Source organism: Fusicatenibacter saccharivorans (assembly GCF_027667425.1).
Classification (GTDB): domain Bacteria; phylum Bacillota; class Clostridia; order Lachnospirales; family Lachnospiraceae; genus Fusicatenibacter; species Fusicatenibacter saccharivorans.
Map to the genome: position 1 here is coordinate 115,343 of NZ_JAQEGR010000008.1, position 56,600 is coordinate 171,942.

The window sequence follows — 56,600 nt, forward strand, 5'->3', positions numbered from 1 at the left end:
TTCCGGTTTCCGCGGTCCGTGCCAATGAAATCACACAGAAAATGTGGGATCATGTGGTGACGGTAAACGGCGTCGAGTATATTCAGGTGCATCCCACCTTTTTATATGAAAGTTTATGGAATGTGGGTGTCCTGCTTTTTCTTTTCTGGTTTCGGAAAAGAAAAAAATTTAACGGCGAAGTGTTCCTGATGTATCTGATAGGATACGGCCTTGGAAGAATCTGGATCGAGGGACTCCGCACCGACCAGCTTCTGCTTCCGGTGGTGGGACTTCCGGTTTCCCAGCTCCTTTCGGGGTGCCTTGTGGTGGGATGTACCATCCTGGTGGTATGGAAACGAAAAAAATTATCATCCGGTGGGGAGACAGCCCATTCTTAAGGATAAAACCAGTGAAAAAAACAGAATAAAAATACAGAAAAGGGGAAAACCGGCAAAAAAGGTTTTCTCTTTTTTGATACAAAATTGGTATAAAAAAGGCGGAAAATGCGCATAAAAATGTTGCATTTTGGGGAAAATCTTAAAAATGAAATAGAAAAAAGACCTTGCTATTTTCCCTGAGTTGATATAGAATAAAAATATAAGTGGTAGAAAGTGGTGAAAAGTGGTGCGTTGTGGAGCGGATGTGGCAGTCTGGCTGCGGCGCAATACATGAAGTGGTGCGTGGGGAGACCGCCATTTCAGGTGATAAGAGGGTTTTCATTATGTTCATGGGAGAGTACAGTCATACGATTGACGCGAAGGGAAGATTGATCATACCGTCCAAGTTCAGAGAACAGCTGGGAGAAGAGTTTGTACTGACGAAGGGATTGGACGGATGCCTTTCCATTTACCCAAACGACGAATGGGCTGCCTTTGAAGAGAAGCTGAGAGCCTTACCACTTACAAACAAAAACGCCAGAACTTTTTCCCGTTTCTTTGTAGCAGGTGCTACGTCATGTGAACTGGACAAGCAGGGGAGGATTCTCGTACCGGCAACGCTGCGGGAATTTGCTGGTCTGGAAAAAGATGTAGTCCTTACCGGAAATATCAACCGGATTGAAATCTGGAGCAAGGAAAAATGGAACGAAAACAGCAATTATGATGATATGGATGCCATCGCCGAATCAATGGAAGAGATGGGCATTGTGATCTGATCTGTTTCGTTGGGATACAGGAGATGACCATGGAATTTTCGCATACATCAGTATTACTGAATGAAACCATTGAAAACCTTAAGATAAAACCGGACGGAATCTACGTGGACGGGACGTTGGGAGGCGCTGGACATTCCAGTCATATATGTGAGCGCTTATCTGCCACGGGGAGATTAATAGGCATAGATCAGGACGAAGCTGCGATAGCTGCTGCGGGTAAACGCCTGGAACCATTTCAGAACCAGGTCACGATTATCCGCAGCAATTATTGCGATATGGTTCCGCGTCTTGCCGAAATCGGAGTCACCGGGGTAGACGGAATCCTGCTGGATCTTGGAGTTTCATCCTATCAGCTGGATAATGCAGAGCGTGGATTCACATACCGTGAGGATGTTCCGCTGGATATGCGGATGGATCAGAGAAATGCTCTTTCCGCGTACGAAGTCGTGAACGATTACAGTGAAGAGAATCTTTCGCGTATTCTCCATGAATATGGAGAAGAGCGTTTTGCAAGAAAAATTGCACACAATATATGCGTAAGCCGGCAGCAGGCGCCGATTCGAACAACTGGGGAGTTAATCGAAATCATCAAGCGCTCGATTCCGGCAAAAATAAGGGCGACGGGCGGCCATCCGGCCAAGAGAACCTTTCAGGCAATCCGTATCGAAGTGAACCAGGAACTTACCGTTCTGTCGGAGTCACTGGACGGCATGATTGATCTCTTAAATGACGGTGGAAGACTTTGTGTCATCACCTTTCATTCTCTGGAAGACCGTATCGTAAAAAACATTTTCAGAAAAAACGAGCATCCATGTACGTGTCCGCCGGAATTTCCGGTCTGTATATGCGGAAAGAAGTCCAAGGGAACCGTAGTAACTCGGAAACCGATCTTGCCGGGAGAAGAGGAAATGGAAACAAATCCCCGTTCCAAGAGCGCAAAACTGCGCGTCTTTGAACGAAAAGTGTGACGGCTCGGCACGAAGGAGACAGAGAAGTTATGGCCAGACGGGCAGATGGAAGGGTAAATTCGACAGATAGAACGAAACGTTATACGCCAGATACGTTTGAGGACGGAAGTGCGGTACGGCGTCTTGCAGCACAGCCGCAGGAAGCACCAAAAGAAGCACGGCCTCTGAAATCGGGTGTGAGCAGCCAGACAAGAAGAAACCGGGCACGGGCGACACAGATCAGCGCGGGCTACGCTGTTTTTCTTGCCATTGTCTGCACACTGTGTATCGCGGCGTGTGTTGCGTATGTCAAGTTGCAGACCGTGGTTACCACGCAGGCGGAAGACATTACCAGCAAAGAAAAAGAATTGAGCGATCTGAAGGCGGACAATGACGCCTATTACAATACAACGGTTGCCTCCGAAGATCTTGAGGCAGTCAAAGAAGCAGCACAGAACCGGCTCGGCATGAAATATGCAGATGAGTCCCAGGTAATTTATTTCGATGATTCAGAAAACAGCTATGTGAGACAGTATCAGGATGTTCCGGATGCGAAATAGGTGAAAACGTGAGTAAACAGAAAAAAAATAAAAAACGAAGCGGGGCATTCCGGAGACGGAAGACAAGTGGGCGTATGAGCAGAAAACTGGTAGCACTCTTTTTGGGAGTGATGCTGGTTTTTGTTGCTTTAGCGATTGACATTACGTATGTGAATGCCACAAAGGGAGAAAAATACGAAAGACAGGTTTTAAGCCAGACGCAGCAGTCCTACGACAGCAGGACAATTCCATTCCAGCGGGGAAGTATCACCGACCGGAACGGAACGATTCTGGCAACGAGTGAGAAGGTTTACAACGTTATTCTCGACTGTAAACTTGCCAATACGACGGTAAAAGATGAAGAAAAGAACGATACCCATCCGTACGTCGATCCGACCGTAGCAGCACTGGTTGAATACTTCGGACTCGACGAGACGGATATCCGGGATCGTCTGACCGGCGAAACGACAAAAGAAAGCCAGTACCAGGTTCTCGCCAGAGAGGTCTCGATGGACGCGAAAAAAGCGTTTGAGGCCTATGTGGACGAGTACGCGGACAAAAAGAACAAGGAGCTCGATGAGAACGAGCAGGCGGAAAAAGCATACCGTGCCAACATCCGCGGCGTCTGGTTCGAGGAATCCTACCACAGAACGTATCCGTTAAATTCACTTGCCTGCGATCTGATCGGCTTTACGTATTCAGGAGACACGGCAGACTGGGGAATCGAAGGGTATTATTCCAGTATCTTAAATGGCGTGAATGGCCGCCAGTTCGGCTATTACAACGAAGATGCGGATATGGAACAGACGATCATCGAGGCGCAGCCGGGCAAAAACGTGGTTACGACGATTGATGTAAATATTCAGAAGATCATCCGCACGGCGATCGAGAATTACAATGAGCGGATTCATGTCCAGAACGGCGCGGACGAATCGGACACTGAGACGAACCGTCAGACAAAAGCGGCAAAGAATATCGGCGTTGTCGTGATGGATCCGAACAATGGAGAGATTCTTGGTATGGATTCTTCCGACTGGTATGACCTGAACAATCCAAGAGATCTGACACCGTTCTATTCGCAGGAAGAAATTGATGCGATGAACGATAACGAGACAATGGAGGCTTTGAGTGCCATCTGGAAAAACTACTGTATTTCCGATGCATATGAGCCAGGTTCCACGGCAAAACCGATGAACGTGGCGGCGGCATATTCCCTCGATGTAATCGATGATGATACCCTGTTTGACTGTGAGGGGTTTGAGACGATTGCAGGGCAGATGATCCGCTGCGGAGCTTATCCGGGAACACATGGCGTACAGACACCGGCCGATGTACTGAAAAACTCCTGCAACGCTGGTATGATGCAGATCGGACAGAAGATGGGAGCAGCGGAATTTCTCCGCTATCAGGATATTTTCGGTTTCGGCAGTCTGACAGGAATTGACCTGCCGGGTGAGGCGTACGGCCTGGTTCACACGGAGGATACCATGGGACCGACCGAGCTTGCAACGAGTACATTCGGACAGGGCTATACCGTGACGATGGTACAGCAGGCAGCTGCGTTTTCCTCTCTGATCAACGGAGGCAATTATTACCAGCCGCATGTGATGAAGACGATCACGGACAGCACAGGAGCTGTTGTTGAGAGCAATGAGCCGAATCTGGTGCGTCAGACGGTTTCCGCGGAAATCAGCGATAAAATGAGAAGTTTCCTCCAGGGAGTCGTGACCGATGGAAGCGGCCAGAGTGCAAAGGTTGCCGGTTACACGATGGGAGGAAAAACAGGTACTGCACAGAAGTATCCGCGAGGCAATGGAAAATATCTCGTTTCCTTTATCGGATTTGCACCGGTAGAAAACCCGAAAGCTGTTGTTTACGCGATTGTGGACGAGCCGGATGTAGAAAATCAGGCGAACAGTGTGCTGGCACAGGAGATCGTAAAAGAGATCTACACAGAACTGCTGCCGTATTTGAACGTATTCCCGGATGATACGGACGGTGTGACGGGCGAAGGCTCCGAGACCGGAACGGATGATCCAAACGTAGCGGCACCGGTACAGGAAGACGATACGGAAAACAGTGCTGAAAACAGCAATATCGAGAACGGCGGTCTGACAAACGCCGAGCTGGATCTCATCAATGAAGAGTAAAAAAACATAAAAAACAAAAGACATAACCCCATAGCAGTTTCCATATAGTGTTATCATAATGGATTCGGCTATGGGGTATTCTATGCGTAAAAACAAAACGTATCACCGGAAAAAGACGGTTCTTCTGTGGGTACTCTGCATGGGAATGATGGTCGGACTTGCCGGGCGGCTGGTGTATCTGTGTGTGTTCCGGTCCGTCTATTATTCCGAGAAGGCGGATGATCTGCACGAGCGGGAGCGCGGGATCAAGGCGGCGCGCGGCCGGATTCTTGATGCAAACGGGGAAGTTCTCGCGGCAAACCGCACGGTCTGTACGATTTCCGTGATCCACAGCCAGATCGAGGAGCCGGAGGCGGTGATTGCGATGCTGGTAAAAGAGCTTGGAATTTCGGAGGAGACGGCGCGGAAACGCGTGGAGAAGCGGTCTTCAATCGAGCGTGTCAAGACGAATGTGGACAAGAAGACGGGTGATACCATCCGGTCGTACGGATACGCGGGGGTAAAAGTGGATGAGGATTTCAAGCGGTATTACCCCAAAGGGAAGCTGGCGTCGCGCGTTATCGGCTTCACCGGAGGCGATAATCAGGGCATCATCGGGCTGGAGGTGGAATATGAGGAAATTTTAAAAGGAATCAACGGAAAAATCCTGACGACAACGGATGCGCGCGGGATTGAGCAGAACGGCATCGGGGAGAGCCGCCAGGAGCCGGTGGCGGGAAGGGACTTAAAGGTCAGCCTGGATGTCAATATCCAGGCGTACTGCCAGCAGGCAGCGGAAAAGGCGATGGCAGAAAAACAGGCGGACAGCGTCTCGATTCTTCTTATGAATCCGCAGAACGGAGAAATCTATGCCTGTGTCAATGTGCCGGAGTTCGACCTCAACGATCCGTTCACGCTGCAGCAGGATACAACGGGACTTTCGGAAAAAGAAATTCAGGATCTGCTGAACCAGATGTGGCGGAATGCCTGCATCAACGATACGTACGAGCCGGGATCTACCTTTAAGATCATCACGATGTCGGCGGGACTTTCGGAGGGCGTTGTGTCGCCGAACGATTCGTTTTTCTGTCCCGGCTACAAAATCGTGGAGGACCGCCGGATCCACTGCCACAAGCGGACGGGACACGGAGCCGAAAACTTCGTGCAGGGCGCGCAGAACTCGTGCAACCCGGTGTTCATTGAAGTGGGGCTGCGGCTCGGTGTGGAAAAGTTCTGTGATTACTTCCGGAAATTCGGCCTGATGGAAAAGACAGGGATCGATCTGCCGGGCGAGGCATCGACGATTATGCACAAGGAGGAAAACATCGGAGAGGTTGAGCTTGCGACGATGGCATTCGGCCAGTCCTTCCAGATCACGCCGATCCGCTTGGCGGCGACGGTCTCTGCGCTCGTCAACGGCGGAAAAATGGTGACGCCGCATGTCGCAACGGATGTGCTCAATGAAGAAGGAAATGTTGTAAAGCATCTGAATTTTCCGGAAAAAGAAGGGGTTCTTTCGGAAGAAACTTCCAGGACGGTGCGCGAAATTCTGGAAAGCGTCGTTTCAGAAGGGTCTGGAAAGAATGCGTACCTCGAGGGATATTCCATCGGCGGAAAGACGGCAACTTCGCAGACACTTCCGCGGAGCGCCAACCGCTATATTTCCTCATTCCTCGGCTTCACCCCGGCGGAGCATCCGACGGTGCTGGGGCTTTGCATTATCCGCAATCCGCAGGGCGTCTACTACGGCGGAACGATCTGCGCGCCGGTGATCCGCGATATCTTTTCCAATGTACTTCCGTATCTCGGTATTGGACACAATTCTCAGGAAACCTGAGAATTGTGTCCTTCGCAGCCCTCATTTAAAGTTTTGCTTCGCAAAAGGAGGGCTGCTCACACCTGAATCACTTTCTTACGCAGCGAAACAGCAAGTGTTTCACTGCTGAGCGAACCGTAACTTGGATTATAAAAGAAGGTTGCGAAACAGAACAAAAAGCTATATACTGAATAGGCTGGAGAAAATATTTTGACATGCCTGTTCCGTACACAATCCGTACAAAAAGGAAGAGGTGCGTCTATGAAAAGAGAAATGATCCTGCCGGTTCTTCTTTCCTTTGGCATCAGCCTGGCGCTGGGGCCGGTTCTGATCCCGTTTCTGCGAAAAGTCAAAGCGGGGCAGAAGGAGCGGGAAGAGGGTGTGCCGAGCCACCAGAAAAAAGCGGGAACCCCGACGATGGGCGGCGTGATGTTTCTGGCGGCGTTTACCGCAGTTTCCCTCCTTTTCCGGAAAGAGGGAGCGGAAGTGGTTCCGGTGCTGTTTCTGACGCTTGGTTTTGGCCTGATCGGCTTTCTCGATGACTATCTGAAAGTCGTGCTGCACCGCAGCGACGGGCTGTACCCGAAGCAGAAAATGGCACTGCAGGCAGTGATTACAGCAGTCTTTCTGTGGTATTTGGCGCGTTTTTCCGGAATTTCCCTCCGGATGCGCATTCCGTTCCTTCCAGGCAAAGAGCTGGACGCAGGGATTTTTACGATTCCGTTTCTCGCCTTTGTGATTCTTGGAACGGTCAACGGTGTCAACTTTACCGACGGCCTTGACGGACTGGCGGCGAGTGTGACGATTTTAAATGCTGTTTTCTTTTCCGTGGCATCGATCGGCCTCGGAAACGGTGTTTCCCCGTCCCCGCTTGCGGTTATCGGGAGTCTGCTGGGGTTTCTGGTATTCAATGTATTTCCTGCCCGCGTCTTTATGGGCGATACCGGAAGTCTGGCACTCGGCGGTTTCGTCTCGGGAATGGCGTGTTTCTTACGTCTCCCCTTATTTCTGCCGCTTGTGGGATTCATTTATATGATGGAGATTCTCTCTGTGATCCTGCAGGTGTCATTCTTCAAACTGACGAAGGGAAAACGGATCTTCAAGATGACGCCGATCCATCACCATTTCGAGCTGATGGGCTGGTCGGAGACACAGATTGTGACGGTGTTTGCTACAATCACAGCGATACTATGCCTGATCGCATTGATGGGGCTTTAAAATATGGAGGTAATCAAACATGATTTTCGCAGGAAAAAAAGTACTGGTTTTCGGAACCGGAAAGAGTGGAATTGCAGCGGAGGAGCTGCTGCACAAGAAAGGTGCTTCTGTCGTTCTTTACGATGGAAATGACAAACTCGAAAAAGAAGAAATCTTAAAAAAATTAGAGAGCCGTGACAGCGTGGAAGTTGTCTTAGGCGAGCTCCCGGAGGAGATGCTCGACAGCCTTGATCTTGTCGTTTTAAGCCCGGGCGTTCCGACGGATCTGCCGGTTGTCCTTAAAATGAAAGAAAAAGAGATCCCGGTCATCGGTGAAGTGGAGCTGGCGTATCAGGTAAGCCGCGGAAAAGTGCTTGCGATTACCGGTACTAACGGAAAGACCACCACAACATCGCTGCTCGGCGAGATCATGAAAGCATATCAGCCGGAAGTAAAAGTGGTCGGAAACATCGGAACCCCGTACACATCCGCAGCACTCGACACGACAGATGATACCGTAACGGTTGCCGAGATCAGCAGCTTCCAGCTGGAAACCATCAAAGAGTTCCATCCGGCGGCAAGTGCGATCACAAACATTACCGAGGATCATCTGAACCGCCATCACACGATGGAAGAGTATATCCGCGTGAAAGAGTGTATCACCGAAAATCAGACGATGGATGATCTCTGTGTGCTGAATTATGAGGACGAAATCCTGCGCCCGTTCGGCGAAAAACTGATGGCAGAGAAGAAAGTACAGGTGATGTACTTCTCGAGTCTGCGTGCGTTAAAGGACGGCATCTATTATCAGGACGGCGAAATCCGCATTGCAAAGAACGGCGAGACGGAGCTTCTGACCAGAACCGACGACTTAAAACTGCTCGGCCTACATAATTTTGAAAACGTCATGGTTGCTTCTGCGATGGCACTTCATGCAGGCGTGCCGATGGAAACTGTCCGCAAAGTCATTCAGGAGTTTGCAGGGGTAGAGCACCGCATCGAGTATGTCTGCGAGAAGGACGGCGTGGCATATTACAACGATTCCAAGGGAACGAATCCGGATGCGGCCATCAAAGGCATCCAGGCGATGAACCGCCCGACTCTGCTGATCGGCGGCGGCTACGACAAGCAGTCCACCTACGAAGAGTGGATTCAGGCATTCGATGGAAAGGTACGCTTCCTGGTTTTGATCGGAGATACGAAAGAGAAGATCGCAAAAGCGGCAAGAAGCGTCGGATTCAACGACATTATCATGGCAGACAACTTAAAAGAAGCCGTACAGATCTGCCACGACAAGGCAAATGCAGGGGATGCGGTTCTTCTTTCCCCGGCCTGCGCAAGCTGGGATCAGTTTAAGAGCTACGAGCAGCGCGGTGAGCTGTTTAAGGAGTACGTAAGAGCACTGTAAAAACGTCATATCAGGAAACTATCCCGCATAAGCTGAAAAAGAGCGAACGGCGGGTGTGGCGCGGATGCGGAAGGAAAAAGAGAAAAAAATAGATGGGACGCTGCTAGTGACGGTATGGATTCTGCTTGGCCTTGGCCTTGTGATTCTGTACAGCGCCAGCGCGTATAACGGCCGGGTCAGATTCCATGACCCGGCTTATTATTTCAAGAAGCAGCTCTTTGCAAGTGCGCTCGGTGTGATCGGTATGTATGCGGTTGCAAAAATAGATTACCGGCGGCTGTTTGCACTGGCACCGTGGTTTTATGCGGCTTCCCTTGCGCTCTCGACGGCGGTGCTCTTTTTCGGAAGTGAGTACAACGGCTCGAAGCGGTGGTTAAAGCTTGGCCCCTTATCGTTCCAGCCCTCGGAATTTGCCAAGATGGCGGTGATTCTCTTCCTGCCCTGGGTGATGGAGCACACGAAAGGCCGGTCCGACAGTCTCTGGTTTATGACAAAGGCGGTGCTGTGCACCCTGCCGATTGCAGCGCTTGTCGGAAGCAATAACTTAAGTACGGCGATTATTTTGCTCGGAATCTGTGCATTTCTGATCTTTATTTCACATCCGGGCTACCTGCCGTTTCTCGGAATCGGAGGCGCCGGCATCGGGTTTATTGCCGTTTTTCTGATGATGGAGAGCTACCGCCTCGAACGCCTTGCCATCTGGCGCAACCCGGAGGCGTACGAGAAGGGGTTCCAGACCATTCAGGGACTCTATGCGATCGGCAGCGGGAGAATCTTTGGCTGCGGGCTTGGAAAAGGCCTGCAGAAGCTTGGCTTTGTGCCGGAAGCGCAGAATGATATGATCTTTTCGATTATCTGTGAGGAGGGCGGACTGTTCGGCGCCTGCCTGGTGATCGCCGTGTTTGCGGTGCTGATCTGGCGCTTGATGGTCATTTCGATCCATGCGCGGGATCTTGGCGGAGCACTGATTGCGGGCGGAATTATGGGGCATATTGCGCTTCAGGTGATCCTGAACATCGCGGTTGTGACAAATACGATTCCGAATACCGGCATTACGCTGCCTTTTATCAGTTACGGCGGCACCTCCGTGCTGTTTCTGCTCGGCGAGATGGGGCTTGCCCTGTCGGTCTCGAGGGACACCGATTAAAAAGGCGGAAAAGCGCTGCAGAACGGGAACAAAACGGGAGTGTAATGCATACCGTAAAAAGAGAGGCCGGATGGGAGAGAACAGGTGGGAGTATATCAGATTCTCGGCGGAAGGCGGCTTTGCGGAACGGTAACAGTCCAGGGTTCCAAAAATGCCGTTCTTCCCATGATCGCGGCGGCGGTTCTGACAAAAGAGGAGGTCGTGCTGGAAGGCTGCCCGAAGATTTCCGATGTGGAGGATATGGCGGAGATTGTAAGAAGCCTTGGCGGAACAGTCTGGTGGGAGAGGAATGCGCTCCACCTGAACTGTGAAAAGATCGAAAAAAGCCGTGTGGAGGGAGCGCTTTCGAAGAGACTGCGCGCCTCTCTTTTGTTTCTGGGAAGTCTTCTTGCAAGGACAGGGGAGGCATACCTTGCAGGGGCCGGCGGCTGCCGGATCGGAAAGCGGCCGACGGACCTGCATCAGAGGGCAATGGAGCTTCTGGGAGCCGAGGTCTTCGAGGAGGACGGCACCATTCGGGCAAAGGCAGATCATCCGAAAGGAGCCGTGCTCTGCTTTCCGAAAAAGAGCGTCGGGGCGACGGAAAATGCGGTTCTTTTTGCTGTCGGAGCGGAAGGTGCAACAAGGCTGGAGCACTGTGCGCGGGAGCCGGAAGTGGTTCATCTCTGCCGGTTTCTTAAGGCCATGGGAGCGGAGATTACCGGCGAGGGGACGGAGCAGATTACCGTTTACGGAAGGCGAGGAAAGAGACTGCTGTCCGGCTGCCGGTATCGTGTTCCGGGTGACCGGATCGCGGCAGGGACGTATCTTCTGATGGGCGCGGCGACGCGGGGGCACCTGACGCTTTCCGGCGCGCCGCTGGACGAAATGGGGGCGGTTCTGTCCCTCTATCAGAAAATAGGTGGACAATATACAAGGAAGAGTGGTACACTGGTAGCAGACAGCAAAAACGTGCAGCATGCTGTTCCGTACGTGGAGACAGAGGAATATCCCGGTTTTCCGACGGATCTGCAGTCGCTGTATCTGGCGGCAGCGATGACGCTGGAAGGAAAGAGCTGTATCTGTGAAAATGTATTTGAGGACCGCCTCCGGACGGCAGAGGAGCTGCAGAAAATGGGCGGTACGCTGCAGATCTGCGGAAAATGGCTGACGGCCGAAAAAAGCCGTCTGCACGGTGCAGAAGTTGTTTCCCAGGATCTTCGGGGCGGCGCGGCACTCGTATCGGCGGCGCTTGCCGCAGAAGGATTTTCCACAATCCGGCAGACAGAACTGATTGAGCGGGGGTATGAACGGTTTCCAGAAACGCTCCGGGAACTCGGAGCCAAGATTATCGTAGAAAAAGAAATATGAGACAGAAAAAAAACAGAAAAAAGAAGAAAAACAGAAAAATACGGATTCTGACCGGGGTGGTGCTTGGCGTCGGCCTTGCAGGTGCCTTGTTTTTTAATGTGTTCAAAATCCGCAATATCCAGGTGGCGGGGAACACCCGGTATACAAAAGATGAAATCAAAGAGATGGTCGCGGACGACAAGTGGATGAAAAACACGGTGCTTCTTACGACGTTTCATTCGAAGGTTGATATGAGCGATATTCCTTTTATGAACTCCGTGGAGTTTACGTTTGTAAGCTATGACACCATCTGCATCCAGGTAAATGAGAAAAAAGTGGTCGGTTATGTCGAGTACGAAGGCCAGAAGGTCTATTTTGACAAGAACGGCATCGTGCTGGAGTGCGTGGACGAGGAGCAGGAAACACCTGCGGAGGGTGAGCCTTCCGACGGAACCGCCTCCGATGGAACGAGTGCGGATGGATCCCTTACGAGTGAGTCGCTTGCATCCGAAAGCGTATCATCCGATGGCACAGCATCCGAAAGCAGTACGTCCGACGGTGCGCTCTCGGCGGATACGATTAAAAGTGCACGTGTGACAACGACAGACTTTCAGCCGACCCTTTCCGATGTTCCGCTTGTAACAGGACTTACGTTTGACTATGTGACCGTGAACAAGCAGCTCCCGGTTGAAAAACCGGCAGTTTTCCGCACCATGCTCGCACTTACGAGAATGACGGAGAAATACAATATCACGCCGGACAGTGTGGAATTTAATGAGAACAGCGAAATTATTCTGCATTACTATGATACCGTGCGGATTCTGCTTGGAACCGATACGGCGTTAGAAGAAAAGATGACGCGCGTAGCAGCAATCCTGCCGAGCCTTTCCGGTCTTTCCGGAGAACTCCATATGGAGGATTACAAGGACGGCGACAGCAGCTTTGTCTTCTCGAAAGATGTATAAGAGGAAAGGAAAGCCGTCAAAAAAACGCAATAATCCTGAATTTTTTATGAAATACGAAAAAAACAGTTGATTATTTTCCGAAGAAATTATATTATATCTTTATGTATGACCATCAGAATATCAGACTATTTTGAGATAGACAGCAGTTCATAATCAAAAGGAGGAAGTTGAAATTGTTAGAGATCATGACAAATGAGGCAGAATCATCTGCAAAGATTATCGTAATCGGTGTAGGTGGTGCAGGAAATAATGCTGTAAATAGAATGGTGGAGGAATCCATCGGCGGCGTTGAATTCGTTGGAATCAACACCGATAAACAGGCGCTGACCCTCTGTAAGGCACCTACCATTCTCCAGATCGGCGAGAAGCTGACCAAGGGACTGGGCGCAGGAGCAAAACCTGAGGTTGGAGAGAAAGCAGCCGAGGAGAGCATCGAAGAGCTCAAACAGATCATGGAAGGCGCTGATATGGTATTCGTCACCTGCGGTATGGGCGGCGGAACCGGAACAGGTGCAGCACCGGTTGTAGCAGGCGTTGCAAAAGAAATGGGCATTCTGACTGTCGGCGTTGTAACAAAACCGTTCAAATTCGAGGCAAGAACCCGTATGAGCAATGCGCTGATGGGAATCGAAAAACTCGAGGAAAACGTAGATACCCTGATCGTGATCCCGAACGACAAACTTCTTGAAATCGTAGACCGCCGGACAACCATGCCGGAGGCATTAAAGAAAGCAGACGAGGTTCTGCAGCAGGCCGTACAGGGCATCACAGACCTGATCAACCTGCCGGCACTCATCAACCTCGACTTCGCAGATGTTCAGACCGTTATGACCGACAAGGGTATCGCCCACATCGGTATCGGCGAGGCAAAGGGCGACGACAAAGCGCTCGAGGCTGTACAGCAGGCTGTTTCCAGTCCGCTGCTTGAGACCACCATCGAGGGTGCAAGCCACGTTATCATCAACATTTCCGGAGATATCTCCCTTATGGATGCAAACGATGCTGCAAGTTACGTACAGAATCTGGCTGGAGAGGATGCAAACATCATCTTCGGTGCTATGTATGATGATTCTGTTACCGATACAGCGAAGATCACCGTTATCGCAACAGGCCTCAACGATGCAACGGCGAAACAGGCAAGCGTATCCCGCAAAGAGCCGGCAGATGCAAGAAAGAGCGCATTTTCCAGCAGCAGCTTCTCTGCACAGGCAGCCGCTCCGGTACACACTGCTCCGAAAGCTTCCGCTCCGGTACAGCCGCAGCCACAGGTTCAGGTGCAGCCGCAGGTACAGGCTCAGCAGACCATGACAAGCAATGTTCCGAAAAAGGACATCCAGATCCCGGATTTCTTAAGAAACCGCAGATAAGCAAAGAATAATAAGCAAATAACGAATTTACCTCGACACGCCGCAGACCGAAAATGTTGCGGCGTGTCGAAGTTTGTTGATCAAAAAAGAAGGTCATTCTTCCGAAAACGACAAAAAATTCACCCCCTTCCGTCTATAATAGGGTCTGTTAGAAATTCAGACCATGCAAAAGGCGCAGGGGGTGTTTTTTTGCACTATGAGATCTTTCTGGATCTTCTCTTTGCAGAGAATCTTCTGCTGAATTATACTATTCTGCGCCTTTCCTCCTTTCTTCTGAAACGATCTGCCACGCGAAGAAGGAGTTTTGCGGCAGCCGCGCTCGGCGCCGGTTATGCGGTGCTGTATGCCGTGTTTGCACGGTATCTGCCGGGTGCGCTGCTCGCCCTGGTCGGAATCGGAATTACAACAGGGATGGTGAAATCTGGCTGCAGAATCACGACAGTACGGGATCTTGTGGTGGGAATGGCAGGCTATATACTGTCCGGTTTTCTGATCGGCAGTGCATACCGCCTGTTCCGGGAGCTGATGCCGGGAAGGGGAATTTTTCTTTTTCTTCTTTCCGGGAGTGCCGCATATGCGGGAACACTCCTCCTGCTGAAGATCCGAAAGGAGATACTCCTGGAACACGCCAGGCAGGTTACGGTACAGCTTGTGCAGAATGGGAAATGGAAAAAAGTAAAAGGACTGTACGACACGGGCAATACTTTGCGGGATGCCACAACCAAAAAGCCGGTCTCGGTCGTACCGTACACTGTGATACTCGAATTGTTCCCGGACGAAATGCGGACAGGGATTGCGGCGCTTGCAAGGCACGAGACGGTGCCGGAGCCGGAACGGCTTCTTGCGCTGCAGCCCCGTTACATACCGTTTCGCGGACTGGAAGGCCGGGGCTTTCTGCCGGTGATCCGGATCTCGGAAATGATTCTTGTGACAGAACATACAGCCAGGCACATAAGCGGACCGCTGATTGCGCTTGGCGGAGAAAATAGTTCATCTCCCAGGGGCTATGAAATAATTTTGCATCCAGATCTCATGGAAGGACAGGAGGAATGAAGTATGCTGCAGGCTGCACTGCCAAACGGATTCCGGCTTCGTATGCTGCCGCGGTCCGTGCCGGCTGTATTTCGTCAGACAGGGGAAATTTTTTATATCGGGGGCACAGATGTTCTCCCGGCGCCTTTGGAAGGACAGGAGGAGGCCGATGCGATTGCGGGGCTTTCCGATCCGGAAAACGAGACGGCAAGGAGCGAGCTGATCGAACACAACCTGCGTCTCGTCGTCTACATTGCACAGAAATTTGATAATACAGGAGTTGGTGTGGAGGATCTGATTTCGATTGGAACCATCGGCCTCATCAAGGCAATTAACACGTTCAATCCGGAAAAAAAGATCAAGCTTGCCACGTACGCGTCCCGGTGCATTGAGAACGAGATTCTGATGTATCTGCGGAGAAATAACAAGACACGGATGGAGGTCTCGATCGATGAGCCGCTCAATGTAGACTGGGATGGAAATGAGCTTCTTTTGTCGGATATCCTCGGAACGGAGGAGGATGTGATCTATCAGGGGCTCGAGCAGGAGGCGGAACATCGCGTGCTGGGAAGCGCAATCAGCAAGCTCTCTGAGCGGGAGCAGGTGATTGTGAAGCTCCGGTTCGGCATCAATATGCCGGAGGGACGGGAGAAAACGCAGAAAGAAGTCGCGGATCTTCTCGGGATTTCCCAGTCGTATATCTCGCGGCTGGAAAAACGGATTATGAAGCGGCTGCGAAAAGAGATTGCGCGGTATGAATAGAGCATAAAAATGCCCTGCCCGGAGGAAAAACCATTGTTTTGGTCCCGGGCAGGACATGATTTGCTGCTTGTTTTAAGAAATGATCGTTTTATCGTGTTTCAAAACGGCATACGCTGCAGGCGTGCGGAGCAAGAGAAGCAGAAAAACCGCCGTTTAAAGAAAGTGCTTTACCGCTCCAGAGTTCTTTCGCCGCAACAGACTCCAGTGGGCAGTCTGCATCGGCAAGTGTGGAAGAAACCGTCTGCGGTGCATCCGAAAGATTAAAAAGTGCAACGTAGGTTGTTCCGGTTGTGTCATCCTTTGCATACCACACAGCTTCATTGTCTGTACGCGTGATCTGATGCGGACGAACGGACGGAGGCAGCATCGCGAGAATATCCGTGTTCGTAAGAAGTGCCAGTGTATCGTCATCGAGAAGCGTCATTTCGGCACCGAGCATCAGTGGAGAGCCGAAGAGACACCAGAGTGTCATCATCGTTTTCTGCTCATCCGGGGTAAAATACGTATGATGTTCTGTAGCAAAACCTTTTCCGAGTTCGCCAAGCGGCAGCATATCACAGTCCGGATAACAGCCGGCAGAGACGTGGCTCTGCCAGAGCTCGCAACGCTGGAACATATCCTTTAACTGTGCCCAGTTGTCCCAGAAATCATCGGTGATGCGCCAGAGATTCGCGTGCTTTTCATAGAACCATGCTTTCTCTATGAGCGCAGGTCCCGGAGACAGAGAGAGGACGATCGGCCGTCCGCATTTTTGGATGGCATTCGAGAGCATCTCGATCTCATGCGCAGCTGCAAACGGATTTTTGTGCATGTTGGTATTACAGATATCATCGCATTTAATGTAATCAACACCCCAGGAAGCGTAGAGCTCCAGCAGGGAATCATAGTAAAGCTGTCCTTCCGGAAGATCGCGTACACCGTACATATCCGGATTCCAGCCGCAGATGACCGTAGGATCGGCAACGTGTTCAGCACCAAGAGAACTGTTCTTGATCTTTCCGTGATGATGTGCAGCGATTCGCGGAATACCGCGCATGATGTGAATTCCGAATTTCAGCCCCAGACTGTGTACATAGTCGGCAAGTGGTTTAAAGCCGGAACCGTCTGCAGAAGATGGAAAACGTTCGGGATCCGGCAGCAGACGGGAGTATTCGTCCATTTCCAGTTCAGAGAATGGAATATACTGATACCGGTCGCGCATGGAACCGGCCTTTTTTGCATACCACTGGATATCCACTACAATATACTCCCAGCCATATGCTTTTAAGTGCTTTGCCATATAGTCGGCATTTGCCTTTACCGCAGCCTCGTCCACGGTTGTATCATAGTAATCGTAGCTGTTCCAGCCCATCGGTGGGGTTGGTGCACATGTATTTTTGTTTGTCAGATGCATAAGAAAAAACTCCTTTCTAAAGCAATGCTTGTTTTTTTCTGATAAGAAAAGTATAATAAAGGACATAGTGCAAAACAAGAAGACAAACCGGATAAAAGAGGTAATTTTTTGATGGAAGATCTGATCGGAGTATATGGAATCCTGGATCTGGATCACTGGCCGAACGCTCCGTTTTTGCTGCTGGACGGCGGGGTGGAAAAGAGATGGAAGGAACCGTATGCATTTCATAATACAGACCGCGGAACATATTCCGGATGGCTGATGCAGTATACGCTTTCGGGAACAGGATGGTTTGAAAAAAACGGAAAAACGTATGAAATGCGTCCCGGGAGAGGATTTTTGTGTCAGATTCCGGAGAATAGCAGATATTATCTGCATCCGGAATCCGAAGAACCATGGATTTTTCTGTATTTTCATTTTCGTGGAAGTGCAGTGTCCTATGCGGCAGAACGACTGTTTGAAAAAACAGGAGATGTTTTTTATGCGGATGCAGATAGCGAGCCAATTCGGACTGCACTGCAGATGCATCGAAAACTGAAAAACGGTTACCGGTCGGAACCGTATGAATGCGGTGTGTTTTTGTATCAGTTTTTTTGTTCTCTTCTGCGGGAGGTACAGCGTCCGGAGCGGAAGCAGACACATTTTTTTGTTCGGGAAGCGATACGGCAGATGGATACCGACTGCGCATCTGTGCAGGGGATTGAACAGCTGGCAGAACAGAGCCGGGTTTCCTTTGCCCATTTTACGAGATGCTTCCGGGAGGAAACAGGCGTTTCTCCCATGCAGTATCTTCAGGAAGCGAGAATTCGCAAAGCGATGACGCTGCTCTTGAATACCGGAAAGAGTGTGGAAGAGATTGCAGCAGAAACCGGATTTTCCAGTGGAAACTATTTTGGAAAAGTATTCCGTCACCATATGGGAATCTCGCCGTCGGCATACCGGAAAGAACGGCAGAACGGTGCTGTCTGAAGTCTTGGTTTTGTACGAAGATGTACTTGCGGAGAAATTCCGGGAGTATGGAAGAAAAAAGGGAGGAACAAAAAGAAATGGAACGAGAAACATTCCAATCGCGCCTTGGCTTTCTTCTGCTTTCGGCAGGATGTGCCATCGGCATCGGAAATGTATGGAAATTTCCGTATATGGTAGGAAACAACGGAGGCGGCATTTTCGTGCTGTTTTACCTGCTGTTCCTTGCCATCATGGGAGTTCCGATTCTGTCGATGGAGCTTGCCATCGGAAGAGGAAGCAAAAAGAGTACCGTGCGCGCGTATGGGGAACTGGAAAAGAAAGGGCAGAAGTGGCATATCCACGGATACGTTGCCCTCATCGGAAACTATCTGCTGATGATGTTCTACACCGTCGTTGCAGGCTGGATGCTGTACTATTTCTACAGCTTTTTAATCGGAAAATTCAGCGGCCTGACAGGCGACGCCGTAACCGGAAAATTCAACGAGATGCTTTCATCTCCGTCGATTCTTGTCATTACCATGCTGATTATTACAATTGCAGGCTTTCTGATCTGTTCGGTGGGTCTGCAGAACGGCGTGGAGCGTGTTACAAAGGTGATGATGATCGTGTTGATGGTCATCATGATTTTCCTTGCGGTTTACAGCTTTACGATGCCGGGTGCCAAAGAGGGACTGAAATTCTATCTGGTGCCGGATATGCAGCAGATCGAACAGGTGGGACTGTTCCACATTATCACAAACGCGATGAGCCAGGCATTTTTTACGCTGAGCCTTGGTATCGGCGCGATGCTGATTTTCGGCAGCTACTTAAACGGCGGAAAATCCCTGCTCGGCGAGGCAGTCAGCATTGCAGCGCTCGATACGTTTGTAGCGATTACCGCAGGCCTCATCATTTTCCCGGCGTGCTTCTCCTACAACGTACAGCCGGACAGCGGCCCGAAGCTGATCTTTATGACGCTGCCGCACATTTTCACCTCGATGAAGGGCGGACGGATTTTCGGAAGCTTCTTCTTCCTGTTCCTGTTCTTTGCGGCGCTGTCTACCATCATCGCTGTATTTGAGAATATCATGTGCTGTTTTTCTGAGATTTTCGGCGTTTCCAGAAAACAGTCAGCCATCATCAACTGCATTCTGGTGATCTTAGGATCCCTGCCGTGTGCACTCGGCTACAATGTGTGGTCCGGATTCCAGCCGCTCGGCGCAGGAAGCACCGTTCTTGATCTTGAGGACTTTATCGTCAGCAACCTTCTGCTGCCGGTCGGCTCTCTGATTTACCTTCTGTTCTGTACTTCAAAATGGGGCTGGGGCTTCAAAAACTACCAGGCAGAGGCAAATAAGGGCGGGGGCCTGAAAGTGCCGGACTGGGTACGGGTTTATCTTTCTTATATTCTGCCGTTGCTGCTTCTGGTATTAATTGTCCAGGGACTGATCGGATAAGACAGGAACAAAAAGGTCAATATCAGACGAAAAAAAGATAAGAAAAGAACTGGAAAAAAAGCCAGGAATACGAGATAATAAAAGACAAGAGACCAGAACAGGTGCCGGGACCCGGAAGTATCAGGTGTCCCGGCACTTGTCGGATCAGAAAGGATACAGGAGAAAGGGGAACAAAATGGGAAAATTTACACCACTGGATTTCAACAAATATGCAGCACTGGCCCGTCAGGCAGCGGCAGAAGGCTGTGTACTTCTGAAAAACGAAAATGAGGCACTCCCGCTTCGAAAAGGAGACAAAGTGGCTGTTTTCGGAAGAATTGCATTCCACTATTATAAGAGCGGACTTGGCTCCGGCGGTCTTGTCAATACGAAATACGTTGTCGGTATTCTGGATGCCTTAAAAGAAGAAAAAGACATTACACTCGACGAGAATCTTCTTGGAACATACGAAAAATGGATCGAGAAAAATCCGTACGACGAAGGACAGGGCTGGGGCAAGGTGCCGTGGTCCCAAAAAGAGATGGAGCTGACCGACGAGATCGTGGAGAGTGCAAAAGGCGCCGATGCAGCCATCGTTGTTGTAGGCCGTACCGCAGGTGAGGATCAGGACAACAAAAATGAGGCAGGCAGCTATCTCTTAACCGATACTGAAAAAGAGATGGTAGAAAAAGTCAGCAAAGCATTTGCAAGAACAATCGTTGTGCTGAACGTCGGAAACATTATCGACATGAAATGGGTGAAAGAGTGCAATCCGGCAGCTGTTCTCTATGTATGGCAGGGTGGTCAGGAAGGCGGAAACGGTGTTGCCGATGTACTGATGGGAAGAGTCAATCCGTGCGGTAAGCTGACCGACACGATTGCAGAGAATATCGAGGACTATCCGTCCCAAAGCTGCTTCGGCGATCTGACCCGCAATGAGTACAAAGAGGATATCTACGTCGGATACCGCTACTTTGAGACCTTTGCAAAAGAGAAAGTATTGTATCCGTTCGGTTTTGGTCTTTCCTATACGACATTTGCCGTGACCGCAGAGGCAGAAGAGAAAGATGTTGACAATGTAACCGTGACGGCAACCGTTGAAAATACCGGCAAAACGGATGGTAAAGAGGTTGTTCAGGTTTATGTAAAAGCTCCGCAGGGTGTTCTTGGAAAACCATCCCGCGCACTCGTCGGTTTTGCAAAGACCGGTGTTCTTGCACCAGGCGCAAAAGAGACGCTGACGATCGATGTGACCAAAGAGAGCTTTGCATCCTACGATGACAGCGGTGCAACCGGCCACAAATCCTGCTACGTACTCGAAGAGGGCAGTTATGAGTTCTACGTCGGAAGCGATGTCAGAAGCGCAGCCTTTGCCGGTGCATACGAGCAGCCGTTCAAAGTGGTTGAGATCCTGACCGAGGCTATGGCTCCGGTAGAAGCATTTGAGCGCATGAAAGCTGTTCCGGGCGAAGACGGAACGTTAAAACCGGGATATGAGGCAGCTCCTCTGCGCACCGTAGATCCGATCGAGCGCATGAAAGAAAACCGCATGGAGCCGATCACCTATACCGGTGACAAAGGCTACAAGCTCGGTGATGTCCTGGATAAGAAAGTAACGATGGAAGAGTTCGTGGCACAGCTTTCCGATGAAGATCTGATCTGCATCTTCCGCGGCGAGGGCATGTGCAGCCCGAAGGTTACTCCGGGAACCGCAGCAGCATTCGGCGGCCTGACACCGGAACTGCAGGAATTCGGTATTCCGGCAGCCTGCTGTACCGACGGCCCGTCCGGACTCCGCTTTGACTGCGGAACGAGAGCCTTCTCCATGCCGAACGGAACCCTGCTTGGCTGTACGTTTGACCTTCCGCTGGTAGAAGATCTGTACGAGATGGCAGGACGCGAGATGAGACAGAACCGTGTCGATGCCTTGCTCGGACCTGGTATGAATATTCACAGAAACCCGCTGAACGGCCGTAACTTTGAGTATATCTCCGAGGATCCGTACCTGACCGGATGGATCAGTGCCGTACAGATTCTTGGTATGGAAAAATCCGATGTAACCGGAACCATCAAACATTTCTGTGCAAATAACCAGGAGTCCAACCGACATCATGTGGACGCCGTTGTTTCCGAGCGTGCCCTGCGTGAAATCTATCTGAAGGGATATGAAATCGCAGTCAAAGAAGGCGGCGCAAGATCCATCATGAGCACTTACGGACCGGTCAACGGCATCTGGACTGCAGGAAATTACGATCTTCTGACCACGATTCTGCGCGGCGAGTGGAACTACGACGGCTTCGTTATGACTGACTGGTGGGCAATGTCAAACCGTGAGGGATATGAAGCAACCAAAACAACCCATGCACCGATGGTATCTGCCGGAAACGATGTCTTCATGGTATGCACCGACTGCTCCGATATGGGACAGGACGATGTGAAAGAGGCACTGGAAAACGGCGAGATCACAAGAGGCGACCTGCAGAGAAATGCGATGAATGTCCTGCATTTCATCCTTGGAACTCCAAGCATCTTACGGTTCCTGGACCGCATCAGCGAGGAAGAGAAAGAAGCACAGGAGCAGATGGGCGACAACGATTTCGTTGCAGCAGATCTTGTAACATACGAGGCAGATCCGGCAACGGGAGATGTTGTGATTGACGCATCCGCATGGAACACGAAAAAAGGAAACAGTGAAGTATGCGGTGTTACGATTCTGGCTGACAAGATGGGAACGTACGATATCGAAATCGAGATGAAATCCGATCTGGAAGACCTCGCACAGCTGCCGGTAACCGTGTACATCGACAATATCGTAAAAACTATGATCAGCATCCGCGGAACAAAAGGTGAGTGGATCAAAGAGACGAGAGACCTTGGCTTCTTCTTCGGCCCGAACCACTACCTGAAGCTGTACTTCGGCGCAAATGGTCTGGAGCTTGGAAAGATCCGCCTGAAGTTAAGAGAAGGCATGGAAGTACTGAGCAAACACGAGGAATAAATAAAAAAAGAAATACAGAGAAAAACCGGAACCCGGGAGCCGCTGTTTGAAAGCGGTGCCGGGTTCCGGTTTTTCGTATGAAAGAAGATTTTTATGGAAGAAGCTGTTTTTTAGTGAAGCTCGTCCTCATCCACATCAATCACATTGTCATCGTGCAGGATTTTCTGCTGGTTGATCTCGGTCTGGATGACGTTTTTGATCCGGCGTTTTGCGCGGCCCATGTAGTAGGTGGTGACAAGATCGGAAATGCCGCTGTAGACAAGGCAGATACCGATGAAAATGTTTGTGGTTGCAACGGCATCAAACGGATTGGTACAGATGATGATGCCGAGAACGCTGGTTAAAAGAGCCAGCAGGAACTCAAGCCACCATTTTTCCAGCCCTGTTTTTTTGAGGTTGAACGCCTTCTGAATGCTGAGCAGTCCGTTTGCCAGAAGGATGATACCGATGACAACCGGGATGAATGCGATTACAAGGTCACTTTCAAAGATAACGAAGCAGCCGAACAGAATCAGTACCAGGGCAACGAACAGATCGTAGCGGAAGAAAAACGGCTCGCCGCGGCTTGCAATGTAGCGGATCAACGCAACAACGCCGCCAAACAGGAGCAGTGCTCCGGCGATATAACAGATCAGCAAACTCGTTTTTACGGGGTAGACGATCAGCACGATACCTAGTATAATAGAGACAGCGGCTGAAAGCAGGAAACTGTTTTTCACATCCTGAAAAAATTGTTTCATAAGGATTCTCCTTTCCACTTGAATGTGGTTTTTCGTTTGCTTTTATAGTAGCTTTTCAAAGCAGAAAAAGCAATGGACAAATTGAAAAAAATGTACGAAGAAATGGAATCGTGAAACGGAAGAAAGAGAGGGTAAAAAAGATGCAGGACGAACAGAAAAAGTTCCAGGAGAAGCTCTCCGAATTGCTGTCATACGCCAGAGACCATGAAAATAAAGTAACGATGAAAGAAGTCAGAGACTTTTTTGAAGACTTTGCACTGGATGAGCAGAAAGTCACCTTTGTCTGCGAATATCTGACGATGGAGCAGGTCGATGTGGCAGATTATGAGCCGGGCGTCGTGCCGGAGGAGACCGAAAAAGAAAAGAAAAAACCGGAGTTTTCCGAGGAGGAGCTGCGTGCCTTACAGCAGTATCTTGACGAACTGCCGGAGACAGAAACACCGTCGGAGGAAGAAACGGCAGAGCTTTACCGGAAAGCGGCAGAGGGCGATTCCCTTGCAAAGAGCATGCTCGTGCAGCTCTGGCTTCCGAAAGTTATTGAGACCGCAAAAGAAATGCACACCCGCGATTTCTTCCTGATGGATCTGGTGCAGGAGGGAAATGTCGGACTTTTAGTAGCGCTGGAGTCCGTTGTAAAAGCTGAGACGGCGGAGCAGGCGATTGATGCGGCTGTGCGTGAGACGATCAGCGATTTCATGGAAGAACACAGAGTTCAGAAACACAAGGACAATACTGTAGTCAATAAAGTAAACCGCTTAAAAGACGCCATCGAGGAACTCTCCGACGGCGATGACATGGATTTCAGTGTGGCAGAGCTTTCCGCGTATCTTGACATGTCCGTGGAAGAGATTGAGGATATTCTGCGGATTGCAGGCGAAGAGCCGTAACAAAAGGCTGGTATTTGCACAGAAACTGTGTGAATTGGCAATAAAACAAAAGCAAAGGAGAAAAATACAATGGTACATCATATTGTTATGTGGAAATTCAAACCGGAAGTAGAGGATGCAAAGAAACCGGAGCTGAAAAAAGCGATGGCAGAGAACCTGAAAAGCCTGGTCGGCAAAGTGCCGGGACTGTTGACGGTTGACTTTGTAGAAGCACCGCTTGCATCTTCCACCCATGATATGGCACTTGTCACAACACTGGAAAAAGCAGAGGATGTAGCTGTATATGCAAAACATCCAGAGCACGTAAAAGTAGCAGACACCTATGTACGTCCGTACACAACGGAGCGTGCGGCACTCGATTACGAAGAGTAAAAACAAGCACGGACTTTAGCTCGTTGCCCGTGTAAATAAAAAAGTATCCCGCTTCCCCAAAAGGAACGGGATACTTTTTTTGTGCCGAGAAGATCAATTCCTGATCTGGTGAATACGTTTCATTTAAGTGTTTTTCTGTTCTTCCTTCTGCAGTTCGTCAATTGTAAGCAGCAGCTCATCGATGGAAACCTCTTCGTCCTTCGGATCTTCCGTAAATTCTCTGACCAGTTCTTCGTACGTTCTTCTTCTGTGTTCCAGCGCTTTCCGCGACCGCTCCCGCCGGATGCGGCGGACATACCGCAGGCGGAGGACAAAGAGCAGAATCAGAACGAGAAGGACAAACGGCATCGCCAGAAAAACAGGATCTGCCTTCCGGATACGGGCAAAAAGGGATGCACCGGCCGAGGCAAGATGGCGGAACCAGGAAGCGGCATGCACAGTGCCTTTCCAGAACGCTGCGAAATGGGAAGCCACAGATGAGAAGGAAACCGTGGATGATGCCGGTGCTTTGGAAATGGCCGGTTCCGGTGTCTGGGTTATGGCCGGTGTTTCGGTCGGCGTCGCAGTGGCAGTCGGCGTCGGTGTCGCCGTCGGAACCGGTTCAAACGTTACGGCAAGGGTATGATCCTTCTGGATATCGGAAAATGTGTAGCTGTCCGGATATTCCGTCACCGGCAGATACAAGCCGTCCACCGAGAGCTTCGCGAGCCGGAAGCCTTCGTCTGCCGTGTAGGAAACGGTTTTTTCCTCTCCGCGGGAAACTTCCCCGCCCTCGGACACCGAGCCATGCTCCGCCGCGGAAGTGGAAACCGTGAACAGATACGGCACCCGGGTGCGGTAGAACTGCACGTACCGTCCACCATCTGCCTTTGTTACGTTTACAATCGCAATAAATTCCCCAGGATTTGTCTCGCAGAGGCCCTCTGGTTCATTGATGGTGATATCGTCGGAAAAGCCAAAATCAACCGTGTCGTCCGCAAGCAGTGTTTTCTGCGAGAGCGAGTATGTCTGGATAAAGTTTCCGATTCCGAGATGCATCGTCAGCGGAAAAAGAAAAAAGAGATCGCCGGAAACACAGAGATCCTGAAAGTTTTCCATGTAAAAATCGAAGGGATACGTGCCCCAGTCATCCACCACCTGAAGTGAGGCATCGAGGAGTTTAAAGCCGTAGCCGCCGTCCGCATCGGTCTGGATCAGATAGCCGCCGGTGGAGGGAAGATAATCAATACCGAGAATATTGTAGCTTGTCGAGAGCTGGATCCGCTCTTTCTGCTCGAGAGTATCCGGGTCGAGGCGGAAGATACATCCGTAATTGGAAGCATCCGGGCTGCTGTAGCCGCTTACGAGGATTTCATGTGTGACGGGATTGTATGCCATACCGTTCGCGTGAGCAAAGTCTGCGTCCCTTACCTGATGCGCGAGGGAATACTGCGTAACGGGATTTCCGTCTGCGTCTGTATCATTTTTATAGTAGGCAGAGACTACGTCCGGCTCTGTCGTCAGATCATTAAAATTTTCGATGCAGATGATATAATCTTCCGTCGCACAGACGGACTGCACCGCGCCGTTGCTGCCGAGAATCGGATATTCCCCGACCAATTCCCAGGAGGCGCCGGTAAACGGCGTACTGGAGGCAAAACCAGCCTGACAGAGCATGGGGTGAGTCAGAAAGAGAAAAATGCCCAGAAAAAGGGCAAGAAAAAACCGGCCGGATTTCTTGCCGGTGGGAGATTTTATCGAAAAATTTGTAAATGCAAGCCGCATATGATGTGTAGGTCCTTTCTTACAGAAAAAAGGTGAACTTTTTCTGTCATCCTATCTTACCACGGAACCGGCGGAAAGTAAATGAAGGAGGGATGGAGATTTTCTTACATATCGTTTAAGAAAATGTAATAATTTTGTAGTGTTTGCCGATGCAAAGTAGTTGTAAACATTTTGCCGTCTTGGTAAAATAAACATAACAGAATTCAGAAAATTGTGAAGAAAAAGGAAAGGCAGAGAACCGATGATTAGAATCAAAGATATTGCAGACCGCGCAGGGGTCAGCCCGACGACGGTTTCGAATGTAATACACGGAAAGACAGGGCGCGTCTCAAAGGCGACGGTCGAGAAAATCAACCGGATTTTAAAGGAGATGGAGTACGTGCCGAGTATCAGCGCGCGCATGCTGGCGAATAACAGCTCCGGTCTCATTGGTGTGGCGCTTGGTTTCATGAAGAAAGGAAATGCATCTTCCTTTGAGGATCCCTTTGTGTCGGCAATGCTCGGAAATCTGGAGTATCAGATCCGGGAACACGGCTACTATATGATGCTGGTTGCGCGCCATGAGCAGGATGATCTTATGCAGCAGGCGCTCGGCTGGAATTTTGACGGCATGATTGCGATGGCTCTGAAGGAAAAGGAGATTGCAGAGCTCTCGGAACGTCTCGGAAAACCGCTGGTAACCATTGATCAGTATCTCCCGCCGGAACTTGGAGTCCGCTCCATTACGATGGATGACCGCGGCGGTGCGTACCAGATGAGTCAGTACCTGATTGGAAAGGGACATAAAAAATTTCTCTTTTTATCCGACTGCGATCTCGGTGTTGACCACTATCGGTGGCTCGGTGTGCGTCAGGCAATGGAGGAGGCGGGAATTGAGGACTTTGAAAGCCGCCATATTGTGATCCCGTGGGATCCAGAGCAGAGGGAGAAGGCATATGAGGAGATGCTTCCGTTCTTCAAAAAACAGACAGCGCTCTTTTTTTCATCGGATTACTATGCACTTGAAGCATCCAACTTTCTGCAGAACAGGGGAATAAAGGTTCCGGAGGAAATTTCAATTGCGGGCTTTGATGATGTTACTTATGCGACACTTGCGCGGCCGAAGCTGACTACCGTGCATCAGATGGTGGATGGAAAAGCACGCCGTGCCGTAGAGGTCCTGATGCACCTGATCCAGGATGAGCCGGTACAAAAAGATATTCCGCCATTGCCGACAACGCTGGTGGAGAGGGAGTCGGTAAGAGATCTGATGAAGTAAATAGTTACCAAATTTGCAGAAAAACTCTTGTAGAAACTGCTGGTTTTGCGCAAAACTATTGAAAAATCACCGTGAGGTATGGTAAACTGTGCTTGCAAACGACAGAATCAAAGAACCAGACACGTTCTGGGGATGAAATAAAGGAGGTAAAAAAATGGACAAAAAATGGTGGAAAGAAGCCGTAGTGTATCAGATTTATCCGCGCAGCTTCATGGACAGCAACGGAGACGGTATCGGCGATTTAAATGGTATCACATCCCGTCTGGATTATCTGAAGGATCTTGGCGTGGATGTTATCTGGCTGTCACCGGTGTACCAGTCACCAAACGATGACAATGGATACGATATCAGCGATTACCGGGCAATCATGCAGGAGTTCGGAACAATGGAGGATTTTGACCGCATGCTTTCGGAGATGCATAAAAGAGGCATCAGGCTGGTCATGGACCTTGTTGTCAATCATACTTCAGATGAACACAAATGGTTCGTGGAGAGCCGCAAATCGAAAGACAATCCATACCGCGATTATTATATCTGGCGTGATGCAAAAGAGGGAAAAGAGCCAAATAACTGGGGAAGCTGCTTCTCCGGCTCCGCATGGAAATACGATCCGCAGACCGAGATGTATTACCTGCATCTGTTTTCCACGAAGCAGCCTGACCTGAACTGGGAAAACCCGACCGTAAGAAAAGAAGTTTTCGATATGATGAACTGGTGGTGCGAGAAAGGCATCGACGGCTTCCGTATGGATGTCATCAGCATGATCTCCAAACCGGAAGGACTGCCGGATGGAAAGATTCCGGAAGGCGGACTCTACGGTGACTCCGGCTGCGTAAACGGACCGCATGTTCATGAGTATCTGCAGGAGATGAACAAGGAAGTCCTTTCCAAATATGATCTGATGACGGTCGGTGAGTGTGCCGGTGTCACGATCGAGGAGGCAGAAAAATATGCATCCGCAGACGGCAAAGAGCTCAGCATGGTATTCCAGTTCGAGCTGGTTGAGCTGGCAAGCGGAAAATACGGCAAATGGACGGACAAACGCGTACCGCTCAAAGATTTCAAACGCGTCATGACAGCATGGCAGACGGAGCTTGAGGGCAAGGCATGGAACAGCCTCTTCCTTGGAAACCACGACCAGCCGCGCTGCCTGTCCCGTTTCGGCGATGATTCACCGGAATATCGCGTAGTCAGTGCCAAAATGCTTGCAACCTGCCTTCATATGATGCAGGGTACCCCGTACGTATACCAGGGCGATGAGCTCGGCATGAAGAACGTTCCGTTCCACGATCTGTCCGAATTCCGCGATATTGAGAGCATCAACGCGTTTCACGAGCTGACCGGAGCCGGAAAAGTAGCGCCGGACGATATGATGCGCTACCTGAACCTGCGCGGAAGAGACAATGCAAGAACTCCGATGCAGTGGGATGATACCGCTTCGGCAGGATTTACCACAGGAACCCCGTGGATCAAAGTCGGACCGGATTACGAGACCGTCAATGCAAAAAATGAGATGGCGGATCCGGATTCTGTATACAATTATTACAAGAAACTGATTCATCTCCGGAAAGAGAAGGATATCATGGTTTACGGAACGTACGAGCTGCTCGATCCGGAAGACGAGGCACTGTATGTATATACCAGAACCTTAGGCGATCAGAAACTCCTCGTGATGTGCAATTTTACAAAAGAGGAGCAGGAGTACACGGTTCCGGAAACCTTTGCAGGAGCAGAGGTACTGATCAGCAACTATCCGCAGGACGGCGCGGCAGCAGGGACACGAAAACTGCGTGCGTATGAGGCAGTTGTTCTGGAAACCAAATAAAAAATGCAGAGGAACCTGTGGCAGAACGGATTTTTGCCACAGGTTCCCGTTCTCAAAATACGGCAAAAACCGGTAAGAGTAAGAAAGGGGAAAATAAAACATGAAATCATATCTGAAAATGGAGACACATCCGCTTGCAGATCCGAAGAATGTAGTAAAGGGCGATAAATATCGTATCACGGTGCTGACGGAGCATCTTCTTCGGCTGGAATACAGTGAGGACGGTGAATTTATCGATGCGGCATCCCAGACGGTTGTAAACCGTGATTTTCCAGCAGTGGAATTTTCCGTCAAAGACACAGGCGATGAGCTGGAGCTGCGTACAAAGTATCTGCAGCTGAATTACAACAAAAAGGCATTCTCTGCAAACGGACTTTCCTGCAAAACAACGGCAGTCGGCATCAGTTCTGTACCGGCATGGCATTACGGAGATCCGACACAGGATCTTGGAGGAACGGCCCGTACGCTTGATCAGGTCAACGGAGCATGCGAACTGGAACCTGGTATCATGTCCTGGTTTGGTTCCGCTGTTCTGGATGATTCGAAGTCGCTTCTGATGACAGAGGACGGTTGGGTGACCCCGAGAAAGAAAGGAGTGCAGGATCTGTACTTCTTCGGCTATGGCTGGAATTTCCGTTTGGCATTAAAGGATTTCTACCACCTTTGCGGCAAGACACCGATGCTTCCGAGGTTTGCGCTTGGAAACTGGTGGAGCCGTTACTGGCGTTACAGTGAAACATCCTATATGAAACTGATGGAAGACTTTGACAAAGAGAACGTTCCCTTCTCGGTTGCTGTTATCGATATGGACTGGCACCGTGTAGACGATGTGGATCCGAAATACGGCAGCGGCTGGACCGGCTACAGCTGGAATAAAAAACTCTTCCCGGATCCGGAGCGTTTTCTTGGAAAACTCCATGCACGCGGCATGAAGACAACACTGAATGTCCATCCGGCAGACGGAATTCGTGCGTATGAGGACTGCTATCCGGAAGTAGCAGAGGCTATGGGAGTGGATGCAAAAAAAGAAGAGCCGGTCAATTTTGACATTGCGGATCCGAAATTTGTTGATGTATATTTTGAAAAAGTTCATCATCCGATGGAAAAAGAGGGCGTCGATTTCTGGTGGATTGACTGGCAGCAGGGACAAAGTACCAAGATCGAGGGTCTTGATCCGCTGTGGATGCTGAATCACTATCATTTTCTTGACAGTGGAAGAGACGGAAAACGTCCGATGACCTTCTCCCGCTATGCAGGACCGGGCTCCCACCGCTATCCGGTCGGATTTTCCGGAGACACCCACATCACCTGGGAATCCCTGGATTTCCAGCCATACTTTACCAGCACAGCCTCCAACATCGGCTACGGATGGTGGAGTCATGATATCGGCGGCCATATGCTTGGCTACCGTGACGATGAGCTTGAAGCAAGATGGTATCAGTACGGAGTCTTTTCTCCGATCAACCGTCTGCACAGCTCTAACAGTGCCTTCAGTGGAAAAGAGCCTTGGAACTTCAGTATGGAAGTGCGCAGCACAATGGATGATTTCCTTCGTTTGCGTCATAAACTCGTACCGTATCTGTACACGATGAACTACCGTGCATGGAAAGAAGACACACCGATCGTTGTTCCGATGTATTATGATTACCCGGAGACGGTTTTCTGGGGCAAAAATCAGGCACCGAATCAGTACTTCTTCGGAAGCGAGCTGATGGTAACACCGGTGACAACGAAATGTATTCCGGAGCTGAAGCGTGCAAAAACAAAGGTGTGGCTGCCGGAAGGTACGTGGTTTGATTTCTTCAACGGAATGATTTACGAGGGTGGCAGAAGTATGGATCTGTACCGTACGCTCGAGGAGATCCCGGTTCTTGCTAAAGCAGGTGCGATTATCCCGATGACAGAGAAGATCAGTGCGCTGGATGTAGAATCCAACCCGGATGAGCTGACGGTACGCGTTTACGCGGGCGCGGACAATACATTTGCCCTGTACGAGGATGACAATACTACCATGGCATATGAGAAGGATGACTGTGCAAAAACATCGATGACGCTCGACTGGGGTGCGCGGAAATTTACGATTGCACCGGTTGAGGGCAATCAGAGCCTCGTTCCGGAAAGCAGAATGTACTGCGTAGAATTCGGCGGAAGTACGGCAAAAGAAGCGAAGGTCTTTGTAAACGGCGTGGAAGCGGATGCAGAAGTCAAAGAGAAAGACGGACTTCTTACGATCGCGGTAACAGATGTAAAACCGCAGGATACCGTGACCATCTGTCTGCCGGAAGATACGGAGATTGCAAAGAACGATGTCATGACACGTGCGATGGATCTGCTGCTGCACGCCGAAATCAGCTACATCACCAAAGAGCAGATCGCAAATCTTCTTCGCAAAGCAGACGGAAAGGTAGCAATTCTGGCTGCAGAGCTGCAGAGCATGGAACTTTCAAATGATCTGCGCGGTGCGCTGCTGGAGATCATTACGGCATAAATTGCTGCAGAAAAACACGATTTGATTTACAGAAAAAGAATTCTGTGATACGATACATACAAAGAAAAGGAAGAGAGCGTGGCAGTGGATTCTGTCAGGCTCTCTTCTTGAAATGTGAGACAGGAGGATTTTTAAACGTGGGAAAATACATCATGGCACTTGATGCCGGCACAACGAGCAACCGCTGTATTCTGTTTGATCAGAAAGGACAGATCGTAAGCCTTGCGCAGAAGGAGTTTACCCAGCGTTTCCCGAAACCGGGCTGGGTGGAGCACGATGCCAATGAAATCTGGTCCACGATGCTCGGTGTAGCCGTGGAGGCAATGCAGAAAGCGGGTGCGTCCTACGAGGATATCGCGGCAATCGGCATCACAAACCAGAGAGAGACGACGATCGTCTGGGACAAAAAGACGGGAGAGCCGGTCTACAATGCAATTGTATGGCAGTGCCGCAGAACATCGGAATACTGCGATTCCCTGATGGAGCGCGGACTGGTTGACCGTTTCCGGGAGAAAACAGGTCTTGTGATCGATGCGTATTTTTCAGCCACGAAGCTGAAATGGATTCTAGATGAAGTTCCGGGCGTGCGCGAGCGGGCGGAGCGAGGCGATCTCTATTTCGGAACGGTGGAGACGTGGCTGATCTGGAAGATGACAAAGGGAAAGGTACATGTCACCGATTACACCAACGCGTCCCGTACAATGCTGTTCAATATCCATACCCTGAAATGGGATGAGGATATCTTAAAAGAGCTGAACATTCCGCTCTGTATGCTGCCGGAAGTCCGCCCGTCGAGCTGTGTCTACGGGGAGACGGCATCCACATATTTCGGCGGCCCGATTCCGATTGCGGGAGCAGCGGGAGACCAGCAGGCGGCGCTGTTCGGCCAGACCTGCTATGCGCCGGGCGAAGCGAAAAATACATACGGAACAGGCTGCTTCCTGCTGATGAACACGGGAGAAAAGCCGGTTTCTTCGACACACGGTCTTGTTACCACGATTGCATGGGGCATCGGGGACAAGATTACGTATGCGCTCGAGGGATCCATTTTCGTCGGCGGAGCCGCAATCCAGTGGCTGCGCGATGAGATGAAGCTGATCGAGTCCTCGGCGGATTCCGAGTACATGGCGCAGAAGGTGAACGACACGAACGGCTGCTACGTCGTGCCGGCGTTTACCGGCCTTGGCGCACCGTACTGGGATCAGTATGCGAGAGGAACCATTCTCGGCCTGACCCGCGGCGTCAACAAATACCATGTGATCCGCGCAACACTGGAGTCGATCACGTATCAGGTGGATGATGTCTTAAAAGCGATGGAGGCAGATTCCGGCATGAAGCTCTCTGCACTGCGTGTGGACGGCGGAGCAAGCGCCAACAATTTCCTGATGCAGTGCCAGGCGGACATCAGCCAGGCGCCGGTGGAGCGGCCATGCTGCATCGAGACGACCGCGATGGGAGCAGCTTATCTTGCGGGACTCGCCGTCGGCTACTGGCCGGATCAGGAGACAGTAAAACAGAACGGAGCCATTGACCGTACGTTTGAGCCGGAGCTCTCGAAAGAGGAGCGCGATGAGAAGATGAACGGATGGCACAAAGCAGTCCGTTACGCCGAAGGATGGGCGAAATAGAAAAAGATTTTGGAAATGCAGAAAAGGAACGGCTTCGTAATGAAAACCGTTCCTTTTCGCGTAAGGTATGTACTGATGTTAAAGAATGTCGATGTGTTCGCCGTTTAAAGCTTTGTTCATGCTTCGAACGGCACAGAATTTACCGCACATCGAGCAGGTATCTTCCTGTTCCGGCGAGCGGTCAGCACGGATGGCTTTTGCAGTCTCCGGGTCCAGTGCGCAGTCCCACTGTGCTTCCCAGTCGAGCACGCGGCGGGCATCGCCCATCTTGTCGTCAATATCACGCGCATGCGGAACACCTTTGGCGATGTCGGCAGCGTGTGCGGCGATTTTGCTTGCGATGATGCCCTGTTTTACATCATCCAGGTTCGGAAGAGCCAGATGCTCTGCCGGCGTTACGTAGCAGAGGAAAGCAGCGCCGTTCATAGCGGCAATTGCGCCTCCGATGGCAGCAGTGATGTGGTCGTAGCCCGGTGCAATATCGGTCACAAGAGGGCCGAGGACATAGAACGGAGCGCCCATGCAGATGGTCTGCTGTACTTTCATATTGGCCGCAATCTGATCCATCGGAACGTGGCCCGGTCCCTCAACCATAACCTGAACGTCTTTCTCCCAGGCACGTTTGGTGAGTTCGCCGAGGCGCACCAGCTCTTCAATCTGGCAGACATCCGTTGCGTCGGCAAGGCAGCCAGGACGGCAGGCGTCACCGAGAGAAATGGTCACATCGTATTCACGGCAGATATCGAGAATCTCATCGTAATACTCGTAGAACGGATTCTCCTCGCCGGTCATGCACATCCAGGCGAACACGAGGGAGCCGCCGCGGGAAACAATATTCATTTTCCGTTTGTGTTTGCGGATCTGATCGATGGTTTTTCTGGTGATGCCGCAGTGCAGGGTGACGAAATCGACACCGTCCTCGGCATGGAGGCGGATGACGTCAATAAAATCTTTGGCGGTCAGCGTATCCAGGTCTCTCTGGTAATGGATCACACTGTCATATACCGGCACGGTGCCGATCATGGCCGGACATTCGGAGGTCAGTTTCCGCCGGAACGGCTGCGTATTGCCGTGGCTCGACAGGTCCATGATGGCTTCTGCGCCCATATTGACCGCGGAGAGTACCTTCTGCATCTCCACATCGTAATCTTTACAGTCTTTCGAAACACCGAGATTTACATTGATTTTCGTGCGCAGCATCGAGCCGATGCCCTCCGGATCGATGCAGGTGTGCAGTTTATTGGCCGGAATGGCAACCTTTCCGCTGGCAACGAGCGGCATCAGGTCTTCCACGGCCATATACTCTTTTTCTGCGACTTTTTTCAGCTCCGGTGTTACAATGCCGCGGCGTGCGGCGTCCATCTGTGTTGCGTAATTGCGTTCCATCTGTTGTTCTCCTTTATTTTCAAAATCAGATCCGGTAAGCGTGGTTCAGCGGTCCCGAGCCGTGGCCGAGATCCATCATGCTCGCGAGTGCGCCCGAAATATACTCTTTTGCGGCGGAAATGGCATCCGGAAGGGAAAGCCCCTTTGCGAGCCCCGATGCGATGGCGCTGGAGAGTGTACAGCCGGTGCCGTGTGTGTTCGGATTGTCGATGCGTTTTCCGGTGAACCAGGTAAATGTGCCGTTGTGATATAAAAGATCGTTGGCATCATTGATACTGTGGCCGCCCTTTAACAGAACGGCACAGCCGCAGGAATCCCCGATCTCTTTTGCGGCGCGTTCCATATCACTTTCCGACTGGATTTTGATGCCGGAGAGAACTTCTCCCTCTGGGATATTCGGTGTGATGACTTCGGCCAGAGGAAAGAGCAGTTTTTTCATCAGGTCAGGCACGCCGCCCGAAGCGAGCGCGGAGCCGCTTGTAGCGACGAGGACCGGGTCCACAACGATGTGTTTGGCCTGGTAGAAGCGAAGCCGTTCGGAGATGACTTCGATCAGTGCCGGGGAGGATACCATACCGATTTTGACGGCGTCCGGGAAGATGTCCGTAAAGACGGCGTCAAGCTGTGCGGCCAGAAACTCCGGTGTTACATCGAAAATACCGGAAACTCCGGTGGTGTTCTGGGCGGTGAGTGCGGTAATTGCCGACATGGCGTAAACTCCGTTTGTGATCATGGTTTTGATGTCTGCCTGAATGCCGGCGCCTCCGCTGGAATCACTTCCCGCGATTGTTAATGCTGTTTTCATGTTTTTCGCGTCCATGAGAATTACTCCTTTGCATTACTTTTCTTTTTGGACAGGCGACAAAGAAAGTGGTGCCCCCAGTCTGCCGCCTGGTGTGAGGATGAATGGTTACGTAAAATTATTTGTTTTCCAGCATGCGCAGAGTCTGTTCTTTCAGAGCCTTCGTTGCGGAAACAATGTCTTTCTGTGCAAAAATGGCACTGATGACGGCGATGCCGCAGATGCCGCTGCCGGAAAGCTCCGTCACGTTATCGCGTGTGATGCCGCCGATGGCGATGACAGGGATTTTAACGGCATTGCAGATAGCAGTCAGCGTTTCGTGGCTGACATCCTCCGCATCCGCCTTGGAACCGGTGTGGAAGACTGCGCCGACGCCGAGGTAATCTGCCCCGCGCTGCTCGGCGAGAATGGCCTGTTCCACGGTCTGTGCCGAAACGCCGATGATCTTGTCCGGGCCAAGCTTTGCACGGACATCGCCGGCCTCCATATCGCTCTGGCCGACATGAACGCCGTCCGCATCCATCTTAGCTGCGATTTCCACGTTATCGTTGATGACGAAAGGAACATGGTATGCGGCACAGAGTTTTTTCAGTTCCAGTGCCTCTTCCATAAAGTGATCCTGGTCAAGATTTTTTTCGCGGAGCTGGATAAACGTTGCGCCGCCCTGCAGAGCCTTTTCCACCTGGCTGTACAGTGTCTCGCCGTTCAGCCAGCTGCGGTCTGTCACAGCATATAAAAGCAGGCCTTTTTTATCGCACTTCATACTTTGCACCTTTCTCCAGCGTCTCGCCGTCCATGTGGTAGATGGCGTCGATGATGCGGTTCCGGTAGGTGGAGTTGCCGTCTTCCGGTTTCATATGGCTCCAGCCGATCTCGCCGGCAAATCCCATCGCGCAGACAGCGGCAGCAGCGGCTTTTAACGGCTCGTCCGGGTTGGCAACGAGGTAAGCGGTCATCATGCCGGAGAGCTGGCAGCCTGTTCCGGTGATGCTTCCCATCTCGGCGCGTCCGTTGCGGATCACGTAGCAGGTGTCAGCATCGGCAACGAGGTCGATCGCTCCTGTGATGGCGACAACACAGTTGTGGTCTTTCGCAAAGTTTTTTGCAAAAGCAACGGCGCTGTCGAGGTTTTCGTCTGTTACTTTATCGGCAACGTCTGCGTCAACACCCTTTGTCGTTCCGCTTCCAAGTGCCAGTGTTTTGATTTCGGAAATATTTCCGCGGATGACGGTGAACGGGATTTTTTTCATCAGTCCGACTGCGGTCGAAGTACGTAAGTGGCTTGCGCCTGCGCCGACTGGATCGAGCAGGATTTTGTGGCCGAGCGAAGCTGCTTTTGCACCGGCACGGTACATGCCGTCGATGCTCGTTCTGTGCAGCGTTCCGATGTTGATGTTCAGACCGCCGCAGATGGAGGTGATATCCTCGACATCCTCCGGTTCATCGGACATGATCGGGCTTGCGCCGCATGCCAGCAGAATATTGGCGACATCGTTTACTGTAACGTAATTTGTGATGTTGTGTACGAGAGGGGTTGTTTTTCTGACATTGTCAAGACAAGTGCCTAACATAATTTTTTGTTCCTCCTGTGTGAGTATTTTTGCAGAAGCAAATTCCCTTGTGGTACTGGAAGAACCTGTTGATGATGTGTTCATAGAGATTAAAAAAGCAGATATACGTGGAGGTATATCTGCAGAAAATGTGCATATCGTATCTCCCTACGTTGGCATTACCCAAATCAGGTTCAGGGTCTAGGAGATGCATCCTACTCTCAGCCCGCTTCGCACGCGAGCTCCCCTTTGCTTTCTGCAGACAATTATATACGCATAAAAACAATTGTGCAAGAGAAAAACGGAAGATTTAAAAAAATTTCAGAAAAATAAAAAAGACATGCAAAATATTGGAAATGTAATGTTATTTGGGTTGACAGAGAAAATAATATCAGCGTAAAATGAAGTATAAAATATGCGTGGAAGACAGGTGAAACGATGGAAGAACAAAGAAGCTTGAACTCTACCAGGACAGCCCGGAGTACACCTTCGACCTGATCCTCGTGGACGTGCATATCGCAAAGCCGATTGATGCGGAATTACTGAAAAAGAAAATTGCAGAGTATTGCAGGTGAAAAGAAGTGCCCCTGCCCGGCATCTGATGTGTGCCGGGCAGGGGCTTTTGATGTGCGAATCTTATTTTTCTTCCTCCGGGTACGTATAGCCCCAGGTTCTGCGGAAGGAGGTCATCAGATCCATGACGTCCTTCGTGTAGTCGAGGTGCATGGCAGATGCATCTCCATTGATGGCGCGTTCCATGTCGGCGAGCTCATAGGCGAGTGCATCGGCGTTGTCACCGGCTTTGATGATTTCGGATTCGCCGGTGGAAGCGTCTGTGATTTTTGCTTCCCAGGCACGCGGGTACTCCATGATCTCGATAAATCCGTTCTCACAGGAAACCATGCCGCGTTTCGGCTGTTTGGAGTGGAGAGAGAGCATCACACTTGCCATCTGTCCTTCCTGATTGGTGAGAAGGAGGCCGGCCTGCTCGTCCACACCGGTCGGAGCGGGCTTTACCTGGGAAAGGAGCTGATCCGGCTTGGAGTCGAAGAACCAGCGGAGGAAGGAGAGTGCGTATACGCCGATATCAAGCATCGCGCCGCCTGCGAGATTCCGGTTGAAGAAGCGGTTCTTCATGTTGTACTCTTTGAAACTGCCGAAGTTCATCGTGATCAGATTGACTCTGCCGAGACGGCCGGAGTCGAGAATTTTTTTCAGCTCTTTGTAGATCGGCATATGGTAAATCGTCATTGCCTCTCCGATGATGACACCTTTTTCTTTTGCAAGCGCTATGGCCTCGTCGAGCTCGTCGCTGTTCAGCGTAATCGATTTCTCAACGAGAATGTGTTTTCCATTGGCAATCGCCTCTTTCATAAAGCCAAGATGCGTGTTGTGCGGCGTCGTGATATAAATGACACCGACCTCCGGATCGGTAAACATCTCATGGAAATCATCGTAAACTTTTCCAATTCCATATTTCTCCGCAAAAGCAGCCGCCTTCTCATGGGTCCGGTTGCCGACCGCGTAAATATTCTTTCCGTTTTTCTGCAGTGCGACCGCCATTTCATTTGCAATCACACCGCATCCGAGTACAGCCCATTTGATTTCTTTCATCGTGAGATTCTCCTATCGTATCTATTTCGCCCAGAGCGGTTCTTCGCTTCCGCTGTAGTCAAACCGTCCGTCGTTTTTCTCTTCCAGTGCTTTGATCATATGGTACGTAAATTCATTGTAAGGCGTTGGAATTCCAAGCTCTTTTCCCATGCGGATCAGCGCACCCGAGAACATATCAATTTCCGTATGGCGTCCCGCATCGAGATCCTGGAGCGTTGAGTAGCGCGCCGTCGGCGGAACCGCACTTCCGCGTCCCGAGGAGACATCCGCCTTGCTGATATCAATTCCCTTTGCCTCCGCAATCGCCATCAGTTCTGCGCGGAGTCCGTCGCTGATCGCCTTCATATGCACACTGTCGCGGTAGCAGCCGACCCCGGCACCGAGAATAGCCTGCGGCAGGTTATTGCAGACATTCAGCCGGAATTTGCTCCATATTTCCTCTAAAATACAATCGGTTGCCCGGTAATGCAGCCCTGTGCCGGAGAACAGATCAAGAACAGCCTGCACACGCTCACTGTCGTACGGCGCCGAAACTTCGCCGAAAATGATGCCGAGCGTCGCCTCAGGGTTGAAAACGTAGCCGTCATTCTCTTTATGAGAAGCTACTTTGATAACAGCATGAAGCAGATGCTCCGCACCGACTTTTTGCGCGATGATCTCCTCACTGTCCACGCCGTTCATCAGACTCATGATCACAGTATTCTCGCCGGTAACGGCAGTAATATTGTCAAGAGCCCCCGGCAGTGCGCCGTATTTGAGCGAGACGATCAGAAAATCCACGTCGTGTGCCTCTTCCGGTGTCCATACCTCCGGGTGATAAACCGTATCGTTAATTTTGCATCCTTTGTTTTTCAGACGCTTCGCCCGTTCCCCGGACGCGATAACGCCAAGCCGGATGTCCTTTTTCTCCGAAAGCCCCCAGATCACATAAGACCCAACCGCTCCGGCGCCCAGAACAGCAACTGATTTTATTTTCATAATAGCCTCCTTTGTAACTGTTTGAATTACCCTTACTATAACAAATTTTGCGGAGATCCTCAATTTGTTTTTCAAAATAGAAAATTTCGGAAAAGGAAGCCTAAATGTGTTGACGGAGCGATAAGGTAGATTGTAGAATGAAAAGAAAATGTACGAAGACAAAATCCGGACGAAAGAAGAACAGAAGGCAAAAGAAAAACAAGAGAAGAAATAAGAAACGAAGGAGAAACGAAATTCGAACATTTCTCCTTCGTTTTTTGCACGCATTTTTACCGGGAAATCATATTCTAAGGTTAGAATGAAAAAACAGGAGAATCTGTTGATGAAAGGAAAATGGCTGACAGGTGCGCTTGTACTGGCAATGGCGGCAGTGACGCTGGCGGGATGCGGGGCAAAAGATGAGACAAAAGAAAAAGTGGAGCAGGTGACATTAAATGAGGTTGCCCACTCCATTTTTTACGCCCCGCAGTACGTGGCAATTGAGGAGGGGTATTTCGCGGACGAGGGCATTGATCTGACGCTGATGACAGGATTTGGTGCAGATAAAGTGCTGACGGCGATGATTTCCGGCGAGGCGGATATCGGGTTTATGGGGGCGGAGGCAACCGTCTACGCGTACCTCGAGGGAACCGCAGACCCGGTTGTGAACTTCGCGCAGCTGACGCAGCGGGCGGGAAACTTTGTTGTGGGAAGAGAGAAAGACAATTCGTTTACCTGGGAGAAATTGAAAAACAAAGAGGTATTAGGGGGAAGAAAAGGCGGTATGCCGGAAATGGTCTTTGAGTATGTTCTGGCGCAGAAAGGGATTGATAAAAAAGACGTAAACATCAACCAGAGCATCGATTTTGGTTCCACAGCTGCCGCGTTCTCCGGCGGGCAGGGGGATTATACGATTGAATTTGAACCGTCCGCGACACTGCTCGAGCAGAAAGGCGACGGCTATGTCGTGGCATCGGTCGGAACGGAATCCGGGTATGTGCCGTATACGTCGTACAGCGTCAAACAGAGTTATCTGAAAACGCACGGCGCAACCGTAGAAAAATTCACGAAGGCACTGCAGAAGGGAATGGACTTCGTGCAGACGCACACACCGGAGGAGATTGCAGAAGTGATTGCGCCGCAGTTTGCAGAAACCGAGCTGGAAACCATCACCGCGATCGTGCGCCGCTACTATGAGCAGGATACGTGGAAAGAAAATCTGATCTTTGAGGAAGAAAGTTTTGATCTTCTGCAGGAGATTCTGGAGCAGGCGGGAGAGCTGGAGAAAAAGGCACCGTACAAGACACTCGTGACAACAAAATACGCCGAAGAGGCCGCCGCCAAAGGCTGATTCCGGCGGAATAGAAAAGCGAAAAAAGACAGAAAAAGACACTTTTCGACATTCGTCGACAAACAGCGACATTTCATTCGAAAAAAATAAAGAAAATTGTAAAAGAAAAGCAGAAAAATAGAGAAAAAGTATTGCAAAAAAGTAAATTTTGTTGCATACTATGGGTGTCGCATATATTTTTTACAACACAGGCATACGGAGGCGAACAGACATGAAAGTAGGTTTTATCGGCGGCGGCAACATGGCGAGTGCCATGATTGGCGGAATGATCCAAAAAGGAGTTGTATCTGCAGATGACATTCTGGTATCGGTCCGCACGGAGAAAAGTGTGGAACGCTTGACCAACCAGTTTGGAGTCCAGGCGACTACGGAGAACGAAGCGGTCGTAGCCGGATCCGATCTTGTATTCCTGGCAGTAAAGCCAAACCAAATAAAAAATATAATAAACCTCGTCAAAAATTTCATCTCACCCGAGAAGATTATCGTATCGATTCTTCCCGGTAAGTCTTTACAATGGCTGGGTACAGAAATCGGAAAACCAACAAAGTTAATTCGCACCATGCCAAACACACCAGCACTCGTCGGAGAAGGAATGACCGGCGTCTGTGCCAATGATCTCGTGACGGAGGAAGAGCTGCAGCTCGTTTTAACCCTCCTGAAAAGCTTTGGCCGCGCAGAAGTTGTTCCGGAGTATCTGATGGATACCGTCACAGGTGTCAGCGGAAGCTCGCCGGCGTACGTATTTCTTTTCCTGGAGGCTCTTGCAGATGCGGCCGTAGCCGAAGGAATGCCGAGAAAACAGGCATATGAATTTGCTGCACAGTCTGTCCTTGGAAGCGCCAAAATGCTTCTCGAGACAGGAATGCACCCGGGAGAATTAAAAGACATGGTCTGCTCGCCAGGCGGAACCACCATCGAAGCGGTTGCCGTACTGGAGCGGGAGAAACTGAGAAGTGCTGTTATTGATGCAACACGAGCCTGCATCCGGAAATCAAAGGGAGTGGATTAGAAGGAGCAGCACCGCCGCTTTGACAGAATGACGCTAATGTGAAAGCAGCAAAAATAAAGAATGTATGCACAAGAAAACAAACCAAAACAAGCAAAAAGCAAGCACAAAAAAGAGTAAAAAAACAAACGAGCGGAAAAATCCCGGCAGCCGTGGAAAAGGCACCGGGATTTTTTCTGGTAATTTATAGTTTTTTTCCTTTACTGAGCGTACTGTTGTGATAATCGGAAGAATAGGTTACATCCTTTCCAAACCATACCGGAGGAACAAAGGCGTTTGCGGATGCTTCGTCCGGAAACTCCACCTCTGCGAGGTAAAGGCCTTCATACGGCGCATCAAAGACATCGAGCTCGATCGTCAGATCCGTTCCGGTAAGCGGCAGCAGATAGCGTGTTTTTGAGATGAGAACGCCGTCTGCCTTTTCCCGCAGATGCAGGTAGGATTCCTTTGTGAGCGGAAGATTATACTCTTCACGCACCATCAGCCCTTTTGACTTGTAGGTCAGATAATATTCGTCGTCAGAGCGGCGGATGCGGACAACCGGTTCGGTGGAAAGATAGCCCTGCTCGATTTTTTTACATGGATAGCTTGTAAGATTTTCCGGAAGCTGATCCAGAAGGTATTTGCGTTCGATTTCCATAAAAGAGACCCCTTCTCGTGATTGCATCACTGCTTTTTTCAAGAGTTTACCATGCTTTTTCCGTGATGTTAAGCGAAATCCGGCTTTTTGCGAAAAAAGTCCTGAAATTTTTATGAAATGCAAGCATTCTGCGGAAAAATGTGGTATAATAGCGGCGGTTTGTTACAAAGAAAAGCAGAGAATATCACGTGACAAAACACACGAGACTGATCATACAACACAGGAGGACAAAACCATGGCAAAGATTTATGTATTTCTGGCAGACGGATGTGAAGAGATTGAGGCACTGACCCCGGTGGATCTGCTGCGCAGAGCCGGAGAAGACGTATGCACCGTTTCTATTATGGGAAGAAAAGAAGTAACAGGATCCCACAAAATCACCATTCTTGCAGATGAAACCATCGAAGAGGGAGAGTTTGATGACGGAGACATGCTGGTACTTCCGGGCGGAATGCCGGGTACATTAAATCTGGCCGGAAACGAGACGCTCGCAGCGCTGATCCGTTCCTATGACGATCAGGAAAAGAAACTGGCAGCCATCTGCGCAGCGCCGAGCATCCTTGGTGTGATGGGCATCTTAAAAGATAAAAACGCTGTCTGCTTCCCGGGATTTGAAGAAAAGCTGGCAGGCGCAAACGTACTCGATGTACCGGCAGTCACCGACAAAAATGTGACCACCGGCCGCGGCATGGGAGCAGCCACTGACTTCGCACTGGAGCTGATCCGTGTTCTGCAGGGAGAGGACAAAGCAAAAGAAATGGCGGAAAAAATCGTATTTCATTGCTAAAAAAAAGCCTAAAAACCACAGAAATATAAAAAAATCACTGGCGTTTTTGAAAAGAGTATGCTATACTCGATAAATGACTGTAGAATGGAGAGGTGTGCAGGTTTTCTGCCGCTTTTCAGATAAATCAAGGAGGAAATTGATAAAATGAGTGTACAGGTCGAAAATTTAGAAAAGAATATGGCCAAACTTACCATTGAGGTTCCGGCTGAAGAATTAGAGAAAGCACTGGAGAAAGCTTACCAGAAACAGAAAAAGAACATCAGCGTTCCGGGCTTCCGTAAAGGAAAAGTTCCGAGAGCTATGGTAGAAAAAATGTATGGCCCGGCAGTATTCTATGAGGATGCTGTAAACAGCCTTGTTCCGGAAGAGTATTCCAAAGCAGCAGAAGAGAGCAAACTGGACATCGTATCCCGTCCGGAGATCAACGTAGAGCAGATCGAAAAAGGCAAAGCTTTCATCTTTACCGCAACTGTAGCAGTAAAACCGGAAGTTACCCTTGGCGAGTACAAAGGTCTGGAAGTAGCAAAAGCTGACACAACCGTTACAGATGAAGAAGTAGAAGCTGAGCTGAAAAAAGAGCAGGAGAAAAATGCAAGAACCATCAATGTAGAGGATCGTCCGGCAGCAGACGGAGATACCGTTACACTTGACTTCGAAGGTTCTGTAGACGGCGTTCCGTTCGACGGCGGCGCTGGAAAAGATTATCCGCTGACCCTTGGCTCCCATTCCTTCATTCCGGGATTCGAAGAGCAGCTCGTTGGCGCAGCTCTGGAAGAAGAGAAGGAAGTAAACGTTACTTTCCCAGAGGATTATCAGGCAGAAGAGCTTGCTGGAAAAGCAGCAGTATTCAAATGCACCATCCACAAAATCGAAGCAAAAGAGCTTCCGGCACTTGATGACGACTTCGCAAAAGACGTTTCCGAGTTCGATACTCTGGATGAGTACAAAAAAGAAATCAAAGACAACCTGACCAAGAAAAAAGAAGAGCAGGCTAAGACAGAAAAAGAGAACGCTGTCGTAGATAAAGCAGTAGAGAACGCAACAATGGAGATTCCGGAAGCTATGATCGATACGCAGGTAGAGAACATGGTTGACGATTTCGCAAGAAGAATCCAGTCCCAGGGTCTGTCCATGGAGCAGTACATGCAGTTTACAGGCGCTACCGTTGATTCCTTAAAAGAGCAGATGAAACCGCAGGCTGTTAAGAGAATCGAGAGCAGACTGGTACTTGAGAAAGTTGCAGAAGCAGAGAACATCCAGATCAGCGATGAGAAGCTGGACGAAGAGCTGGCTAAAATGGCTGAAATGTACAAAATGGAGCTGGATAAATTCAAAGAGCTCGTTGGCGAATATGAGAAAGAGCAGATGAAGAAAGATCTCGCTGTTCAGGAAGCAGTAACTCTCATGGCCGACAGCGCAAAAGAGGCGTAAGACCTCGGAAAGAGAGGCAATTGAATGAGTTTTGTACCTTATGTCATCGAGCAGACAAGCAGGGGAGAGAGAAGTTACGATATTTATTCAAGACTGCTGAACGACCGTATTATTTTTCTGGGAGAGGAAGTCACTGACGTATCGGCAAACCTGATCGTTGCACAGCTTCTGTTCCTAGAGTCTGAAGATCCGGGAAAAGATATCCACATGTATATCAACAGCCCGGGAGGTTCTGTAAGCGCAGGACTTGCTATCTACGATACGATGCAGTACATCAAATGTGATGTATCCACGATCTGTATCGGTATGGCTGCCAGCATGGGAGCATTCCTTCTTGCCGGCGGTACCAAAGGAAAGAGAATGGCTCTGCCAAACTCTGAAATCATGATTCATCAGCCATCCGGCGGTGCACAGGGTCAGGCAACCGAGATCAAAATCGTTGCAGAACAGATTCTGAAAACCAAACGGAAATTAAATGAAATTCTGGCGGCAAATACAGGAAAACCGCTGGAACAGATTGAGATCGATACCGAGCGTGACAACTATATGTCCGCAGAGGAAGCAAAAGCATACGGTCTGATTGATAATGTAATTACGAACCGATAAGAGAGGAAAGGTGTCCAAAAGCGTAGTTCCGGCAATGAGGCTTTTGTGGCACCTTTTGCCTTATCCGGCGATAAGGTTTAGTTGTAATATGTTGAAAGGAAGAAAACGATGGCTATAAAAGGGAATGATACCAAGATCCGCTGCTCTTTCTGCGGAAAGACAGAAGACCAGGTACGCAAGCTGATCGCAGGCCCGGACGGGGCATACATCTGTGATGACTGCGTGGCAATCTGCTCGGAGATCATTCAGGAAGAGTTTGAGGATCTGTACGGCGAGCAGAATACCGACGAGATCAACCTGATCAAACCAAAGGAAATCAAAGCATTTCTGGATGACTACGTAATCGGACAGGATGAGGCGAAAAAAGTGCTCTCCGTTGCTGTTTACAATCATTACAAACGAGTGCTTTCCGGTGCATCCTCCGACATCGAACTGCAGAAGAGCAACATTCTGATGCTCGGACCGACCGGTTCCGGAAAAACGTATCTGGCACAGACACTGGCCAAACTGATCAACGTTCCGTTTGCAATTGCAGACGCAACGGCGCTCACCGAGGCAGGTTATGTCGGCGAGGACGTAGAAAACATTCTGCTCCGCCTCATTCAGGCAGCAGACTATGATATCGAGCGCGCTGAGCACGGCATCATCTACATCGATGAGATCGATAAAATCACAAGAAAATCCGAAAACGCTTCGATCACACGAGATGTTTCCGGCGAGGGTGTACAGCAGGCACTGCTGAAAATCCTGGAGGGAACTGTAGCTTCCGTTCCGCCGCAGGGCGGAAGAAAGCATCCGCATCAGGAGTTTATTCAGATTGATACGACGAATATCCTCTTTATCTGCGGCGGTGCATTCGAAGGACTCGAGAAGATCATCGAGACGAGACAGGATACGAAATCCATTGGATTCAACAATCCGATTGGGCATGCCAAGGATGAAAATGTCGGAGATCTGCTCCGTCAGGTCATGCCGCAGGATCTGACCAAGTTCGGCCTGATTCCGGAGTTTGTCGGACGTGTGCCGATTGTCGTTACGTTAAATTCTCTGGATGAGACGGCCCTGATGAAGATTCTGGTTGAGCCGAAGAATTCTCTGGTCAAACAGTACAAGAAGCTGTTTGAGCTGGACGGCGTACAGCTTGACTTCAAAGAAGATGCACTCGAAGCGATTGCAAAGAAATCCCTGGAGCGGAAAACAGGCGCCAGAGGTCTCCGCGCAATCATGGAAGATACGATGATGGATCTGATGTATGAGATCCCGTCGGACAATACGACAAAAGAATGCGTCATCACCAAGGACGCTGTAGAAAAGAAGGCGGAGCCGGAGATTATTCACGGCGAACCGGCCCCTGTTCCACGGCGGAATATGGGAAGAAGATCCGGAAGACCGGAAACCGCCTGAAAAACGCAGGAGGAAACTTAAATGGAAGAAGTGACAAAAGTATTACCGGCGATTGCGCTGCGTGGAACGACGATTCTGCCGGATATGATTGTACATTTTGATATCAGCAGACCTAAATCGGTTCGTGCGGTCGAGGAGGCGATGCTGGGAGACCAGAAAATTTTCCTGATTACACAGAAAGACCCGGATACGGAAGTACCGGGTCTGCTTGATGTGTATAAAATTGGAACAATTGCGGTCATCAAACAGGTTGTGAGAATGCCAAAAGATGTTCTGCGGATTCTCGTAGAAGCAGAAAGACGTGCAGAACTGCTGAACTTCGAGGAAGAGGAGAGCGAGTATCTCCGCGCCGAGGTGGCGCTGTTTACCGGCTCGGACGAAATGCAGTTTTCCGATATCGAGCAGGAGGCAATGCTGCGCAACTTAAAAGAGCTGTTTGCCGTCTACTGCGAGCAGACGCAGAAAGTCAGCAAGGAACTGGCAGGCCAGATCCTCGGAACCGAAGAAGTCGGAAAGCTGGTGGACCAGATCTGCATGAATCTGCCCCTCGACTACGTAAACCGCCAGAAACTGCTGGAGGCTGTGGAGCTTTCCGAGCGGTATGATACGCTCTGCGTCATGATCGCCAACGAGATTCAGATTCAGGAGATCCGTTCGGAGATTCAGGGAAAAATCAAAGAGCGGATCGATAAGAACCAGCGTGATTATATTCTGCGCGAGCAGCTTAAAGTCATCCGCGAGGAACTCGGCGAGGACAATTCCCGGACCGAGATTGAAAATTATAAGAAGCAGCTTGAGAAGCTCAAAGCCTCCAAAGAGGTAAAAGAGCGGATTTCCGAGGAGATCCACCGTCTGGAAAATTCGGCCAGCAATCCGTCCGAGGCAGGCGTGATCCGCGGCTATATCGAGACACTGCTGGGGCTTCCGTGGGATAAGGCATCCCGTGACAATCAAGATCTGGCAAGAGCACGCGAGATTCTGGAGGAAGATCACTACGGTCTTTCGAAAGTAAAAGAGAGAATCCTCGAATTCCTGGCCGTACGCACCCTGACGAAGAAAGGCGAGAGCCCGATTCTCTGCCTGGCAGGCCCTCCGGGAACCGGTAAGACCTCGATTGCGAGAAGCGTGGCGCGAGCCCTGAATAAAAAATACGTCCGCATCTGTCTCGGCGGTGTGCGGGATGAGGCGGAGATCCGCGGCCACAGAAGAACCTACATCGGCGCGATGCCGGGACGCATTGCGGCGGGACTCCATCAGGCGAAGGTGAAAAATCCGCTGATGCTGCTCGATGAGATCGACAAAGTAAGTGCAGATTACAAGGGAGATACCTCTTCCGCACTTCTTGAGGTCCTCGATTCCGAGCAGAATAATAAATTTGCCGATCATTACGTAGAGCTTCCGATCGACCTTTCGGAGGTGCTCTTTATTGCAACCGCAAATGATATTCAGAACATTCCGCGTCCGCTGCTGGACCGTATGGAAGTGATTGAAATTTCAAGCTATACGGAAAATGAGAAGTTCCATATCGCAAAAGAACATCTCGTTCCGAAGCAGAAGAAGGCGAACGGTCTGAAAGAAGCACAGCTTGTGATCGAGGATGAGGCGTTGATGGAAGTGATCAGCGGCTACACCAGAGAGGCCGGTGTCCGCTCCCTGGAGCGCCAGATCGGCAGAATCTGCAGAAAGAGCGCGAGAAAGATTCTCGAGGAACAGGTAAAAGAGGTTGTTGTGACGAAAGAAAATCTGGAAGAGTTCCTCGGAAAAGAGAGGTATGAGTTCCAGCCGGCCAACGAAAAACCGGAGATTGGTATTGTGCGCGGTCTTGCCTGGACGGCAGTCGGCGGCGATACGCTGCAGATCGAGGTCAATGTGATGCCGGGAAAAGGAGAGTTTCTGCTGACCGGCCAGCTCGGCGATGTGATGAAGGAGTCTGCGCAGGCGGGCATCAGCTTTATTCGTTCCGTGGCAGAGCAGTATGAGATTCCGAAAGAATTTTTCGAGAAACACGACATCCACATTCACATTCCGGAGGGGGCCGTTCCAAAAGATGGCCCGTCTGCCGGTATTACGATGGCGACGGCGATGGTTTCCGCGATCACAAAGGTTCCGGTAAAAGCAGACGTTGCGATGACCGGAGAGATTACGCTCCGCGGCCGTGTGCTTCCGATCGGCGGCTTAAAAGAGAAGCTGCTGGCGGCAAAGAAAGCCGGTATCCATATGGTTCTCGTTCCGGAGAAAAATGAGCCGGATGTAAGAGAACTGGATGCGGAGATCACAGACGGATTGCAGATCGAATTTGTCGGCAGCATGGAACAGGTATTAAAACTGGCACTTGTGGAAAAGAAGTAAGGCCAGAAGATGCAAAAAACAGGAGAAGAAAAGTATGGTAATTAAACAGGTAGAGCTGCAGCACGTCTGCGGAATCACCAGTAAACTGCCGGATACCGGTCAGGTGGAAGTGGCATTTGCGGGAAAATCCAATGTTGGAAAATCTTCTCTCATCAATGCCCTGATGAATCGGAAATCACTGGCGCGTACCAGTGCGCAGCCGGGAAAAACACAGACGATCAACTACTACCACATCAATGAGGAAATGTATCTGGTGGATTTGCCGGGATACGGTTTTGCGAGAGCCTCCGAGGAGGTTAAAGCAAAATGGGGCAAGCTGATCGAGGATTATCTGCATCAGTCAAAAATGCTGCACGCAGTATTTCTTCTGATTGATATCCGTCATGCACCGTCCAACAACGACCGCATTATGTATGAATGGATCCTTCGAAACGGTTACCAGCCGATCATTATTGCAACGAAGCTGGACAAGATCAAACGCAGTCAGCTTCAGAAACAGATCAAGCTGATCCGTGAAACGCTGGAGGTCGAGAAAGATACGATTGTGATTCCGTTTTCTGCGGAGACAAAACAGGGACGTGAGGAGATCTGGAATCTGATCGATGAAATCCGCTCGGATGCAGAAGAAAGCGGGGAATAATGTCATGGGTATGATACGTGCAGCAGGCCTTGGGTATGAATACCTCCGTTACGAGGAGGAAGGACAGGAGCCGGAAGTAACAAAAGCGATCGAAGATGTCAGTCTGGAAATCCAGAAGGGACAGTTTATTGCGGTGCTCGGGCATAACGGAAGCGGAAAATCAACGCTTGCGAAACATATCAACGCTCTGCTGGTGCCTACAGAAGGCACCATGTGGGTGGACGATATGAAGACGACAGATGAGGAGGATGTCTGGAAGATCCGCCAGAAAGCCGGTATGGTATTCCAGAACCCGGATAACCAGATCATCGGAAATGTGGTGGAAGAGGATGTCGGCTTTGGACCGGAAAATCTGGGTGTCCCGACCGATGAAATCTGGAAACGGGTGGAGGAGAGCCTTACGGCGACCGGGATGATTTCATACCGGGCCCACTCTCCGAATAAGCTCTCGGGAGGTCAGAAACAGAGGGTTGCAATTGCAGGAGTGATGGCTATGCAGCCGGAATGTATTGTTCTTGATGAACCAACCGCGATGCTGGATCCGAACGGACGAAAAGAGGTTCTTCGCGCTGTGCGTAAGCTGAATGAAGAAAAGGGCGTTACGGTTATTCTGATTACGCATTACATGGAAGAGGTTGTTTTTGCGGACCGTGTGTTCGTTATGGACAGCGGCAGACTGGTAATGCAGGGGACGCCAAGGGAGATTTTTTCCGAAGTGGAGAAATTAAAAGAGCTCCGTCTTGATGTACCCCAAGTGACACTGTTGGCTTATGAATTGAGAAAAAATGGTGTAGATCTCCCGGAGGGAATTTTGACCATTGAAGAACTGGTGAATGCATTATGTCATTGAAACTTGAAGATGTAACGTACACATACAGCCCGGGAACGGCATATGAAATGCACGCCCTGGAGCATATCAATCTTGAAATTCCGAATGGCCAGTTTGTTGGGATTATCGGCCATACGGGAAGCGGAAAATCGACGCTTGTGCAGCATTTGAACGGTCTGATCCGCCCGACATTGGGACGGGTGCTGTATAACGGAGAGGATATCTGGAAAGAAGGATATCCGCTAAGAGAGCTTCGAAGCCATGTGGGACTGGTTTTCCAGTACCCGGAGCATCAGCTCTTTGAGACGGATGTGATCACAGATGTCTGCTTCGGTCCGAAAAACCAGGGACTTTCACCGGAGGAATGCAGAAAACGGGCGGAAGAGGCACTGGATCATGTCGGATTTCCAAAGGAAATGTATGAAAAATCGCCGTTTGAACTCTCCGGAGGTCAGAAACGTCGTGTTGCGATTGCCGGTGTGCTTGCCATGAACCCGGATTTTCTGGTGCTTGACGAGCCGACTGCAGGCCTTGATCCGAAGGGACGCGATGAAATCCTCGATCAGCTTGCATTGCTGCATAAGACGCGCGGCATTTCGGTTGTGCTCGTATCGCACAGCATGGAGGATATTGCAAAATATGTAGAGCGGATTATTGTCATGAACCACGGTCATGTGGCGTTTGACGATACACCGAAGAAAGTCTTCGCTCACTATAAAGAGCTGGAGAAAATCGGTCTTGCGGCGCCGCAGATGACGTATATTATGCATGCGCTAAAGGAACACGGCATGGACATGGACGTAACGGCGACAACGGTTGAAGAGGCGCGCGATACGATTCTTGCGGCACTGAAAAGTCAGAAGAAAAACGGGAAAAAAGGAGCAGAAGTATGTTAAGAGATATTACTCTGGGACAGTATTACCCGGCAGATTCCATTCTGCACCGGCTTGACCCGCGTGTGAAATTTGTAGGAACGATCGTTTATGTCGTTTCCCTCTTTTTGTTCCACAATTGGGGCTATCTGCTTGGAACCGTATTCCTTGCGGTGATGATTAAACTGTCGAAGGTACCGTTCAAATTTATCACGAAGGGTCTGAAATCAATTTTTGTGCTGCTTGCGATTACGATGGTGTTTAACATCTTATTTACGCCGGGTGAGGTGCTCGTCCGTATCTGGAAAATTACGATCACCCGTGAGGGTGTGGCTATGGCATGCCGTATGTCGGTGCGTCTGATTTTCCTGATGATCGGCTCTTCGCTGATGACGCTGACGACAACACCGAACCAGCTGACGGATGCACTCGAAAGCCTGCTCGGACCATTGAAAAAAATCCATGTGCCGGTGCATGAGATTTCCATGATGATGTCAATCGCACTCCGTTTTATCCCGATTCTCCTGGAAGAGACAGACAAGATTATGAAAGCGCAGATGGCGCGCGGCGCGGATTTTGAGAGCGGAAATATTATCCAGAGAGTAAAGAACATGGTGCCGCTTCTGGTGCCGCTGTTTATTTCAGCATTCCGCCGTGCAAATGATCTGGCGCTGGCGATGGAAGCACGCTGCTACCATGGAGGAGAGGGAAGAACACAGATGAAACCGCTTCGGTATCAGACGCGCGATTATGCAGCGTATGGCGTTCTTATGGCATACCTTGTGTGCAGTATCGGCCTTCGCGTGTGCGGACTCTGACTTTGACGAAAACGGAGGAGAAGAATGCGCAGAATTAAGCTGATTGTAGCGTATGACGGCACAAATTATTGTGGATGGCAGGTGCAGCCAAACGGCATTACAGTACAGGAAGTATTAAATCAGGCTCTTTCCGATCTTTTTGCGAAGAAAACGGCCTGCATCGGCGCAAGCCGGACCGACGCCGGGGTACATGCTCTCGGCAATGTTGCGGTATTTGATACGGATGCGAGAATGCCGGCGGACCGTATCGCATTTGCACTCAACACACGGCTTCCGGCAGATATCCGTATTCAGGGATCATCCGAAGTGCCGCCAGACTTTCACCCGCGTTTTACCGCAACAGTCAAAACATATGAATACAGGATTTTGAACCGCACCTTTGCAGATCCGACGCGGAGACTGAATTCCTATTTCTGGTACGGCCCGCTGGATGTGGATGCGATGCGGCAGGCAGCATCGTATCTGGTTGGCATGCATGATTTTAAAAGCTTTGCAACAGCAAAACCGGAGGTGACCGACACGGTCCGTACGATCTATGAAACGAGTTTGGAAAAAGAAGACGATCTGATCCGCTTCCGGATCACCGGAAACGGTTTTCTCTACAATATGGTGCGGATTATCACCGGAACACTGCTTGAGGTTGGAAAGGGTGATTATCCGCCGGAGAAAGTAAAAGAAATCCTTGCGGCGAAGGATCGAAAAATGGCGGGAGCAACGGCCAGGCCGGAGGGGCTGACCCTGGTGCAGATCCGGTATCCCGAATGGGATTTCGAGTAAAGACATAAGTGGTCTGTATTTCCCGCAAAACGGGACTCGCAGTTTGCAAAAAAATGCAAAATATGGGTAAAAAATAGTTGACATTCCAAAATCCGTATAATATAATTACTAAATGTGTGACGTAGTTTGAAAACGCCGATGCCATAAGCCCCGGTAAGGCGGTTTCCTATATACATGAAACAGTAAATTGAATTTTTCACAGGAGGTTATATCCATGAACACCTTTATGGCAAATCCAGATAAGATTGAAAGAAAATGGTATGTTGTTGATGCAGAAGGATGTACATTAGGACGTCTGGCATCTGAAGTAGCAAAAGTATTACGTGGAAAAAACAAACCGGAGTACACTCCGCACGTAGATACTGGTGATTACGTAATCGTAATCAACGCTGATAAAGTAGCAGTAACCGGTAAAAAACTGGATCAGAAGATCTATTACAGCCACTCCGATTATGTAGGCGGAATGAAAGAAGCTACTCTTCGTGAGATGATGGCTAAGAAACCGGAGAAGGTTGTTGAACTTGCAGTGAAAGGCATGCTTCCAAAAGGACCTCTTGGAAGACAGATGTTCACAAAACTTCACGTATACGCTGGTGCAGAGCACGCTCATGCAGCTCAGAAACCAGAAGTATTAACATTTTAATAGGGAGGTAAAGAACATTGGCTAGCGCAAAATATTACGGAACCGGAAGAAGAAAAAAATCTATCGCAAGAGTATATCTTGTACCGGGAACTGGTAAAGTTACCATCAATAAAAGAGACATCGATGAGTATTTTGGTCTGGAGACCCTGAAAGTTATCGTTCGTCAGCCTCTGGCAGCTACAGAGACATCCGATAAATTCGACGTGATCGTAAACGTTCACGGCGGCGGATACACAGGACAGGCAGGAGCAATCCGTCATGGTGTTGCACGTGCCCTTCTGACTGTAGACAACGACTACAGACCAGTTCTGAAAAAAGCAGGATTCCTGACTCGTGATCCTAGAATGAAAGAGCGTAAGAAATACGGTCTCAAAGCAGCTCGTCGTGCACCTCAGTTCAGCAAGAGATAATCTGCTGTTCAGACCGTATCAAAATGGTTCAAAAACCCCGGAAAATCAAGGTTTTCCGGGGTTTTACTATATCTAAACGGGCTGATATAGTTTGACCAAATTTGGAAAAACGAGAACCGTTTTCACCCAATTTTTAGTGGTCCGCAAGTGGTTAACCGGCCAAAAAGAGGGCAAAAAGAGGGTCAAGTGGTGCCCAAAGTGGTTAACCGAGAGCCGATTTTTGGGGGTGTTTTGGGGTCGCTTTTCAGCCCTTTGTTCCCTCGTTTTGGTCTGTGGCAGTTTGACATAGTTTGACCTAATTTGAATAATTGAATATGAATTTGATACAGCACTCAGTATAAAATGACTGGGTGCTTTTTTCATTTCAGGAACTCGTATTCCGGCGATAGAAAGAGCCGTCACTTCACTTTTTATTTTGGAGTGGCGGCTTTTTCTATTTCCAGAAGCAACAGAAACAATTAGAAATGAGGTGAAGTCAATGAACACGCAAATCATTGCCATTGCCAACCAGAAGGGCGGCGTTGGCAAAACCACCACCTGTGCCAATCTTGGAATCGGTTTGGCGCAGGCCGGAAAGAAAGTCCTGCTGATTGACGGAGACCCGCAAGGAAGCCTGACGATCAGCCTGGGCAATCCCCAACCGGACAAGCTGCCCTTTACGCTGTCGGACGCTATGGGTCGTATCCTGATGGATGAGCCGCTTCGTCCCGGCGAGGGTATCCTGCACCACCCAGAGGGCGTAGACCTGATGCCTGCGGACATCCAGTTATCCGGTATGGAGGTATCTCTGGTAAATGCCATGAGCCGTGAGACTATCTTGCGGCAATATCTGGATACGCTGAAGGGACAATACTCCCATATCCTCATCGACTGCCAGCCCTCCCTAGGGATGCTCACAGTCAATGCGCTGGCCGCTGCAAACAGGATCATAATTCCCGTTCAGGCGGAGTATCTGCCCGCCAAAGGGCTGGAACAGCTGCTCTCCACGGTAAACAAGGTAAAGCGGCAGATCAACCCCAAGCTCCAGATAGACGGTATCCTGCTGACGATGGTGGACAGCCGAACCAACTTTGCCAAAGAGATTTCCTCGCTCCTGCGGGAGACCTATGGCAGCAAGATCAAAGTATTCGGCACAGAGATCCCCCATTCTGTCCGGGCAAAGGAAATCAGCGCCGAGGGAAAAAGCATTTTTGCCCATGATCCCAGTGGCAAGGTGGCAGAGGGCTACAAAAATCTGACGAAGGAGGTGTTGAAACTTGAAAAGCAGCGCGAAAAAAATAGAGCTGGCCTCGGTAGATGATCTGTTCTCCACCGAAGAAGGCCGCCAGGATGCAAAGCTGGAAAAGATTCAGGAAATTCCGCTGTCTGAACTGCATCCCTTTAGGAACCATCCATTCAAAGTCAAGGATGACGAAGCCATGATGGAGACCGCTGACAGTATCAAGCAGTATGGCGTTCTGGTTCCGGCCATTGCCCGACCGGACCCGGAGGGCGGTTATGAGCTGGTAGCCGGACACAGGCGGCACAGAGCCAGTGAACTGGCAGAAAAGGAGACCATGCCGGTCATTGTTCGGGATTTGGACGATGATGCCGCTACAATCATTATGGTTGACAGCAACTTGCAGCGAGAAAGCCTGCTCCCAAGCGAAAGGGCCTTTGCCTACAAAATGAAGCTGGAGGCCATGAAAAGACAGGCTGGCAGACCGAGTAAAGAAAATTGTTCCCAAGTTGGGAACGATTTTGGGAAGAAGTCCAGCGAGGTTTTGGCAGAGCAAGTAGGTCAGAGTAAAAACCAGATTTTTCGCTATATCCGTCTGACAGAGCTGATTTCTGAATTGATGGATATGGTGGATGAAAAGAAGATTGCCCTGAACCCTGCCTATGAACTGTCCTTTCTCAAAAAGGACGAACAGGTAGACCTGCTGGATGCCATGGACAGTGAGCAGGCTACCCCTTCCCTTTCCCAAGCCCAGCGGCTCAAGAAATACAGTCAGGAGGGGCATCTGACCCTCGATATGATGCGTGTCATCATGGGTGAGGAAAAGAAAAGTGATCTGGACCGAGTAACATTTACCTCTGACACTTTGCGGAAGTATTTCCCCAAAAGCTATACGCCCCAGCGGATGCAGGAAACCATCATCAAGCTGCTGGAGGCATGGCAGAAAAAGCGTCAGAGAGACCAGGAACGATGAAAGGAGCCGCCTATGAGGGATATTTCAGC

49 protein-coding genes and 1 riboswitch (1 of these 50 cut by a window edge) are annotated in these 56,600 nt (G+C 50.1%); of the genes, 39 read left to right on the plus strand and 10 right to left on the minus strand.

Going from position 1 to position 56,600, the window contains the following annotated elements; all coding sequences use genetic code 11:
• The 14 genes from lgt to sigE form a co-directional block, all read left to right on the plus strand.
• On the plus strand, nucleotides 1-377 hold the 3' portion of the coding sequence (gene lgt / locus PGS38_RS09240) for a prolipoprotein diacylglyceryl transferase (protein ID WP_022461071.1). Its footprint begins 499 nt before the window's first position; 377 of the gene's 876 nt are visible here — the last part of the coding sequence; the start codon falls outside the window, past its left edge; its stop codon occupies nucleotides 375-377.
• 323 nt (nucleotides 378-700) lie between these two features.
• Nucleotides 701-1,132: a division/cell wall cluster transcriptional repressor MraZ gene (mraZ, locus tag PGS38_RS09245; RefSeq protein ID WP_022461070.1), complete on the plus strand. Its 432-nt coding sequence runs from the start codon at nucleotides 701-703 to the stop codon at nucleotides 1,130-1,132.
• 29 nt (nucleotides 1,133-1,161) lie between these two features.
• Nucleotides 1,162-2,100 (plus strand): 16S rRNA (cytosine(1402)-N(4))-methyltransferase RsmH, encoded by a 939-nt coding sequence (gene rsmH, locus PGS38_RS09250; RefSeq protein WP_173827246.1) that lies wholly within the window; start codon nucleotides 1,162-1,164, stop codon nucleotides 2,098-2,100.
• Between the two features lie 29 nt (nucleotides 2,101-2,129).
• Nucleotides 2,130-2,639, plus strand: a complete 510-nt coding sequence (locus tag PGS38_RS09255) for a hypothetical protein (RefSeq protein WP_022461068.1) — start codon at nucleotides 2,130-2,132, stop codon at nucleotides 2,637-2,639.
• Between the two features lie 74 nt (nucleotides 2,640-2,713).
• Nucleotides 2,714-4,768: a peptidoglycan D,D-transpeptidase FtsI family protein gene (locus PGS38_RS09260; RefSeq protein WP_055226958.1), complete on the plus strand. Its 2,055-nt coding sequence runs from the start codon at nucleotides 2,714-2,716 to the stop codon at nucleotides 4,766-4,768.
• 82 nt (nucleotides 4,769-4,850) lie between these two features.
• Nucleotides 4,851-6,584, plus strand: coding sequence for a peptidoglycan D,D-transpeptidase FtsI family protein (locus PGS38_RS09265; RefSeq protein WP_270476181.1), 1,734 nt, complete (start codon nucleotides 4,851-4,853; stop codon nucleotides 6,582-6,584).
• A 240-nt stretch (nucleotides 6,585-6,824) separates the two neighbouring features.
• Nucleotides 6,825-7,781, plus strand: a complete 957-nt coding sequence (gene mraY, locus PGS38_RS09270) for a phospho-N-acetylmuramoyl-pentapeptide-transferase (protein ID WP_055226954.1) — start codon at nucleotides 6,825-6,827, stop codon at nucleotides 7,779-7,781.
• A gap of 19 nt (nucleotides 7,782-7,800) precedes the next feature.
• Complete coding sequence (gene murD / locus PGS38_RS09275; RefSeq protein WP_117509642.1) at nucleotides 7,801-9,168, plus strand: UDP-N-acetylmuramoyl-L-alanine--D-glutamate ligase; 1,368 nt, start codon at nucleotides 7,801-7,803, stop codon at nucleotides 9,166-9,168.
• A 64-nt stretch (nucleotides 9,169-9,232) separates the two neighbouring features.
• Nucleotides 9,233-10,315 (plus strand): FtsW/RodA/SpoVE family cell cycle protein, encoded by a 1,083-nt coding sequence (locus PGS38_RS09280; protein ID WP_117509641.1) that lies wholly within the window; start codon nucleotides 9,233-9,235, stop codon nucleotides 10,313-10,315.
• An 84-nt stretch (nucleotides 10,316-10,399) separates the two neighbouring features.
• Nucleotides 10,400-11,665 (plus strand): UDP-N-acetylglucosamine 1-carboxyvinyltransferase, encoded by a 1,266-nt coding sequence (gene murA / locus PGS38_RS09285; protein WP_117760484.1) that lies wholly within the window; start codon nucleotides 10,400-10,402, stop codon nucleotides 11,663-11,665.
• Nucleotides 11,662-12,609, plus strand: a complete 948-nt coding sequence (locus PGS38_RS09290; protein ID WP_117760483.1) for a cell division protein FtsQ/DivIB — start codon at nucleotides 11,662-11,664, stop codon at nucleotides 12,607-12,609. The genes murA and PGS38_RS09290 overlap by 4 nt, the downstream gene beginning before the upstream one ends.
• Nucleotides 12,610-12,794: 185 nt before the next feature.
• On the plus strand, nucleotides 12,795-13,976 hold the full coding sequence (gene ftsZ / locus PGS38_RS09295) for a cell division protein FtsZ (protein WP_055219889.1): 1,182 nt from the start codon (nucleotides 12,795-12,797) through the stop codon (nucleotides 13,974-13,976).
• A gap of 189 nt (nucleotides 13,977-14,165) precedes the next feature.
• On the plus strand, nucleotides 14,166-15,029 hold the full coding sequence (locus PGS38_RS09300; protein ID WP_055265761.1) for a sigma-E processing peptidase SpoIIGA: 864 nt from the start codon (nucleotides 14,166-14,168) through the stop codon (nucleotides 15,027-15,029).
• 42 nt (nucleotides 15,030-15,071) lie between these two features.
• Nucleotides 15,072-15,770, plus strand: a complete 699-nt coding sequence (gene sigE, locus PGS38_RS09305) for an RNA polymerase sporulation sigma factor SigE (protein WP_330377007.1) — start codon at nucleotides 15,072-15,074, stop codon at nucleotides 15,768-15,770.
• Between the two features lie 88 nt (nucleotides 15,771-15,858).
• Here the strand turns inward: sigE and PGS38_RS09310 are convergent, their stop codons facing one another.
• Nucleotides 15,859-17,163 carry a glycoside hydrolase family 27 protein gene (locus PGS38_RS09310; RefSeq protein ID WP_117801959.1) on the minus strand — a complete coding sequence of 435 codons (1,305 nt, stop codon included), beginning with the start codon at nucleotides 17,161-17,163 and terminating at the stop codon, nucleotides 15,859-15,861.
• A 111-nt stretch (nucleotides 17,164-17,274) separates the two neighbouring features.
• Here PGS38_RS09310 and PGS38_RS09315 point away from each other — a divergent pair, with 111 nt between their 5' ends.
• From PGS38_RS09315 to PGS38_RS09325, 3 genes are all read left to right on the plus strand, one after another.
• Nucleotides 17,275-18,132, plus strand: a complete 858-nt coding sequence (locus PGS38_RS09315; protein ID WP_117509636.1) for an AraC family transcriptional regulator — start codon at nucleotides 17,275-17,277, stop codon at nucleotides 18,130-18,132.
• 77 nt (nucleotides 18,133-18,209) lie between these two features.
• Nucleotides 18,210-19,568: a sodium-dependent transporter gene (locus tag PGS38_RS09320; RefSeq protein WP_055226948.1), complete on the plus strand. Its 1,359-nt coding sequence runs from the start codon at nucleotides 18,210-18,212 to the stop codon at nucleotides 19,566-19,568.
• 175 nt (nucleotides 19,569-19,743) lie between these two features.
• Nucleotides 19,744-22,545: a glycoside hydrolase family 3 protein gene (locus PGS38_RS09325; protein WP_117804196.1), complete on the plus strand. Its 2,802-nt coding sequence runs from the start codon at nucleotides 19,744-19,746 to the stop codon at nucleotides 22,543-22,545.
• A gap of 110 nt (nucleotides 22,546-22,655) precedes the next feature.
• On the opposite strand, the gene PGS38_RS09330 is transcribed toward PGS38_RS09325, so the two are convergent.
• Nucleotides 22,656-23,285 carry an HdeD family acid-resistance protein gene (locus tag PGS38_RS09330; protein ID WP_022462612.1) on the minus strand — a complete coding sequence of 210 codons (630 nt, stop codon included), beginning with the start codon at nucleotides 23,283-23,285 and terminating at the stop codon, nucleotides 22,656-22,658.
• Nucleotides 23,286-23,425: 140 nt separating this feature from the next.
• On the opposite strand from PGS38_RS09330, the gene PGS38_RS09335 reads away from it, so the two are divergent.
• Complete coding sequence (locus PGS38_RS09335; protein ID WP_147342020.1) at nucleotides 23,426-24,172, plus strand: RNA polymerase sigma factor region1.1 domain-containing protein; 747 nt, start codon at nucleotides 23,426-23,428, stop codon at nucleotides 24,170-24,172.
• Between the two features lie 69 nt (nucleotides 24,173-24,241).
• Nucleotides 24,242-24,544 carry a Dabb family protein gene (locus PGS38_RS09340; RefSeq protein WP_022462610.1) on the plus strand — a complete coding sequence of 101 codons (303 nt, stop codon included), beginning with the start codon at nucleotides 24,242-24,244 and terminating at the stop codon, nucleotides 24,542-24,544.
• A 123-nt stretch (nucleotides 24,545-24,667) separates the two neighbouring features.
• Here PGS38_RS09340 and PGS38_RS09345 read toward each other — a convergent pair whose 3' ends face one another.
• Complete coding sequence (locus tag PGS38_RS09345; RefSeq protein WP_147399413.1) at nucleotides 24,668-26,200, minus strand: InlB B-repeat-containing protein; 1,533 nt, start codon at nucleotides 26,198-26,200, stop codon at nucleotides 24,668-24,670.
• Between the two features lie 349 nt (nucleotides 26,201-26,549).
• On the opposite strand from PGS38_RS09345, the gene PGS38_RS09350 reads away from it, so the two are divergent.
• From PGS38_RS09350 to glpK, 4 genes are all read left to right on the plus strand, one after another.
• Nucleotides 26,550-27,566, plus strand: coding sequence for a LacI family DNA-binding transcriptional regulator (locus PGS38_RS09350; RefSeq protein ID WP_118700328.1), 1,017 nt, complete (start codon nucleotides 26,550-26,552; stop codon nucleotides 27,564-27,566).
• 154 nt (nucleotides 27,567-27,720) lie between these two features.
• Nucleotides 27,721-29,391, plus strand: a complete 1,671-nt coding sequence (locus PGS38_RS09355) for a glycoside hydrolase family 13 protein (RefSeq protein ID WP_118700327.1) — start codon at nucleotides 27,721-27,723, stop codon at nucleotides 29,389-29,391.
• 100 nt (nucleotides 29,392-29,491) lie between these two features.
• Complete coding sequence (locus PGS38_RS09360; RefSeq protein ID WP_118700326.1) at nucleotides 29,492-31,879, plus strand: glycoside hydrolase family 31 protein; 2,388 nt, start codon at nucleotides 29,492-29,494, stop codon at nucleotides 31,877-31,879.
• 137 nt (nucleotides 31,880-32,016) lie between these two features.
• Nucleotides 32,017-33,507, plus strand: a complete 1,491-nt coding sequence (glpK, locus tag PGS38_RS09365) for a glycerol kinase GlpK (protein WP_055219824.1) — start codon at nucleotides 32,017-32,019, stop codon at nucleotides 33,505-33,507.
• Between the two features lie 78 nt (nucleotides 33,508-33,585).
• Here the strand turns inward: glpK and thiC are convergent, their stop codons facing one another.
• The 6 genes from thiC to PGS38_RS09395 all read right to left on the minus strand — a co-directional run bounded on the left by thiC (nucleotide 33,586) and on the right by PGS38_RS09395 (nucleotide 39,837).
• Entirely contained in the window at nucleotides 33,586-34,893 is a 1,308-nt protein-coding gene (gene thiC, locus PGS38_RS09370) for a phosphomethylpyrimidine synthase ThiC (RefSeq protein ID WP_022461338.1), read from the minus strand.
• Between the two features lie 25 nt (nucleotides 34,894-34,918).
• Nucleotides 34,919-35,698 carry a bifunctional hydroxymethylpyrimidine kinase/phosphomethylpyrimidine kinase gene (thiD, locus tag PGS38_RS09375; protein WP_055219891.1) on the minus strand — a complete coding sequence of 260 codons (780 nt, stop codon included), beginning with the start codon at nucleotides 35,696-35,698 and terminating at the stop codon, nucleotides 34,919-34,921.
• A gap of 115 nt (nucleotides 35,699-35,813) precedes the next feature.
• Nucleotides 35,814-36,458, minus strand: a complete 645-nt coding sequence (thiE, locus tag PGS38_RS09380) for a thiamine phosphate synthase (RefSeq protein ID WP_119188961.1) — start codon at nucleotides 36,456-36,458, stop codon at nucleotides 35,814-35,816.
• On the minus strand, nucleotides 36,445-37,266 hold the full coding sequence (thiM, locus tag PGS38_RS09385) for a hydroxyethylthiazole kinase (RefSeq protein WP_119188960.1): 822 nt from the start codon (nucleotides 37,264-37,266) through the stop codon (nucleotides 36,445-36,447). Before thiM ends, thiE begins: the two co-directional genes overlap by 14 nt.
• Before the next feature lie 126 nt (nucleotides 37,267-37,392).
• Nucleotides 37,393-37,504, minus strand: a riboswitch (TPP riboswitch).
• 377 nt (nucleotides 37,505-37,881) lie between these two features.
• The gene (locus PGS38_RS09390) at nucleotides 37,882-38,859 is read right to left on the minus strand and encodes a Gfo/Idh/MocA family protein (RefSeq protein ID WP_119188959.1); all 978 of its coding nucleotides are present in this window, start codon (nucleotides 38,857-38,859) and stop codon (nucleotides 37,882-37,884) included.
• Between the two features lie 21 nt (nucleotides 38,860-38,880).
• The gene (locus tag PGS38_RS09395) at nucleotides 38,881-39,837 is read right to left on the minus strand and encodes a ketopantoate reductase family protein (protein WP_119188958.1); all 957 of its coding nucleotides are present in this window, start codon (nucleotides 39,835-39,837) and stop codon (nucleotides 38,881-38,883) included.
• Between the two features lie 322 nt (nucleotides 39,838-40,159).
• Between PGS38_RS09395 and PGS38_RS09400 the strand changes: the two genes are divergently transcribed.
• Nucleotides 40,160-41,167 (plus strand): ABC transporter substrate-binding protein, encoded by a 1,008-nt coding sequence (locus PGS38_RS09400; RefSeq protein ID WP_118640316.1) that lies wholly within the window; start codon nucleotides 40,160-40,162, stop codon nucleotides 41,165-41,167.
• 211 nt (nucleotides 41,168-41,378) lie between these two features.
• Nucleotides 41,379-42,176, plus strand: a complete 798-nt coding sequence (gene proC / locus PGS38_RS09405; RefSeq protein ID WP_117760472.1) for a pyrroline-5-carboxylate reductase — start codon at nucleotides 41,379-41,381, stop codon at nucleotides 42,174-42,176.
• Between the two features lie 181 nt (nucleotides 42,177-42,357).
• On the opposite strand, the gene PGS38_RS09410 is transcribed toward proC, so the two are convergent.
• Nucleotides 42,358-42,813, minus strand: coding sequence for a CYTH domain-containing protein (locus tag PGS38_RS09410; RefSeq protein WP_022461346.1), 456 nt, complete (start codon nucleotides 42,811-42,813; stop codon nucleotides 42,358-42,360).
• A gap of 235 nt (nucleotides 42,814-43,048) precedes the next feature.
• Here PGS38_RS09410 and PGS38_RS09415 point away from each other — a divergent pair, with 235 nt between their 5' ends.
• From PGS38_RS09415 to PGS38_RS09480, 14 genes are all read left to right on the plus strand, one after another.
• Nucleotides 43,049-43,600, plus strand: coding sequence for a DJ-1 family glyoxalase III (locus tag PGS38_RS09415; RefSeq protein ID WP_117760595.1), 552 nt, complete (start codon nucleotides 43,049-43,051; stop codon nucleotides 43,598-43,600).
• A gap of 144 nt (nucleotides 43,601-43,744) precedes the next feature.
• Nucleotides 43,745-45,031, plus strand: a complete 1,287-nt coding sequence (gene tig / locus PGS38_RS09420) for a trigger factor (protein WP_022461348.1) — start codon at nucleotides 43,745-43,747, stop codon at nucleotides 45,029-45,031.
• Nucleotides 45,032-45,055: 24 nt separating this feature from the next.
• Nucleotides 45,056-45,637 (plus strand): ATP-dependent Clp endopeptidase proteolytic subunit ClpP, encoded by a 582-nt coding sequence (gene clpP / locus PGS38_RS09425; protein ID WP_022461349.1) that lies wholly within the window; start codon nucleotides 45,056-45,058, stop codon nucleotides 45,635-45,637.
• 108 nt (nucleotides 45,638-45,745) lie between these two features.
• Nucleotides 45,746-47,041, plus strand: coding sequence for an ATP-dependent Clp protease ATP-binding subunit ClpX (clpX, locus tag PGS38_RS09430; protein WP_055219839.1), 1,296 nt, complete (start codon nucleotides 45,746-45,748; stop codon nucleotides 47,039-47,041).
• A gap of 21 nt (nucleotides 47,042-47,062) precedes the next feature.
• Entirely contained in the window at nucleotides 47,063-49,390 is a 2,328-nt protein-coding gene (lon, locus tag PGS38_RS09435) for an endopeptidase La (RefSeq protein ID WP_055219840.1), read from the plus strand.
• Nucleotides 49,391-49,424: 34 nt separating this feature from the next.
• Nucleotides 49,425-50,030 (plus strand): ribosome biogenesis GTP-binding protein YihA/YsxC, encoded by a 606-nt coding sequence (gene yihA / locus PGS38_RS09440; RefSeq protein ID WP_117814340.1) that lies wholly within the window; start codon nucleotides 49,425-49,427, stop codon nucleotides 50,028-50,030.
• Nucleotides 50,031-50,034: 4 nt separating this feature from the next.
• Nucleotides 50,035-50,880 carry an energy-coupling factor transporter ATPase gene (locus PGS38_RS09445; protein ID WP_118594702.1) on the plus strand — a complete coding sequence of 282 codons (846 nt, stop codon included), beginning with the start codon at nucleotides 50,035-50,037 and terminating at the stop codon, nucleotides 50,878-50,880.
• Entirely contained in the window at nucleotides 50,871-51,755 is an 885-nt protein-coding gene (locus PGS38_RS09450; protein ID WP_119188957.1) for an energy-coupling factor transporter ATPase, read from the plus strand. The genes PGS38_RS09445 and PGS38_RS09450 overlap by 10 nt, the downstream gene beginning before the upstream one ends.
• Nucleotides 51,749-52,549, plus strand: coding sequence for an energy-coupling factor transporter transmembrane component T family protein (locus PGS38_RS09455; protein WP_055265741.1), 801 nt, complete (start codon nucleotides 51,749-51,751; stop codon nucleotides 52,547-52,549). Before PGS38_RS09450 ends, PGS38_RS09455 begins: the two co-directional genes overlap by 7 nt.
• Nucleotides 52,550-52,573: 24 nt before the next feature.
• Complete coding sequence (gene truA, locus PGS38_RS09460) at nucleotides 52,574-53,326, plus strand: tRNA pseudouridine(38-40) synthase TruA (protein WP_055265739.1); 753 nt, start codon at nucleotides 52,574-52,576, stop codon at nucleotides 53,324-53,326.
• Between the two features lie 214 nt (nucleotides 53,327-53,540).
• Entirely contained in the window at nucleotides 53,541-53,969 is a 429-nt protein-coding gene (gene rplM, locus PGS38_RS09465) for a 50S ribosomal protein L13 (protein WP_055219851.1), read from the plus strand.
• 17 nt (nucleotides 53,970-53,986) lie between these two features.
• Entirely contained in the window at nucleotides 53,987-54,379 is a 393-nt protein-coding gene (gene rpsI, locus PGS38_RS09470; RefSeq protein WP_117509622.1) for a 30S ribosomal protein S9, read from the plus strand.
• A gap of 478 nt (nucleotides 54,380-54,857) precedes the next feature.
• Complete coding sequence (locus PGS38_RS09475) at nucleotides 54,858-55,679, plus strand: ParA family protein (RefSeq protein WP_270476190.1); 822 nt, start codon at nucleotides 54,858-54,860, stop codon at nucleotides 55,677-55,679.
• Complete coding sequence (locus PGS38_RS09480; protein ID WP_118639942.1) at nucleotides 55,636-56,571, plus strand: ParB/RepB/Spo0J family partition protein; 936 nt, start codon at nucleotides 55,636-55,638, stop codon at nucleotides 56,569-56,571. The genes PGS38_RS09475 and PGS38_RS09480 overlap by 44 nt, the downstream gene beginning before the upstream one ends.
• Nucleotides 56,572-56,600: the final 29 nt, after the last annotated feature.

Bases quoted from the DNA above. Each gene is read 5' to 3' on its own strand.
- mraZ (WP_022461070.1), top strand. From the start codon at position 701: ATGTTCATGGGAGAGTACAGTCATACGATTGACGCGAAGGGAAGATTG.
- rsmH (WP_173827246.1), top strand. From the start codon at position 1,162: ATGGAATTTTCGCATACATCAGTATTACTGAATGAAACCATTGAAAAC.
- PGS38_RS09255 (WP_022461068.1), top strand. From the start codon at position 2,130: ATGGCCAGACGGGCAGATGGAAGGGTAAATTCGACAGATAGAACGAAA.
- PGS38_RS09260 (WP_055226958.1), top strand. From the start codon at position 2,714: ATGAGCAGAAAACTGGTAGCACTCTTTTTGGGAGTGATGCTGGTTTTT.
- PGS38_RS09265 (WP_270476181.1), top strand. From the start codon at position 4,851: ATGCGTAAAAACAAAACGTATCACCGGAAAAAGACGGTTCTTCTGTGG.
- mraY (WP_055226954.1), top strand. From the start codon at position 6,825: ATGAAAAGAGAAATGATCCTGCCGGTTCTTCTTTCCTTTGGCATCAGC.
- murD (WP_117509642.1), top strand. From the start codon at position 7,801: ATGATTTTCGCAGGAAAAAAAGTACTGGTTTTCGGAACCGGAAAGAGT.
- PGS38_RS09280 (WP_117509641.1), top strand. From the start codon at position 9,233: ATGCGGAAGGAAAAAGAGAAAAAAATAGATGGGACGCTGCTAGTGACG.
- PGS38_RS09290 (WP_117760483.1), top strand. From the start codon at position 11,662: ATGAGACAGAAAAAAAACAGAAAAAAGAAGAAAAACAGAAAAATACGG.
- ftsZ (WP_055219889.1), top strand. From the start codon at position 12,795: ATGACAAATGAGGCAGAATCATCTGCAAAGATTATCGTAATCGGTGTA.
- sigE (WP_330377007.1), top strand. From the start codon at position 15,072: ATGCTGCCGCGGTCCGTGCCGGCTGTATTTCGTCAGACAGGGGAAATT.
- PGS38_RS09310 (WP_117801959.1), bottom strand. From the start codon at position 17,163: ATGCATCTGACAAACAAAAATACATGTGCACCAACCCCACCGATGGGC.
- PGS38_RS09315 (WP_117509636.1), top strand. From the start codon at position 17,275: ATGGAAGATCTGATCGGAGTATATGGAATCCTGGATCTGGATCACTGG.
- PGS38_RS09320 (WP_055226948.1), top strand. From the start codon at position 18,210: ATGGAACGAGAAACATTCCAATCGCGCCTTGGCTTTCTTCTGCTTTCG.
- PGS38_RS09325 (WP_117804196.1), top strand. From the start codon at position 19,744: ATGGGAAAATTTACACCACTGGATTTCAACAAATATGCAGCACTGGCC.
- PGS38_RS09330 (WP_022462612.1), bottom strand. From the start codon at position 23,285: ATGAAACAATTTTTTCAGGATGTGAAAAACAGTTTCCTGCTTTCAGCC.
- PGS38_RS09335 (WP_147342020.1), top strand. From the start codon at position 23,426: ATGCAGGACGAACAGAAAAAGTTCCAGGAGAAGCTCTCCGAATTGCTG.
- PGS38_RS09340 (WP_022462610.1), top strand. From the start codon at position 24,242: ATGGTACATCATATTGTTATGTGGAAATTCAAACCGGAAGTAGAGGAT.
- PGS38_RS09345 (WP_147399413.1), bottom strand. From the start codon at position 26,200: ATGCTCTGTCAGGCTGGTTTTGCCTCCAGTACGCCGTTTACCGGCGCC.
- PGS38_RS09350 (WP_118700328.1), top strand. From the start codon at position 26,550: ATGATTAGAATCAAAGATATTGCAGACCGCGCAGGGGTCAGCCCGACG.
- PGS38_RS09355 (WP_118700327.1), top strand. From the start codon at position 27,721: ATGGACAAAAAATGGTGGAAAGAAGCCGTAGTGTATCAGATTTATCCG.
- PGS38_RS09360 (WP_118700326.1), top strand. From the start codon at position 29,492: ATGAAATCATATCTGAAAATGGAGACACATCCGCTTGCAGATCCGAAG.
- thiC (WP_022461338.1), bottom strand. From the start codon at position 34,893: ATGGAACGCAATTACGCAACACAGATGGACGCCGCACGCCGCGGCATT.
- thiD (WP_055219891.1), bottom strand. From the start codon at position 35,698: ATGAAAACAGCATTAACAATCGCGGGAAGTGATTCCAGCGGAGGCGCC.
- thiE (WP_119188961.1), bottom strand. From the start codon at position 36,458: ATGAAGTGCGATAAAAAAGGCCTGCTTTTATATGCTGTGACAGACCGC.
- thiM (WP_119188960.1), bottom strand. From the start codon at position 37,266: ATGTTAGGCACTTGTCTTGACAATGTCAGAAAAACAACCCCTCTCGTA.
- PGS38_RS09390 (WP_119188959.1), bottom strand. From the start codon at position 38,859: ATGAAAGAAATCAAATGGGCTGTACTCGGATGCGGTGTGATTGCAAAT.
- PGS38_RS09395 (WP_119188958.1), bottom strand. From the start codon at position 39,837: ATGAAAATAAAATCAGTTGCTGTTCTGGGCGCCGGAGCGGTTGGGTCT.
- PGS38_RS09400 (WP_118640316.1), top strand. From the start codon at position 40,160: ATGAAAGGAAAATGGCTGACAGGTGCGCTTGTACTGGCAATGGCGGCA.
- proC (WP_117760472.1), top strand. From the start codon at position 41,379: ATGAAAGTAGGTTTTATCGGCGGCGGCAACATGGCGAGTGCCATGATT.
- PGS38_RS09410 (WP_022461346.1), bottom strand. From the start codon at position 42,813: ATGGAAATCGAACGCAAATACCTTCTGGATCAGCTTCCGGAAAATCTT.
- PGS38_RS09415 (WP_117760595.1), top strand. From the start codon at position 43,049: ATGGCAAAGATTTATGTATTTCTGGCAGACGGATGTGAAGAGATTGAG.
- tig (WP_022461348.1), top strand. From the start codon at position 43,745: ATGAGTGTACAGGTCGAAAATTTAGAAAAGAATATGGCCAAACTTACC.
- clpP (WP_022461349.1), top strand. From the start codon at position 45,056: ATGAGTTTTGTACCTTATGTCATCGAGCAGACAAGCAGGGGAGAGAGA.
- clpX (WP_055219839.1), top strand. From the start codon at position 45,746: ATGGCTATAAAAGGGAATGATACCAAGATCCGCTGCTCTTTCTGCGGA.
- lon (WP_055219840.1), top strand. From the start codon at position 47,063: ATGGAAGAAGTGACAAAAGTATTACCGGCGATTGCGCTGCGTGGAACG.
- yihA (WP_117814340.1), top strand. From the start codon at position 49,425: ATGGTAATTAAACAGGTAGAGCTGCAGCACGTCTGCGGAATCACCAGT.
- PGS38_RS09445 (WP_118594702.1), top strand. From the start codon at position 50,035: ATGGGTATGATACGTGCAGCAGGCCTTGGGTATGAATACCTCCGTTAC.
- PGS38_RS09450 (WP_119188957.1), top strand. From the start codon at position 50,871: ATGTCATTGAAACTTGAAGATGTAACGTACACATACAGCCCGGGAACG.
- PGS38_RS09455 (WP_055265741.1), top strand. From the start codon at position 51,749: ATGTTAAGAGATATTACTCTGGGACAGTATTACCCGGCAGATTCCATT.
- truA (WP_055265739.1), top strand. From the start codon at position 52,574: ATGCGCAGAATTAAGCTGATTGTAGCGTATGACGGCACAAATTATTGT.
- rplM (WP_055219851.1), top strand. From the start codon at position 53,541: ATGAACACCTTTATGGCAAATCCAGATAAGATTGAAAGAAAATGGTAT.
- PGS38_RS09475 (WP_270476190.1), top strand. From the start codon at position 54,858: ATGAACACGCAAATCATTGCCATTGCCAACCAGAAGGGCGGCGTTGGC.